58 protein-coding genes and 1 pseudogene are annotated in these 57,251 nt (G+C 47.3%); 36 read left to right on the top strand and 23 right to left on the bottom strand.

Annotated features, from left to right (window positions below; all coding sequences use genetic code 11):
- Positions 1–19 precede the first annotated feature (19 nt).
- Entirely contained in the window at positions 20–1,486 is a 1,467-nt protein-coding gene (locus tag E2B99_RS02795; RefSeq protein WP_134243462.1) for an amino acid permease, read from the bottom strand.
- A 70-nt stretch (positions 1,487–1,556) separates the two neighbouring features.
- Positions 1,557–2,588, bottom strand: coding sequence for a methyltransferase (locus tag E2B99_RS02790; RefSeq protein ID WP_134243461.1), 1,032 nt, complete (start codon positions 2,586–2,588; stop codon positions 1,557–1,559).
- A gap of 308 nt (positions 2,589–2,896) precedes the next feature.
- On the opposite strand from E2B99_RS02790, the gene typA reads away from it, so the two are divergent.
- The 3 genes from typA to E2B99_RS02775 all read left to right on the top strand — a co-directional run bounded on the left by typA (position 2,897) and on the right by E2B99_RS02775 (position 6,381).
- Entirely contained in the window at positions 2,897–4,750 is a 1,854-nt protein-coding gene (gene typA, locus E2B99_RS02785; protein WP_134243460.1) for a translational GTPase TypA, read from the top strand.
- Between the two features lie 219 nt (positions 4,751–4,969).
- Positions 4,970–5,407, top strand: coding sequence for a large conductance mechanosensitive channel protein MscL (gene mscL / locus E2B99_RS02780; protein WP_134243459.1), 438 nt, complete (start codon positions 4,970–4,972; stop codon positions 5,405–5,407).
- 104 nt (positions 5,408–5,511) lie between these two features.
- Positions 5,512–6,381 carry an EamA family transporter gene (locus E2B99_RS02775; RefSeq protein WP_134243458.1) on the top strand — a complete coding sequence of 290 codons (870 nt, stop codon included), beginning with the start codon at positions 5,512–5,514 and terminating at the stop codon, positions 6,379–6,381.
- Between the two features lie 67 nt (positions 6,382–6,448).
- Here the strand turns inward: E2B99_RS02775 and mutM are convergent, their stop codons facing one another.
- Positions 6,449–7,285, bottom strand: a complete 837-nt coding sequence (gene mutM / locus E2B99_RS02770; protein WP_134243457.1) for a bifunctional DNA-formamidopyrimidine glycosylase/DNA-(apurinic or apyrimidinic site) lyase — start codon at positions 7,283–7,285, stop codon at positions 6,449–6,451.
- Positions 7,286–7,417: 132 nt separating this feature from the next.
- Between mutM and E2B99_RS02765 the strand changes: the two genes are divergently transcribed.
- Positions 7,418–8,038, top strand: coding sequence for a DNA-3-methyladenine glycosylase (locus E2B99_RS02765; protein WP_134243456.1), 621 nt, complete (start codon positions 7,418–7,420; stop codon positions 8,036–8,038).
- A gap of 24 nt (positions 8,039–8,062) precedes the next feature.
- Here E2B99_RS02765 and E2B99_RS02760 read toward each other — a convergent pair.
- Both E2B99_RS02760 and E2B99_RS02755 read right to left on the bottom strand, forming a co-directional pair.
- Positions 8,063–8,385 (bottom strand): annotated as a pseudogene (locus tag E2B99_RS02760) (low molecular weight protein tyrosine phosphatase family protein).
- Between the two features lie 84 nt (positions 8,386–8,469).
- Positions 8,470–9,207 carry a YgfZ/GcvT domain-containing protein gene (locus E2B99_RS02755; protein WP_134243455.1) on the bottom strand — a complete coding sequence of 246 codons (738 nt, stop codon included), beginning with the start codon at positions 9,205–9,207 and terminating at the stop codon, positions 8,470–8,472.
- Positions 9,208–9,506: 299 nt separating this feature from the next.
- Between E2B99_RS02755 and acnD the strand changes: the two genes are divergently transcribed.
- The 15 genes from acnD (at position 9,507) to E2B99_RS14970 (ending at position 22,934) form a co-directional block, all read left to right on the top strand.
- On the top strand, positions 9,507–12,131 hold the full coding sequence (gene acnD / locus E2B99_RS02750) for a Fe/S-dependent 2-methylisocitrate dehydratase AcnD (RefSeq protein WP_134243454.1): 2,625 nt from the start codon (positions 9,507–9,509) through the stop codon (positions 12,129–12,131).
- Positions 12,132–12,261: 130 nt separating this feature from the next.
- Positions 12,262–13,173 (top strand): hypothetical protein, encoded by a 912-nt coding sequence (locus E2B99_RS02745; protein WP_134243453.1) that lies wholly within the window; start codon positions 12,262–12,264, stop codon positions 13,171–13,173.
- Between the two features lie 10 nt (positions 13,174–13,183).
- Positions 13,184–13,801 (top strand): hypothetical protein, encoded by a 618-nt coding sequence (locus E2B99_RS02740; RefSeq protein ID WP_134243452.1) that lies wholly within the window; start codon positions 13,184–13,186, stop codon positions 13,799–13,801.
- A 453-nt stretch (positions 13,802–14,254) separates the two neighbouring features.
- A complete protein-coding gene (locus tag E2B99_RS02735) occupies positions 14,255–14,644 on the top strand; it encodes a VOC family protein (protein WP_134243451.1) in 390 nt (129 codons plus the stop codon).
- Positions 14,645–14,971: 327 nt separating this feature from the next.
- Entirely contained in the window at positions 14,972–15,637 is a 666-nt protein-coding gene (locus E2B99_RS02730) for a pseudouridine synthase (RefSeq protein WP_134243450.1), read from the top strand.
- 98 nt (positions 15,638–15,735) lie between these two features.
- Positions 15,736–16,551 (top strand): RNA pseudouridine synthase, encoded by an 816-nt coding sequence (locus E2B99_RS02725; RefSeq protein WP_240687701.1) that lies wholly within the window; start codon positions 15,736–15,738, stop codon positions 16,549–16,551.
- A gap of 130 nt (positions 16,552–16,681) precedes the next feature.
- Positions 16,682–17,623, top strand: a complete 942-nt coding sequence (locus E2B99_RS02720; RefSeq protein WP_134243449.1) for a bifunctional transcriptional activator/DNA repair enzyme AdaA — start codon at positions 16,682–16,684, stop codon at positions 17,621–17,623.
- A 234-nt stretch (positions 17,624–17,857) separates the two neighbouring features.
- The gene (locus tag E2B99_RS02715; protein ID WP_134243483.1) at positions 17,858–18,898 is read left to right on the top strand and encodes a DUF1176 domain-containing protein; all 1,041 of its coding nucleotides are present in this window, start codon (positions 17,858–17,860) and stop codon (positions 18,896–18,898) included.
- Positions 18,899–19,021: 123 nt separating this feature from the next.
- The gene (gene prpF / locus E2B99_RS02710) at positions 19,022–20,239 is read left to right on the top strand and encodes a 2-methylaconitate cis-trans isomerase PrpF (protein WP_134243448.1); all 1,218 of its coding nucleotides are present in this window, start codon (positions 19,022–19,024) and stop codon (positions 20,237–20,239) included.
- A 109-nt stretch (positions 20,240–20,348) separates the two neighbouring features.
- On the top strand, positions 20,349–20,666 hold the full coding sequence (locus tag E2B99_RS02705) for a hypothetical protein (protein WP_134243447.1): 318 nt from the start codon (positions 20,349–20,351) through the stop codon (positions 20,664–20,666).
- 40 nt (positions 20,667–20,706) lie between these two features.
- Entirely contained in the window at positions 20,707–21,204 is a 498-nt protein-coding gene (locus E2B99_RS02700; protein ID WP_134243446.1) for a metal-dependent hydrolase, read from the top strand.
- Positions 21,201–21,557 carry an MGMT family protein gene (locus E2B99_RS02695; RefSeq protein ID WP_134243445.1) on the top strand — a complete coding sequence of 119 codons (357 nt, stop codon included), beginning with the start codon at positions 21,201–21,203 and terminating at the stop codon, positions 21,555–21,557. The genes E2B99_RS02700 and E2B99_RS02695 overlap by 4 nt, the downstream gene beginning before the upstream one ends.
- 21 nt (positions 21,558–21,578) lie before the next feature.
- A complete protein-coding gene (locus E2B99_RS02690) occupies positions 21,579–22,118 on the top strand; it encodes a GNAT family N-acetyltransferase (RefSeq protein ID WP_134243444.1) in 540 nt (179 codons plus the stop codon).
- 221 nt (positions 22,119–22,339) lie between these two features.
- Positions 22,340–22,789: a MarC family protein gene (locus E2B99_RS15060; RefSeq protein ID WP_430981439.1), complete on the top strand. Its 450-nt coding sequence runs from the start codon at positions 22,340–22,342 to the stop codon at positions 22,787–22,789.
- The gene (locus E2B99_RS14970) at positions 22,758–22,934 is read left to right on the top strand and encodes a MarC family protein (RefSeq protein WP_430981438.1); all 177 of its coding nucleotides are present in this window, start codon (positions 22,758–22,760) and stop codon (positions 22,932–22,934) included. Before E2B99_RS15060 ends, E2B99_RS14970 begins: the two co-directional genes overlap by 32 nt.
- Positions 22,935–22,975: 41 nt before the next feature.
- Here E2B99_RS14970 and E2B99_RS14545 read toward each other — a convergent pair whose 3' ends face one another.
- Together E2B99_RS14545 and E2B99_RS02680 are read right to left on the bottom strand one after the other, a co-directional pair.
- The gene (locus tag E2B99_RS14545) at positions 22,976–23,131 is read right to left on the bottom strand and encodes a hypothetical protein (RefSeq protein WP_166738971.1); all 156 of its coding nucleotides are present in this window, start codon (positions 23,129–23,131) and stop codon (positions 22,976–22,978) included.
- Positions 23,132–23,292: 161 nt separating this feature from the next.
- Complete coding sequence (locus E2B99_RS02680; protein ID WP_134243443.1) at positions 23,293–24,990, bottom strand: acyl-CoA synthetase; 1,698 nt, start codon at positions 24,988–24,990, stop codon at positions 23,293–23,295.
- Between the two features lie 428 nt (positions 24,991–25,418).
- On the opposite strand from E2B99_RS02680, the gene thrS reads away from it, so the two are divergent.
- The 3 genes from thrS (at position 25,419) to E2B99_RS02665 (ending at position 28,756) form a co-directional block, all read left to right on the top strand.
- The gene (gene thrS, locus E2B99_RS02675) at positions 25,419–27,341 is read left to right on the top strand and encodes a threonine--tRNA ligase (protein ID WP_134243442.1); all 1,923 of its coding nucleotides are present in this window, start codon (positions 25,419–25,421) and stop codon (positions 27,339–27,341) included.
- 5 nt (positions 27,342–27,346) lie between these two features.
- Positions 27,347–27,898, top strand: a complete 552-nt coding sequence (gene infC / locus E2B99_RS02670; protein WP_084494831.1) for a translation initiation factor IF-3 — start codon at positions 27,347–27,349, stop codon at positions 27,896–27,898.
- Between the two features lie 201 nt (positions 27,899–28,099).
- Entirely contained in the window at positions 28,100–28,756 is a 657-nt protein-coding gene (locus E2B99_RS02665) for a hypothetical protein (RefSeq protein WP_134243441.1), read from the top strand.
- 115 nt (positions 28,757–28,871) lie between these two features.
- Here the strand turns inward: E2B99_RS02665 and E2B99_RS02660 are convergent, their stop codons facing one another.
- The 6 genes from E2B99_RS02660 to E2B99_RS02635 all read right to left on the bottom strand — a co-directional run bounded on the left by E2B99_RS02660 (position 28,872) and on the right by E2B99_RS02635 (position 33,624).
- Positions 28,872–29,159 carry a PA4642 family protein gene (locus E2B99_RS02660; protein WP_134243440.1) on the bottom strand — a complete coding sequence of 96 codons (288 nt, stop codon included), beginning with the start codon at positions 29,157–29,159 and terminating at the stop codon, positions 28,872–28,874.
- A gap of 369 nt (positions 29,160–29,528) precedes the next feature.
- On the bottom strand, positions 29,529–29,801 hold the full coding sequence (gene minE, locus E2B99_RS02655; RefSeq protein WP_026471910.1) for a cell division topological specificity factor MinE: 273 nt from the start codon (positions 29,799–29,801) through the stop codon (positions 29,529–29,531).
- 1 nt (position 29,802) lies between these two features.
- Positions 29,803–30,615 (bottom strand): septum site-determining protein MinD, encoded by an 813-nt coding sequence (gene minD, locus E2B99_RS02650; RefSeq protein ID WP_134243439.1) that lies wholly within the window; start codon positions 30,613–30,615, stop codon positions 29,803–29,805.
- A gap of 78 nt (positions 30,616–30,693) precedes the next feature.
- A complete protein-coding gene (minC, locus tag E2B99_RS02645) occupies positions 30,694–31,410 on the bottom strand; it encodes a septum site-determining protein MinC (RefSeq protein WP_134243438.1) in 717 nt (238 codons plus the stop codon).
- A 148-nt stretch (positions 31,411–31,558) separates the two neighbouring features.
- Entirely contained in the window at positions 31,559–32,665 is a 1,107-nt protein-coding gene (locus E2B99_RS02640) for an ion transporter (RefSeq protein WP_240687700.1), read from the bottom strand.
- An 8-nt stretch (positions 32,666–32,673) separates the two neighbouring features.
- Positions 32,674–33,624, bottom strand: coding sequence for an acyltransferase (locus tag E2B99_RS02635; RefSeq protein WP_134243437.1), 951 nt, complete (start codon positions 33,622–33,624; stop codon positions 32,674–32,676).
- Positions 33,625–33,949: 325 nt separating this feature from the next.
- On the opposite strand from E2B99_RS02635, the gene E2B99_RS02630 reads away from it, so the two are divergent.
- The 3 genes from E2B99_RS02630 to E2B99_RS02620 all read left to right on the top strand — a co-directional run bounded on the left by E2B99_RS02630 (position 33,950) and on the right by E2B99_RS02620 (position 36,257).
- A complete protein-coding gene (locus tag E2B99_RS02630; protein WP_134243436.1) occupies positions 33,950–34,594 on the top strand; it encodes an OmpA family protein in 645 nt (214 codons plus the stop codon).
- Between the two features lie 232 nt (positions 34,595–34,826).
- Entirely contained in the window at positions 34,827–35,654 is an 828-nt protein-coding gene (locus E2B99_RS02625) for a DUF2846 domain-containing protein (protein ID WP_134243435.1), read from the top strand.
- A gap of 93 nt (positions 35,655–35,747) precedes the next feature.
- A complete protein-coding gene (locus E2B99_RS02620; protein ID WP_134243434.1) occupies positions 35,748–36,257 on the top strand; it encodes a hypothetical protein in 510 nt (169 codons plus the stop codon).
- A gap of 55 nt (positions 36,258–36,312) precedes the next feature.
- Here the strand turns inward: E2B99_RS02620 and E2B99_RS02615 are convergent, their stop codons facing one another.
- A complete protein-coding gene (locus E2B99_RS02615; RefSeq protein ID WP_134243433.1) occupies positions 36,313–37,851 on the bottom strand; it encodes a fumarate hydratase in 1,539 nt (512 codons plus the stop codon).
- Between the two features lie 162 nt (positions 37,852–38,013).
- Here E2B99_RS02615 and E2B99_RS02610 point away from each other — a divergent pair, with 162 nt between their 5' ends.
- Positions 38,014–38,496, top strand: a complete 483-nt coding sequence (locus tag E2B99_RS02610) for an NUDIX domain-containing protein (protein WP_240687699.1) — start codon at positions 38,014–38,016, stop codon at positions 38,494–38,496.
- 8 nt (positions 38,497–38,504) lie between these two features.
- Here E2B99_RS02610 and E2B99_RS02605 read toward each other — a convergent pair whose 3' ends face one another.
- Entirely contained in the window at positions 38,505–39,749 is a 1,245-nt protein-coding gene (locus E2B99_RS02605; protein ID WP_134243431.1) for a YihY family inner membrane protein, read from the bottom strand.
- Between the two features lie 130 nt (positions 39,750–39,879).
- Here E2B99_RS02605 and wrbA point away from each other — a divergent pair, with 130 nt between their 5' ends.
- Positions 39,880–40,500, top strand: a complete 621-nt coding sequence (wrbA, locus tag E2B99_RS02600) for an NAD(P)H:quinone oxidoreductase (protein ID WP_134243430.1) — start codon at positions 39,880–39,882, stop codon at positions 40,498–40,500.
- Between the two features lie 110 nt (positions 40,501–40,610).
- On the opposite strand, the gene E2B99_RS02595 is transcribed toward wrbA, so the two are convergent.
- Positions 40,611–41,321: a DUF3108 domain-containing protein gene (locus E2B99_RS02595; RefSeq protein WP_240687698.1), complete on the bottom strand. Its 711-nt coding sequence runs from the start codon at positions 41,319–41,321 to the stop codon at positions 40,611–40,613.
- A gap of 284 nt (positions 41,322–41,605) precedes the next feature.
- Complete coding sequence (locus E2B99_RS02590) at positions 41,606–42,313, bottom strand: hypothetical protein (RefSeq protein WP_134243429.1); 708 nt, start codon at positions 42,311–42,313, stop codon at positions 41,606–41,608.
- 267 nt (positions 42,314–42,580) lie between these two features.
- Between E2B99_RS02590 and E2B99_RS02585 the strand changes: the two genes are divergently transcribed.
- A complete protein-coding gene (locus E2B99_RS02585) occupies positions 42,581–43,471 on the top strand; it encodes an energy transducer TonB (protein ID WP_134243428.1) in 891 nt (296 codons plus the stop codon).
- Between the two features lie 61 nt (positions 43,472–43,532).
- Here the strand turns inward: E2B99_RS02585 and ybeY are convergent, their stop codons facing one another.
- The 3 genes from ybeY to miaB all read right to left on the bottom strand — a co-directional run bounded on the left by ybeY (position 43,533) and on the right by miaB (position 46,870).
- Positions 43,533–44,021 carry an rRNA maturation RNase YbeY gene (gene ybeY / locus E2B99_RS02580; RefSeq protein WP_240687697.1) on the bottom strand — a complete coding sequence of 163 codons (489 nt, stop codon included), beginning with the start codon at positions 44,019–44,021 and terminating at the stop codon, positions 43,533–43,535.
- Positions 44,022–44,254: 233 nt separating this feature from the next.
- Positions 44,255–45,337 carry a PhoH family protein gene (locus E2B99_RS02575; protein WP_134243479.1) on the bottom strand — a complete coding sequence of 361 codons (1,083 nt, stop codon included), beginning with the start codon at positions 45,335–45,337 and terminating at the stop codon, positions 44,255–44,257.
- A gap of 81 nt (positions 45,338–45,418) precedes the next feature.
- Positions 45,419–46,870, bottom strand: coding sequence for a tRNA (N6-isopentenyl adenosine(37)-C2)-methylthiotransferase MiaB (gene miaB / locus E2B99_RS02570; protein WP_134243427.1), 1,452 nt, complete (start codon positions 46,868–46,870; stop codon positions 45,419–45,421).
- Positions 46,871–47,187: 317 nt separating this feature from the next.
- Between miaB and E2B99_RS02565 the strand changes: the two genes are divergently transcribed.
- The 4 genes from E2B99_RS02565 (at position 47,188) to E2B99_RS02550 (ending at position 51,691) form a co-directional block, all read left to right on the top strand.
- Positions 47,188–49,200 carry a lytic transglycosylase domain-containing protein gene (locus E2B99_RS02565; RefSeq protein ID WP_134243426.1) on the top strand — a complete coding sequence of 671 codons (2,013 nt, stop codon included), beginning with the start codon at positions 47,188–47,190 and terminating at the stop codon, positions 49,198–49,200.
- Between the two features lie 220 nt (positions 49,201–49,420).
- On the top strand, positions 49,421–50,080 hold the full coding sequence (locus E2B99_RS02560; RefSeq protein WP_134243425.1) for a ribonuclease I: 660 nt from the start codon (positions 49,421–49,423) through the stop codon (positions 50,078–50,080).
- Between the two features lie 199 nt (positions 50,081–50,279).
- Positions 50,280–51,266, top strand: coding sequence for a malate dehydrogenase (locus tag E2B99_RS02555; protein ID WP_134243424.1), 987 nt, complete (start codon positions 50,280–50,282; stop codon positions 51,264–51,266).
- Positions 51,267–51,442: 176 nt separating this feature from the next.
- Positions 51,443–51,691: a DUF2789 domain-containing protein gene (locus tag E2B99_RS02550; RefSeq protein WP_134243423.1), complete on the top strand. Its 249-nt coding sequence runs from the start codon at positions 51,443–51,445 to the stop codon at positions 51,689–51,691.
- Between the two features lie 21 nt (positions 51,692–51,712).
- Here E2B99_RS02550 and E2B99_RS02545 read toward each other — a convergent pair whose 3' ends face one another.
- On the bottom strand, positions 51,713–52,246 hold the full coding sequence (locus E2B99_RS02545; RefSeq protein WP_134243422.1) for a hypothetical protein: 534 nt from the start codon (positions 52,244–52,246) through the stop codon (positions 51,713–51,715).
- A gap of 125 nt (positions 52,247–52,371) precedes the next feature.
- Positions 52,372–53,034, bottom strand: a complete 663-nt coding sequence (locus E2B99_RS02540; protein WP_134243421.1) for a 2OG-Fe(II) oxygenase — start codon at positions 53,032–53,034, stop codon at positions 52,372–52,374.
- A 181-nt stretch (positions 53,035–53,215) separates the two neighbouring features.
- On the opposite strand from E2B99_RS02540, the gene E2B99_RS02535 reads away from it, so the two are divergent.
- The 4 genes from E2B99_RS02535 (at position 53,216) to E2B99_RS02520 (ending at position 56,803) form a co-directional block, all read left to right on the top strand.
- Complete coding sequence (locus tag E2B99_RS02535) at positions 53,216–54,073, top strand: 23S rRNA (adenine(2030)-N(6))-methyltransferase RlmJ (protein WP_134243420.1); 858 nt, start codon at positions 53,216–53,218, stop codon at positions 54,071–54,073.
- 134 nt (positions 54,074–54,207) lie between these two features.
- Positions 54,208–55,029, top strand: a complete 822-nt coding sequence (gene pssA / locus E2B99_RS02530) for a CDP-diacylglycerol--serine O-phosphatidyltransferase (RefSeq protein WP_134243419.1) — start codon at positions 54,208–54,210, stop codon at positions 55,027–55,029.
- Positions 55,030–55,137: 108 nt separating this feature from the next.
- Positions 55,138–56,145, top strand: a complete 1,008-nt coding sequence (gene msrP / locus E2B99_RS02525; RefSeq protein WP_134243418.1) for a protein-methionine-sulfoxide reductase catalytic subunit MsrP — start codon at positions 55,138–55,140, stop codon at positions 56,143–56,145.
- Positions 56,146–56,176: 31 nt separating this feature from the next.
- Positions 56,177–56,803 carry a sulfite oxidase heme-binding subunit YedZ gene (locus E2B99_RS02520; protein WP_134243417.1) on the top strand — a complete coding sequence of 209 codons (627 nt, stop codon included), beginning with the start codon at positions 56,177–56,179 and terminating at the stop codon, positions 56,801–56,803.
- A gap of 176 nt (positions 56,804–56,979) precedes the next feature.
- Here the strand turns inward: E2B99_RS02520 and E2B99_RS14700 are convergent.
- The coding region (locus E2B99_RS14700) for a hypothetical protein (RefSeq protein ID WP_205669625.1) at positions 56,980–57,251 on the bottom strand (272 nt) is incomplete at its 5' end.

Genomic DNA, 57,251 nt, shown 5'->3' with positions numbered 1-57,251 from the left:
ATGTGCCGGGCAGTGCGGTTTAATCGCCCCGGTAAGGCCGCACATCCATTTCGGTATAGGCAACAAATCGCGTCTTGTACTTCCAGCGATAGCCCAGCCAGATGGCCAGAAAAATGGGAATGCTGATGTAAGCCGAAATAATACCTTGCCAGTCGATGTGTTTACCAATAAAAGCCTGATAGTTTTGTCCCAGGGTAATAAACAGGCATAGGGCAAAGGCAAACAGTGGGCCAAACGGGAAAAACTTGGCTTGATAGAGCAATTCGCTAAGCTGATAGCCTTGTGCAATATAGCCCTTGCGAAAGCGGTAATGGGCTACCGCAATACCAAGCCACACAATAAAGCCGCACATACCTGAGGTATTCAGCAACCAGACATACACCTGTTTGTCCCCAATAAAGGTGCTTAAAAAACACAAGGCACCAATTAGCGTAGTTGCCAGCAAGGCGTTTCGAGGCACACCGTTTTTACTGAGTCTGGCAAAAGTTCGCGGCGCATTGCCTTCTTTGGCCAGGTTATACAGCATGCGGGTTGACGCATACATGCCGGAATTTCCAGCCGACAAAATGGCAGTCAGGATGACGGCATTCATGACACTGGCGGCAAAGGCAAAACCGGCACGTTCAAACAGCAGGGTAAATGGTGATACCGTGATGTCATTATTGCTGGCGGCTTGCAGCAAACGCGGGTCATCGTAGGGAATTAGCGTACCAATCACAAAAATGGCCAGGATGTAAAACATCAGAATGCGCCAGAATAGCTGCTTGATGGCGAGTGGAATGGTCTTTTTGGGGTTTTCTGATTCACCAGCGGCCACCCCAATCAGCTCAGTGCCCTGAAAGGAAAACCCGGCAATCATGGCAACGCCAACCATGGCTTGCAGGCCACCTACAAATGGGGCATCACCATGCGTCCAGTTGCTAAAGCCGGGCGATTGTACGCCATGCATCAGGCCAAAAATACTGGCCAGCCCAAGCCCAATGAAAATAATTACGGCAATGACTTTAACCAGTGAAAACCAGAATTCACTTTCACCAAAGCCTTTGACTGAAATCACATTGAGCAAAAACATCAGCGCCAGAAAGCCGCCACTCCACACGATGCCATTCACCTCAGGGAACCAGAAACCCATGATGATCTGTGCAGCAACCAGCTCGGCAGCAATGGTCACTGCCCAGTTGTACCAGAAGTTCCAGCCCAGCGCGAAACCAAAGCCTTTTTCCACATAGCGTTCGCCATAAGTGGAAAATGATCCGGCGACCGGCTGGTAAGCTGCCATTTCGCCCAGACTGGTCATTAGGAAAAACACCATTACGCCAATCAGCGCATAGGCCAGCAATGCACCTGCCGGGCCAGCCGCAGCAATGGTACTGCCGGATGCCAGAAACAGGCCAGTGCCAATGGAGCCACCAATGGCAATCATATTTAAATGGCGGGCTTTGAGTTTGCGCTGTAAGTGCGGTGCTTCAGGGTGTGAGCTGGCCATGATAAAGAAAATATCCGGTTAAATAAGGCAGTATGAAACAACAGGTTTATGGGAGACAACCAGCGCAAAACTAGCTGCGTTTGGCTTGGTACACATGAAAGCCCTGTCCATGTGCAAGGACATGACAATGGCCAAAATGGGTTTTGAGCAGCGGAGGATATTTTAAAAAGCTGTTGGCAACAATTCTTAATTCACTTCCTGAATAAGGTGCAGGGTTAAGGTGCAGCACAGCCTGCGTGAGCAAATCTTCACTGGCTTTATAGCTGGTGTGAATGCCCTGATGAAACGGCGGATTGCTAATAATGGCGCCCAGATTTTGCGGGGCATCAGCAATACCACGTCCGGCAATCAGGTGAATGCCATCATCCTCAGCAATCTGGTTGGCAGCCAGACTTAAGCGGGTCGCAGCCAGTGCAAACGCATCCACATCCAGAAAATGCACTGTTTGCTGTGAATATTTTTGCTTTAGGAAACAGCCAATCACGCCAGCGCCACAGCCGAAATCCAGTAAGTCACCTTTGGGTAGTTTATCCAGATGCTGTAACAGCAGGGCAGTGCCGATATCCAGATGACCATGACTAAACACACCGGGTAGGCTTACGACTTTAAGTTGGTTAAACTGCTCCAGCACAAAGGTTTTGGCCCAGGCAGCCAGTGGTTTGTCAGCGACTGGGGCAGACAAAATACATTGCCACAGTTGGCAATGCCGCGCGCTGTCCAGCTTTAATGTTTTGCCATACGGCTGTAACTGCTTGGCGGCACGTTCAATGCCAGCCCGTTTTTCACCCACCAGAAACAACTGGCCTTGTGGTTTTAAGCGGCTGGCAATGCGCTGTAATAAATAATCGGTGAGTTCTTTTGATTTGGGCAAAAAGATAATGGCCTGATCAAACTGCTGATCCGGTGGCTCGGCTGAAAACTGGCAGTTACTGTCAAGCTGCTTCAAGACACTGTATTCACCAAAGTGCCAAGACCATGCACATACGCTGGTAAGTTGTGGCTTTAGTGCGTGAATGAGTTGATCGGCTGGCAGGCCTGCCAGTAATACGGTGCCTTTAAAAAAATCGAGCTGCCGTAAAATTACTTCGCTGCGCGGATCCATGCCATGCCCCTGTAATGTATCTGGTGTAAAAACTGAAATTTTAGCAGAACTTGGCTTGTGAATTCTGCGTGCGTCACAATGAAAATCTAAACCTTTAGAATCAAGGCAAGATGAAAAAGTTTGAACTGATTTTTCTGGCCCGATGGAGTGGTTACAAAGTAACCAGTATGAGGGGTTTAAAAAAACCAATGCTGTAACCGGTTCTCTGATATAATTTCGCGTCCAAATTTTTAGTTGCTTGCATTCAGATGGGTGCTAGTAAAATAAACTGTGTACATACCTGTGTACAAACTACCGGATTTAATTGAATGTCATCTAATGCAAGTGATTCAAGTGTAAAAGATTTACGCAATATTGCCATTATTGCGCACGTTGACCATGGCAAAACCACACTGGTCGACAAATTGTTGCAACAGTCTGGCGCGCTGGGCGACCGTGCTGGTGAAATTGAGCGTGTGATGGATTCCAACGCGCTGGAAAGTGAGCGTGGTATTACCATTCTGGCCAAGAATACGGCCATTAAGTGGTTAGATAAGCGTACCAATCAGGAATACCGTATCAATATTGTGGATACACCGGGACACGCCGACTTCGGTGGTGAAGTAGAGCGCGTGATGTCCATGGTGGACTGCGTACTGCTTCTGGTGGATGCACAGGACGGCCCAATGCCGCAAACCCGCTTTGTAACGCAAAAAGCCTTTGCCCGTGGCCTAAAGCCTATTGTTGTACTGAACAAGATTGACCGTCCGGGCGCGCGTCCTGACTGGGTGATGGATCAGGTATTTGACCTGTTTGACAATCTGGGTGCCAGCGATGAACAGCTGGATTTCCCGGTGGTATATGCCTCTGCATTAAACGGGATTGCCGGTAATGATCCAGCCGATATGGCTGAGGACATGACCCCGTTGTTCCAGACGATTGTTGATATTGTTGAGCCGCCAAAGGTTGACGTTGATGGCCCATTCCAGATGCAAATTTCCAGCCTGGATTACAACAGCTTTGTGGGCGTGATCGGGATTGGCCGTATCCAGCGCGGTGCGGTAAAGACCAATACCCCGGTGGTTGTGGTAGACAAAGAAGGCAACAAGCGTAATGGCCGTATCCTGCAAATCATGGGCTATCATGGCCTTGAGCGCCTGGAAGTGCCAGAAGCCTCTGCTGGTGACATTATCTGTATTACTGGTATTGATGCGCTCAACATTTCTGACACCATTTGTGATCCGAAAGCCGTTGAAGCATTGCCGCCGCTGTCTGTGGATGAGCCCACTGTTTCCATGACCTTTCAGGTCAACAACTCGCCATTTGCTGGTAAAGAAGGCAAGTTTGTGACCTCGCGCAACATCCGTGAGCGTCTGGAACGTGAGCTGATTCACAACGTGGCGCTGCGTGTCGAAGACACTGATTCTCCAGACCGCTTCAAGGTCTCGGGTCGTGGCGAGCTGCACTTGTCAGTACTGATTGAAAACATGCGTCGCGAAGGCTTTGAGCTGGGTGTATCGCGTCCTGAAGTGATCATGAAAGAAATTGACGGTGTGCTCAATGAGCCGTTTGAAAACGTGACCTTTGATGTGGAAGAGCAGCATCAGGGCGGCGTGATGGAGCAAATGGGTAACCGCCGTGGCGAGCTGACCAATATGGAAGTAGACGGCAAAGGCCGTATCCGTATTGAAGCCACTGTGCCTTCGCGTGGCCTGATTGGTTTCCGTTCCGAGTTCCTGACCATGACGTCCGGTTCCGGTATCATGACCTCCAGTTTCTCGCATTATGGCCCAGCCAAAACCGGTACAGTGGCCAAGCGCCAGAATGGTGTGCTGATTTCCATGGTTCAGGGCACCTGTCTGGCCTATGCATTGTATACCTTGCAGGACCGTGGCCGTTTGTTTGCCGAGCCACAGCTTGAAGTATATGAAGGCATGATCGTGGGCATTAACTCCCGTGGCGATGACATGGTGGTTAACCCAACCAAAGCCAAGCAGCTCACCAACGTACGTGCCAGTGGTACAGATGAAGCATTAACCCTGACCCCGGCAATCAAGTATACGCTGGAACAGGCACTGGAATTTATAGAAGACGACGAACTGGTTGAAGTTACCCCGAAATCCATTCGTCTGCGCAAGAAATTCCTGACAGAAAATGATCGTAAACGTGCTGGTCGTAAATAAGTCGTCCTGCCGCTGAGCAGGAGATAACTGTAAAAACCGCCTGATGCGTGTCGTTAGGCGGTTTTTTTATGGATAAAGGAAATCTACTGTCATTGTTTTTGATCATAACAATGTTAAATTAAATGCCACTTTTAACTTGGCAATTTAAGAGCCCGGGTGGTTCATGCTCAATTTAAAGTCATGATTGTATATTTTATAAGCATTATTTTGGAGTAAAACATGAGTATTGTTCAGGAATTCAAGGAATTTGCCCTCAAGGGCAATATGTTTGACTTGGCCATTGGCGTCATTATTGGTGGCGCTTTTAACAAGATTATTGATTCACTGGTGAAAGATATCCTGATGCCAGTGATTTCCCGGATTATTGGTGGTGACGTCGATTTTTCCCAGTGGTACATCGTGCTGGGTGATAATCCCAACCATTTAAACTCACTGGATGCACTACAAAAAGCTGGAATCAACGTATTAAGTTATGGAAATTTCCTCACTATACTGATTAATTTCCTGTTGCTGGCCTGGGTGGTGTTTTTGATGGTGAAGGTTGTCAACCGTGTGCGTCGACAGGATGAGCCTGCTCCAGTCCAGCCACCTGCTGATCCGGAAGATATTAAATTGCTACGTGAAATCCGTGACCAGCTCAAAGCCAACCAGAGCTAAGTCTTTTAAAAACGGCTGAATCACCAGCCGTTTTTTTATGGGTTATTTATGATGATATTGAGCAAATTAACCCTGTCAGCCTTAGGGTATTTTAATTCATTCCCATGATGTACTTATTGATTGCTGCGCTGTGCAGCGTGCTGGTGTCATTGCTTTTAAAATGGTCTAAGCCCCGTGGCTTTAGCGCAATTGCACTGATTAGCTGGAATTATGTGGCAGCCATTGGCTTAACTGCGGTATTGCTTAAACCGGACCTGACGAGTCTTCAGCATATCAGTAATGCATCAAAGCTGGCCTTTTTGGCATTGGGGATTTTACTGCCCAGTATTTTTGTGATGCTGTCGCGCGCTTTACAGTACGCGGGCCTGATTAAAACTGAAGTGGCCCAGCGTATGTCGTTAGTGTTGTCGCTGCTGGCTGCGTTTTTGCTGTTTGCCGAAACTATGAGCTGGCTCAAACTGCTGGGCATTGCACTGGGCTTGTGTGGTGTGCTGGGTCTGATTATTAGCTGTAAAACTGGTAACACGTCGGTGAGTCCGCTCAAGCATTCAGGCTGGTTATTGCTGACAGTATGGGCAGGCTACGCCGCTGTCGATGTGCTGCTGAAATATATTTCTAGCTTAAGCTATTCTACCAGTACCGCCCTGTTTGCCAGTTTTAGTATTGCCTTGCTGCTATTGCTGGCATGGCAAGCGGTGCAACGCCAGTTCAAACCACTCTTACAGCCTCGCCATGCTGCGCTGGGTTTGCTACTCGGCACGTTGAATTTTTGCAATATCTGGTTTTATATCAAGGCACATCAGCAATTGGCCAGCAATCCGGCCATCATTTTTGCCAGCATGAACATTCTGGTGGTCATACTAGGCGTTATTGCTGGAGTGGTGCTATTCCAAGAAAAATTGAAAAAATCCGGCTGGGGATTTGTTGGCCTGTCGCTCCTGGCGATTGTGGTGCTGTATTACGCTAAACGTTAATGTACCCTAAGTTTATAGACGGATTTTAATTTACAAATGAATTTTAGGACTATTTTAACGGCTGATGCTATTTCAATGGCTGACAGCAGGGACAAAACACACTGGCGCGCTGGCCTAGTTTCAGGTTTTCAAGTTCTGTATCGCAATTAACGCATAGTTCGCCTGCACGACCATACGCCAGCAGGGTTTGCTGAAAATAACCATTTTCGCCCATTGCATTGGTATAGTCACGCAAGGTGGAACCGCCCAGATCAATGGCCTGTTTTAAAATCCGCTTGATTTCCAGCACCAGTTTTTCAATTTCAGGCATGGTAAGTGAGTGAGCTGGCCGCGCCGGATGAATACCAGTATTAAACAGGCTTTCGGTAGCATAAATATTTCCTACACCCACTACTACAGCATTGTCCATGATGGCAACCTTGATTGCCGTACTTTTACCTTTTAATTTGCTGGCGAGATAGTTGGCATCAAATTCATTATCCAGCGGCTCTGGCCCCAGCTTTGATAGCAGGGTATGCGTGCCATTTTCCAGCCACAGCATACAGCCAAACCGGCGCGGGTCGTGATAGCGCAACTCAGTGATCTGGCCTTCATTGTCCCCAAATTGCCCATCACTAAATTGTAAAACCACATGGTCATGCTTGCGCAATTCATCCTGTGCATTGCAAATACTAAAACTGCCAGACATGCCCAGATGCAATAACAGCGCATCCTTGTCAAAATGCGCCAGAATATACTTGGCACGACGTTCCAGCCTAAGCAGTTTTTGTCCAGTCAACTTGGATAAATCATCCGGCACAGGCCAGCGCAAGCTATGCTGACGTACCTGAACATGGGTCACAGTCTGACCCAGTAAAGGTTGTAAACTGGTTTTGGTGGTTTCAACTTCGGGCAATTCAGGCATAAAACGCTCACAGATCAACAACGGCTATCACGCGTCGTAACAGGTTTAGCAAAAACCGGCTTAGCAATAAAAGGCTTAACCCAGTTAATATTGGTCTTAACGTGAAAGAAAACAAGGACACTGCGCTTAAAGATGCAAAAATCACCGACACCTTCGAATACTGCGATAAGTCAACCAGAACAAGTGGGTTCCAATTCAGCACAGGTTCTGGCGCATGACTGGTTTAGGCGTCCGACTGCGGTGGTGGCGTCTGATTTGATTGGCTGCTATTTGTGCCGCCGTATGGATGACGGGCAGGTGGTTCGTGCCATGATTACAGAAACCGAGGCTTATTTAGGCGTTGGTGATGCAGCTTGCCATGCTTTTGAGGGACGCCACACACCGCGCACTAGCGTGATGTACAAGGAAGCAGGCACCATTTATGTGTACCTGATTTATGGCCTGCATTATTTGCTAAACATTGTCACCACTGAAATTGGCCAGCCGGAAGCGGTTCTGATTCGTGCGGTGCATGTGGACGGTGAGCCAGTCAAGACTGGTGCAGGGCCTGCCAAGCTGACCAAGCGACTAAATATTGACAAGCGCCTGAACAATCACCTGCTGGGCGAGCAGGTTGGCCTGTGGGTCGAAAACAAAGCGCAGGCCAATATTCCGGTGAGTGTAGCTAAGCGGGTAGGGATTGATTATGCCGGAGAAGCCGCGCACTGGCTGATGCGCTTTTACTGGACGGGGCATGGGTCGGTGTCGAAGTAATTGACCCATTTACATGAGCCAAGCCTACTGATTCAAATAGGGCTGCATGGATTGCTGTAATAACTCAACCAGCGCGGCATCTATGTAGTGATAATCATCTGGTATATCCAGCACCATAATCGTTTTGAACTGGCAGGGCTTGCAAAATCAGCCTTGATCCGTTGCTTATGCTTGTGTTCCATCACGAAAATGACATCTGCCCACGCAATATCACTGGCTGTGATTTTACGCTTGGCCTGCGCGGAAGTTCCTGCTGAGCGGGTGTGACAGCCATAGCCTTTGGCAAAAATACGTTCTGCGGTAGGACTGCGCCACTGATTACGGCTACAGATAAAGAGGTAATTCATGTTTACTAAGTCTGCACTTTATTTGCGTATTAATGCTTTAAAAGAATCCTTTCTTTCCTATTCCTTAAAAGTTCAGTTTATCTATTACTTCTCACGCCCCACATCACCATTCAAGCCTTCTGGCAAGTCCAGCACCTGATAAATTGAATCTTCTAAGGCACTGGGCTTTGCCACCACCAATGCTTGCCAGCCATCTGCACTGGCAATGGCATTGACGACTTGAATGTCATCAGCCAGTTGCTGTCCGGCAGCAGGCACATCACTAATTCCGGCACGAATCAGATGCAGCCAGTGCTTAGGCTTGGCACGAAACCACAGGCGCGCAATGATTTCCTGGCCCAGATAGCAGCCCTTGTCATAGTCCACACCACCACGCTGGTGCAAGCGCAATTCCTGTGGCTGAAACAGCCCCGCCGTTTGTGCCGTAATCCATGCCTGTCCCTGACTAATGGCAGTGTGTTGCCATTGTTCAATGCTCACGCCTACATCATTATGGCTAAAGCTGGCTTTGCCACTAACAATCGCCGGATACACAGGCTGTGCAGTATCCAGCTGAAACTTTGAAAAAGCACCGTACTTTTTAATATGCGCCTGTAAGGCATCACGCTGGTCGTCAGCAACCACCACTTCAATGGATTCTGTGCTGTACTTTTTAAGCCATAAGCCAAAATTAACCCGGCCTTTTAAGTCACAAATGGCTGTGGGGCGATATTCATCGGCAGTTAAACTGCTGACATTGACTGTCACCTGTCCCTGCAAGAATTTTTCGGCATCCGGGCCATTAAGCACAAAAGCGGTAAAGGACAGCCTGGCAAGTGACATATGAATACTCCTACAGCAGCAGTGGCTAACACCAGAATGACTGCATTATACCGTGTTAATGATTAATCCAGAATGCAGCTTTGGTGTTTAAGTTGAAACACCCTTAAAGCAGATTTGATGGAAAAAGTGCGCTGCTTTTGCAGACTAAAGTAAAAACCTAAGAATATGTAACTAAATATTTCAAAAACTATAATTTTTAGGGTTAACTATATGATAAATAATAAATTTGGGAAACGCCATTCGCGCAGAGTACAATGTGCCCCATTGATAAACCGAGCCACTGGACTAACCCCCTAGCCATGAATACACAATACCGTAAGCCCTTACCCGGTACCCAGCTTGACTACTTTGACGTTCGCGCTGCCGTTGAAGCCATTCAGCCCGGTAGCTACGACACCCTGCCGTATACCTCGCGCGTGCTGGCAGAACAACTGGTGCGCCGTGCCGAACCCGAGCACCTTACTGCTTATTTAACCCAATTGATTGAGCGCCGTCAGGATCTGGATTTTCCATGGTATCCGGCGCGTGTGGTGTGCCATGACATTCTAGGCCAGACGGCACTGGTTGACTTGGCTGGCCTGCGTGATGCGATTGCTGAGCAGGGTGGTGATCCTTCAAAAGTCAATCCGGTGGTGCCAACCCAGCTAATTGTGGATCACTCACTGGCTGTAGAGTGCGGTGGTTTTGATCCTGATGCGTTTGAAAAAAACCGCGCCATTGAAGACCGTCGCAATGAAGACCGTTTTCATTTTATTGAATGGACTAAAACTGCATTTAAAAATGTGGATGTGATTCCAGCCGGTAACGGTATCATGCACCAGATCAATCTGGAAAAAATGTCGCCGGTTATTCAGGCCCGTCCAGATAATGAAGGCAAGCTGGTTGCATTCCCAGATACTTGTGTGGGCACTGATTCACACACCCCGCATGTGGATGCGCTGGGCGTAATTGCCATTGGCGTCGGTGGTCTGGAAGCAGAAACCGTGATGCTGGGCCGTGCGTCCATGATGCGCCTGCCGGATATTGTTGGCGTGGAATTGGTTGGCCAGCGTCAACCCGGCATTACTGCCACTGATATTGTGCTGGCACTGACGGAATTCCTGCGTAAAGAGCGTGTGGTCGGCGCTTACCTTGAGTTCTTTGGCGAAGGTGCGGACAGCATGACCATTGGTGACCGCGCCACCATTTCCAACATGACGCCAGAATACGGTGCAACAGCCGCCATGTTCTCCATTGACCAGCAAACACTGGATTATTTAAAACTCACTGGCCGTGAAGACGAGCAGGTGGCACTGGTGGAAACCTATGCCAAAGTCACTGGCCTGTGGGCAGATAGCCTGAAAACTGCCGTGTATCCGCGCGTGCTGAAATTTGATTTGTCCACGGTTACCCGCAACATGGCTGGCCCATCCAACCCGCATGCGCGCGTATCGACTAGCGACTTGGCTGCCAAGGGCATTGCTGGCGTAGTAGAAAATCGCACTGATGGCCTGATGCCAGATGGCGCAGTGATTATTGCCGCCATTACCTCGTGTACCAATACCTCTAATCCACGCAACACCGTGGCGGCTGGTTTGCTGGCCAAAAAAGCCAACGAACTGGGTTTAACACGCAAGCCATGGGTAAAAAGCTCATTTGCACCAGGTTCTAAAGCGGCTGCGCTTTACTTGGAAGAGGCAGGCGTATTGAATGAGCTGGAACAACTGGGCTTTGGTATTGTGGCATTTGCCTGCACCACCTGTAACGGCATGTCTGGTGCGCTAGACCCACAAATCCAGCAGGAAATTATTGACCGCGACCTGTACGCCACTGCCGTACTGTCCGGTAACCGTAACTTTGATGGTCGCATTCACCCCTATGCCAAGCAGGCCTTTTTGGCATCTCCGCCATTGGTCGTGGCCTATGCGATTGCTGGCACCATTCGTTTTGATATTGAAAAAGACGTATTGGGCAACGATAAAAACGGCAATCCGGTATACCTCAAAGACATCTGGCCAAGTGATGAAGAAATTGATGCACTGGTTGCCAAGAGCGTGAAGCCGGAACAATTCCGCAAGGTTTATATTCCCATGTTTGACCTGGGTGAAATTGAACAGGCAGAAAGCCCACTGTACGACTGGCGTCCAACGTCTACCTATATTCGTCGTCCGCCGTACTGGGATACGACAGGTATGGGCGCACTGGCTGCCAACCCGCGCACCCTCAAAGGTATGCGTCCACTAGCGGTGCTGCCGGATAACATCACGACTGACCATCTGTCACCTTCCAACGCGATTCTGGCCAGCAGTGCTGCCGGTGAATACCTGGCCAAAATGGGCCTGCCAGAAGAAGACTTTAACTCGTATGCCACCCATCGCGGCGACCATTTGACCGCCATGCGTGCCACTTTTGCCAACCCGAAATTGCTCAATGAAATGGTACGCAATGAAGAGGGCAAGGTGATTCAGGGGTCACTCGCGCGTGTTGAGCCGGAAGGCCAGGTGACCCGCATGTGGGAAGCCATTGAAACCTACATGACCCGCAAGCAGCCACTGATTATTATTGCCGGCGCGGATTATGGTCAGGGTTCCAGCCGTGACTGGGCGGCCAAGGGCGTTCGTCTGGCGGGTGTTGAAGCGATTGTGGCGGAAGGCTTTGAGCGCATTCACCGCACCAACCTGATTGGCATGGGCGTGTTGCCGCTGGAGTTTAAGGCAGGCACCAACCGCAATACCTTGAACATTGATGGCACTGAAACCTTTGATGTGATTGGCCACCATACGCCACGCGCTGAACTAACACTGGTGATTCATAGGGCAAATGGTGAAAGCATTGAAGTGCCAGTGATCTCGCGTCTGGATACTGCCGAAGAAGTGCTGATTTATGAAGCCGGTGGTGTATTGCAGCGCTTTGCCAAGGACTTCTTGGAAGGTGCGGTGGCTTAATTTCTAGTTAGAAATTAGCTTAAAGAAGCCCTGTCGAAAGATGGGGTTTTTTATTAATTTAACATTTGGTATTTTAAGTAAAATTTACTGAAAGTACCCCGTTAGGGGATCACTGAAGGGATAAGAAATTATGAATGAAATTTTATCTAAGGAACATTATCGTAGGACTTTTTTTATTATTGTCGGTTTACTTCTGATTTTAGTCATATTAGTAAGATGCTTTGTTACTCCTTATTTTGGCGCGGACGCATTAAATTTTATCCAATTTACTGTTAAGTTTCTTGATTCTTTTGTAGTTTCATTAATTATTACCGTTTTTATTGGGGGATTCGTATTTTGGCTCACGCCAAGTATTGTGAAACGTTCAGCGATCGAAGTGATTGAGCCGAAAAGAATTAACCCAACTTTAAAATCATCAGTATCCAATACTAGGTTCTGGATTTATAAAGGAACCTGTGGCCGTTATACGAGAGCTACGACAATACCAAAATTAGCAGAAGCTGCAAGGATAGCAGGCCTTGGGCGTGATATCACAATTTGTTTATTAAATCCCAAAAATGAGAAGCTATGCGCAGAATATGCAACATACCGGAGAAGCCTGAAATCTGCTCATGCAAATGATCCATGGACAGAAAAATCAGTCCAAGAAGAAATTCTGGCAACAGCAGTTACAGCATTAAAATATCAGTACTCCGAACCTTTGCTCCGAATTCGTGTTTTTTTTGTTGATCATTTCTCTGCATTTCGTTTGGATATCACAGAGGATTTTGTAGTTATCACGAAAGAGGATAAAGAGGCTTCTGCGTTACGAGCGGACTCAGGAACCTATTTTTATGATTCTTATAAGGATGACGTAAGATTAACTGAACGGCAATCGAAAGAAATGAAACATTGTGAGTCATTAATATTCCATGGTGCTTTGGATCGTGAAAAACTTTCAGAGGCAATTCAAAGTGCTAATCTATTTGATTTAGATAAGCTTAAAATACTTAACACTGATCGAATTCTCAAGTGTATAAACTCTCCAAAAGATCCTTATTAGAAAAATTAAGATGACTATATCCTTTTCAACTCTTGTTAATGCATTAGAAAATCAGGTTGTTTCTATTTCTGATCTTCTAATATTGCGTCGAGAAATTGGTGTTCCCTTCAAATTACATCCATTAGGTTTTTTAGCATGTACATTAATGAGCGAAGGCTCTAAAAAGATACGTCTACATTGTTGGGTTGAAGCTAATGATGAGATTGAACAATCTTCTGATTGTTTAATACATGATCATTTGTTTGATTTTAAAAGTTGGGTTTTCCATGGAGCAATTGAGAATATTGAATATATTTTTCATGAAAGTGGGCAGGAATATGCTAAATATTCAACTCAATACAGAGCTGATAGCTCTATCTTAATAAAGTCGAATGAAGTATTACGAGTTTCAGAAAGTAATCGTACGGTATATAAGTCTGGTCAAGCTTATACGATGAAAGCAGGTGTATTACATAGGACCTTAAAAGTGGGAGATAAACCAGCTTTCACTGTACTATTAACAAATGATGTTTCAGAGGTTGCTCCAGTTGTTTTAGGAGCTATGAATGGAAGCGTGAGTTACTCCTATTATCGAAAGTCGCTATCAGAGGATATCTTGGCACAGAAATTAGCCGTTTTAGATCTATAATGGAATTAGGGCTTACTAAACATCGCTTTTTATCATTTCAATTTAGTTGAAAATAACTTCTCGTACTGTGTACATCTTTCAGCAAGTTTTTTAGATGAGGAAACTACCATCGTTAAGCTGGAAGATGTTAAGGGCTTTTATATTGTTGATCGACAGCCATGGAGTTTCTTTTTACTGGGTACAGTACTTGTGATTACGCACGTTGAAGCAGAAAGTCATCCTTGTATAAAGTGCATTAAGCAGCCTTATCAGCTTGCCAAAATAATTAAAAGGTATGCCTTGAAGAATGGTGCAAATATTGATGAGAGTTTTGCTTGAACAGTGATCTGATCATAAAAAATTATATCGGTATAAACGTGGCGGTCATCAAAAGCCATATATCTATTGCTGAAATCCTAATAGTGTTAGCCTACAGTCCAACTCAAATATCCCAAAATTAAGGAAAGGAAAAATATGTTTAATCACATCATGGTCGGGTCTAATGACATTGAACGCTCAAAAGCTTTCTATAATAAAGTGCTGGCTGTTTTAGGGGCAGGTGAGCCATTTTTAAATGTTTCAAATTCTGGGCATACTCGACTTTTTTATCGCCATGATGGTAATACATTTGGCATTAGCGAACCCATCAATGACGAACCTGCAACTTGTGCAAATGGGGCAACCATTGGCTTCAAATGTAACTCGCCTGAACAAGTAAAGGAATTCCATGATGTGGCGGTTGCCAATGGCGGTACATCCATTGAAGACGTGCCGGGCCTACGCCAAACCAGTCTGGGAGCATTGCATCTTGCGTATGTGCGTGATCCAGACGGCAATAAATTGTGCGCCATTTATCGCCCTTAATCTGTTGTTCTGGTATTGCATCGACCAATTACGAGTAGATCTTTGGCGTGTATCGCGCTGGATTAGATTTCTTTTATAAGTCATGCGCTAGCCTTCGACAAGCTTAGGCTGCGATAGTTGATCTTGTCGAAACCGTATTTTTGCAAATGATTTATTAATGCCGCGCGATATCGTTCTAGCAATATTTTAATAACAGGCGGCCAATGCGTGGTTGAATGAATGTATGGTTGAGTGATGGTTGCAAAATGATGAAAGCAATTTATGCTTATTCATGCAAAGTAGCCCTGTATACTACGGACTCTTAAAATCTTATTGTTAGCCACTGTTGTGCCCCTAAACGACCAATTTATCTACACGCCGCCACAAGGCCCTTTAACTTTCCTTTATGAAGATGATGACCTGATTGTCATTGATAAACCAGCGGGGTTACTGTCCGTGCCCGGTCGCTTGCCAGAACATCAGGACAGCGCGTATTTACGGGTTTTGGAAAAATATCCGTATGCCAAGGTCACGCATCGGCTGGATATGGCAACCTCAGGCATTTTACTGTTTGCCAAGCATCGGGATGCAGAAGTGGCTATCAGCAAACTGTTTCAGGGTCGAGCCATCAAAAAGCATTATGTGGCACTGGTGCAGGGGCAGTTGGCTGGCGACGGCAGTATTGAGGTGCCGCTAATCACGGACTGGCCCAACCGTCCCAAGCAAAAAGTGGATTTTGAAATCGGCAAGCCTGCCAAAACCTTATACCAGCAGCTTGAATACGATGCCGAACAAGACATTAGCCGGATTTTGCTGGAACCCATTACCGGGCGTTCACATCAGCTTCGTGTCCATCTGGCGCATATTGGCCATCCGATTACTGGCGACAAGCTGTACCATTTTAATCCCGCAGCCAGCCTGTTAAACCGCTTGGCCCTGCATGCCAGCTATCTGGCATTAACCCACCCTTTGCAAGGTCATCATCTGGTGCTTGAATCAGCAGTGCCGTTTTAGCATTACTCTTTTAGCAGTGCCATTCTAATCAGCCTACCAGTGACCACATGAAATGATGGTTTTGCGCGTATAATGCAGCACATGATGTAATTGAAGTAATGATGATGACTGCACCAAAGACTGAAGCTGTTCGCCTCGCCAAAGTAGTGAGTGAATTACGTGCCTGTTCGCGCCGCGATGCCGAGCATTATATTGCTGGTGGCTGGGTTATGGTGAATGGGGTAGTGGTGGAACAGCCCAATTACCTGATTACCGATCAGCGCGTAGAGGTGGATGCAGCCGCTAATTTAAAGCCGCTGGCACCAGTCACCATTTTGTTTAACAAGCCTGCTGGCTATGATTTTGGCCTAACGCAAAGCTTGATTGCACGTGGCTTGAATCACCCCAAAATGCATAGCCAGCTAAGCCCTGAGCAACTGGATTTGCTAAAATTTGATGCCTTGCAACTCATTACATTAGAGACTCAGGCCAAGGATGACCGTTCCAATATTCGTCCCTTGCGCTCACATTTTCAAAAACTTATTCCCACGCTGCCGCTGGAAAGTGCGGCCAGTGGCCTGGTAGTGTACACACAAGATAAGTCCATCGCGCGCAAGCTGATTGACGATGCCAGCCGGGTGGAGCAGGAGTTTATTGTCAAGGTACAGGGCAAGTTGTCTGATGATGATTTAAGACGCCTAAATCAGGGTTTTTATGCGCAAGGCAAATTGCTGCCAGCCGCAAAAGTGAGCTGGCAAAATGAAGATCATTTGCGTATTGCCTTAAAAAATGTGCAGCTTGACCAGATTGAAACCATGTGTCAGGCGGTGGGCTTGCAGGTGCTGGAGCTACGGCGTTTACGGATTGGCCGTTTGTCGAAAGCCAAACTGGCGGTAGGTGAGTGGCGTTATTTACTGCCCTATGAGAAGTTTTAGGCGGATGTGATGACTGGCTTAAGCATTGCGCAAGATTCGGGTCGCTTAGGCTGGTCAGTATGGTTATGATGCAGTCAATGCTATACCAAGCAAAGCATTAACCATTGTAAAACCAGCCTGAGGTTGCATCATGCTGCTTAATCCTGATGATCTACACGCTAAGAACTTTGCTGCGAGCCCTATCAACCCGCATGGTGAAAACTATAAGCGCATTGAAAAAGCCATTGCCTATCTGGTGGATCATGCGGGCGAGCAACCCAGTCTTGAGGAAGTGGCCGCGCAGGTGCATCTAAGCCCGTTTCACTTTCAGCGCCTGTTTTGCCAGTGGGCCGGCACCACGCCCAAACGATTTTTGCAGGTGTTAACCCTTGAACGTGGCAAGCAGTTATTGCAGCAGTCACGCTCAGTGCTGGAGGTATCACATGATATTGGCCTAAGCGGCAGTTCGCGCCTGCATGATCATTTTGTGCAGCTTGAAGCCGTTACACCGGGCGAGTTTAAGCAAAAGGGCCGGGATTTGCAGCTTGATTATGGCGTGCATGCCACCCCGTTTGGGCCATTATTTATTGCCATGACTTCGCGGGGGATTTGCAAGGCCAGCTTTATTGATTTTAGTTCACTAGAACAGGAACTGGCCGCCTTGCAACAGGCATGGCCCTTGAGCACCTTACAGCACAACCACGCCTTAACAGCGCCTTTGGTTCACGGTATGTTTCCGTTGCAATACGAGCACCACCAACAGTATAAGCACGACAGCCTGCAAAAGCCGTTTTCGCTGCATGTGTCGGGCACCAATTTTCAGGTGGCCGTATGGCGGGCTTTGTTGAAAATTCCATCGGGTAGTCTGGTCAGTTATTCCGGGCTGGCCAATACGCTGGGTTATCCCAAGGCATCACGGGCAGTGGCCAATGCCATTGGTGCCAATCCGGTCGCATGGCTGATTCCCTGCCATCGGGTCATTCGGGAAAGTGGGGCGCTCGGTGGCTATCGCTGGGGCATAGCAAAAAAACAACTGATTCAAACCTGGGAAAGCCTGCAAATTGCGCCTGCTGATGAAGTGGTTGGTTCATAAATTAACCCGGACAAGACTAAGGGCTAACAGCAAAGGAAACACAAAAATACCAACCGCAAAGTCGACAGCTTGTATGCTTAAGGCATAGAAAACCAGCAAAAAACCAGTGAGTACTTTATGCAATTTTGCCAAAAACCAAGTCAGGCGATGTATAAAAAAATCATAATTCAAAAAGCACTGATTAAAAAAGCGGTAATTCAAAAAGCAGTTTGCGCTTTGGTTCTGATGCCCGGCATGACGTATGCAGCAACAGGTACAAATACAGATTCTGGAAAAGGCATTCATTTTTCGCATCAGGACTGGGAAGTGGCCTGCGACAATACACGCACTTGCCGCGCAGCAGGTTATCAAACGGATGATGGTGACAGTTTTCCGGTATCGGTCTTACTCACCCGTAAAGCCGGGGCAGGCCAAAATGTTAATGGTCAGGTAAAGCTGGGCAACACGGGTTATGTAGAAAATCAGCCGTCACCTCAAGCGGTTCAGTTGTTTATCAATAACACCAGCTATGGCAAGGTTTTATTAAATGGCGAGGGGCTGGATGGTCATTTGTCGAGTGCACAAATTCAGGCATTAATTGCCGCACTGGCAGGTCACACCGTAATTCAGTTTAGGTCGGGACAGGATACGTGGAACCTATCCGGGCAGGGTGCCGCTGCGGTATTGCTTAAAATGGATGACGTGCAGGGACGAGTTGGCACCACTAGCGCTTTAGTGCACAAAGGTAAAAAAACTGAGGCCAGCGTTTTGCCTGCATTGCCAATGCCGGTGGTGAACTGGATAAAACCCGTGGAAAGCCCTGCTTTAAAGCGTCTGGCAAAATCCGTGGATTTGGTTCAGCTTAAAAAGGAAATACTGGCCCAAACTCCAAAAACAGATGACGATTATTGCCCGGTCATGAATGGCGAAGATGACTCTGCAAAATTTGAGATGGATATTCAGCCTTTAAATAGCCATCAACTGCTAGCCAGCGGATTGTGCTGGCGAGGGGCATACAATGAAGGCTATGGCTACTGGGTAATCAATGCACAAAAGCCCTATCAGCCCAAACTGGTCACAACGGGTGCTTCCGATTATGCCGATGGGGTAATCAGTGCGGCGCAAAAAGGTCGTGGCTTGGGAGATTGCTGGTCACATGAAGAATGGACATGGAACGGCCAGCAGTTTATTCAAACCGATGATTCCACCACAGGTATGTGCCGCATGGTCGAGATGGGTGGCGCATGGGATTTACCAACCCGGGTGGCAATTGTAAGAAAACACGTTAAAAAATAATGAAGCTGAAGGCCTTGTTCAAATACTGGCACCTCACGCTCAACACAGGGAAGAAAGTGCCTATAACCCCCGATTTAATGCCGTTATAATAGCGCCAAATTTTAACAACGTACTGGAACCACAATGACTGCCACCCAAACCTACGCGCCACAAGTTAAAATCCCGGCCACCTATATGCGTGGTGGCACCAGCAAAGGGGTGTTTTTTCGCTTAACTGATCTGCCCGAAGCAGCGCAAGTGCCCGGTGCTGCGCGTGACAAGCTGTTTATGCGCGTGATTGGCAGCCCTGATGCGTACGGCGCGCATATTGATGGCATGGGTGGTGCAACGTCGAGCACCAGCAAGTGCGTAATCTTGTCCAAAAGCAGCCAGCCAGATCACGATGTTGATTATCTGTATGGTCAGGTATCCATTGACAAGGCCTTTGTAGACTGGAGCGGCAACTGCGGCAATTTGTCCACTGGGGCAGGTGCCTTTGCGCTGCATGCCGGGCTGGTAGACCCAAGCCGCATTCCACAAAATGGCATGTGCGAAGTGCGTATCTGGCAGGCCAACATTGGCAAAACCATTATTGCGCATGTGCCTGTAACCAATGGGGAAGTGCAGGAAACCGGTGATTTTGAGCTGGATGGCGTGACGTTTCCAGCCGCAGAAATTGTACTGGAATTCATGAATCCATCCGAAGACGGCGAAGGTTCCATGTTTCCTACCGGCAATCTGGTGGATGAACTGGAGGTTGAAGGTGTAGAGGGAATAACCACTCTAAAAGCCACCATGATTAGTGCGGGCATTCCTACTGTATTTGTGAATGCAGAAGACATTGGCTATACAGGCACCGAACTGCGTGAAACCATCAATACCGACCCTGCGGCGCTGGCCAAGTTTGAAGCCATTCGTATTGCTGGGGCGTTGCGCATGGGCTTGATTAAAGACCCAAGCGAGGCTGCCACGCGACAGCACACCCCAAAAATTGCCTTTGTGGCCAAGCCAAAGGATTATGTGGCGTCTAGCGGCAAAGAGATTAAAGCTAATGACGTTGACCTGCTGGTACGTGCGTTGTCCATGGGCAAGCTGCACCATGCCATGATGGGCACGGCAGCAGTGGCGATTGGGACAGCCGCAGCTATTCCGGGCACGCTGGTGAATCTGGCAGCAGGTGGTGCCAGTGCTTCTGGTGAAGGTCGACAGGCAGTGCGGTTTGGCCATCCTTCCGGTACATTGCGCGTGGGTGCCGAAGCCAGGCAAGTGAATGGTGAGTGGACTGTGACCAAGGCTATCATGAGCCGTAGCGCCCGTATTTTAATGGAAGGCTGGGTGCGTGTGCCGGGTGATTCCTTTTAACGCATTGCACTAATAACGCATTGCATTAAGAAAACTTTATGAACACCAGCGTATTGCTAGCAGTGCGCTGGTAAATAAACCAGTGATTACAACAAAGTGAATTAAAATAATGCCTGCAAAAATTTTATTGTCCGTCAGCTTGCTGTTAAGCACGATAAGTATTCCAGCCTTTGCCAGTCCGGTTAATGCAGCCAGCAAGAATGCGCTACCCAAAGAGGCTCAGCAATTTCTGAATCGCTATGAACTGTGTGGGCATTTTGCCGGTGAGTTTAATGGGGATCGTTCTGAACGTGATGCCGAGCTGAACCGTGAAATGGAAAAATTACGTTGCGGCAGTATGGATCAGGAAGAAAAGGCCTTTCGTAAAAAGTATGCCCATAACAAAAAAGTCATGGCAGCCCTGATTCAGCTTGATGCACCTTATTAATAACAGCAACGTAATGCTGAACATGGGGTAATTATTTCGCATGCCATTTACTCCCATTCATCTAGGTGCAGGACTGGCGGCCAAAGCCATTGGCCAAAGACAATTTAGCCTGATGATTTTTGCAGGTTCGCAGGTGCTTATGGATATTGAGCCATTGCTGGGCATCATTTATGGCTGGCCGGTATTGCATGGCATCAGTCATAGCTTGGGTGGCGCACTGCTGATTGGTACGTTTGCAGCATTGATTGGCAAGCCTATTAGCCAGTGGGTGCTACGTTGTTTTATGTATGATCAATGGCTAATCACGTGGCCGGTTGGCTTTATCAGTGCCTATGTTGGCACATTTTCCCATATTGCCCTTGATGCCATCATGCACAGTGATATAAATCCCTTTTGGCCCTTGCTGCGTGGTAATCCATGGCTAGGCATCATCACCATAAACCAGTTGCATTTGCTTTGTCTGGTCTTGGGGATAATTGGCGGGGTAATAATCGCTGTGCAAAAATATCGGCACAAGCCAGCAGCCAAATCAGCATGAATATAGCCAAAGAAACAAAGGTTAAGCAATTGAAGATCAGGCAACCAACGATTTATCAAGATATTTTTCAGGTGGTGGCCCTGATTCCCTATGGCAAGGTTGCCACGTATGGACAGGTTGCTGCCCTGGCTGGTTATCCGCGCCATGCACGTCTGGTAGGTTATGCCTTGAATCGTATATTGGCGCCTGACAGTGAGTTGCCCTGGCACCGGGTAATTAATGCGCAAGGCCGTTTAAGCCTGCATAAACTTGATATTCATGCTGAAGATCTGCAACGGTTTAAACTCGAACAGGAAGGCGTAGTATTTGTAGAGGGGCGGGTTAATCTTAAAACGTTTCAATGGCAACCTTAGCCAATTGGATTTAAGTCTGGTATGTCTATTTCTCTCGATTCCGCTTTCACATTAGTTCGTTGCCAGTTTGAGCCACATGGCCAAGCCATTCTGGCCATTTTCAACCACGCCATTTTGCACACGCTATCGCTGTATGAGTACCAACCACGCAGCCTGCATGACATCAGGTTATGGTTTGACTTTAAAGCCAAGGCAGGTTTTCCGGTGCTGGGACTGGTGAATGATCAAGGGCAGTTGCTGGGCTTTGCTTCCTATGGCCCGTTTCGGCCACAGGCGGCTTTTGTCCATACCATTGAACATTCGATTTATATGCGCCCAGATCAGCAGGGCAAAGGGCTAGGCAACATTCTATTGCAAGCCATTATTGATGAAGCCAGTCGGCAGCAGTTTCATAGCATGGTGGCCGCCATCGACAGCACTAATACTGCCAGCATTGCATTACACCAGAAATTCGGCTTTCAGCACACGGGCACCATCCATCAGGCCGCCTACAAATTTGAGCACTGGCTGGATCTGGTGTTTTACCAGCTTCTGCTACCCAGTGCAGAGTTAGCGACATAGCTCTTCTGCACAATATGTTTATTAGTGGCTAGCAAAATATAGCCTGAAAAACTTGCAAGTTTGCTACACATTACAACTAGTGGTTCATGCGGGTGCAACCTATGGTCAGTAGGCTGGCTGTGTTGTCGTTTGTGAAATTAAGACAATTTTAGCGAAGTGAAAATATCGAACTTTCCTGCAAATCCAGCAGTGATTCACCTCAAAATAAATGGAATAAACCCATGACAATGATCTCCGCTGCTGTCTTGTTATTTCTGGTCATGGACCCGCTGGGTAATGTGCCCATGTTTATTTCAGCCCTAAAAAATGTGGCTGCAGAACGTCAGAATACCGTGATTGTGCGTGAGCTGCTGATTGCACTGCTATTGCTGGTGATTTTTTTGTTTGCAGGCCAGCACTTGCTGAGCTGGTTTCATATTACCGACCCGGCGTTAACCGTATCCGGTGGCGTCATTCTATTTTTAATTGCCATTCGCATGGTATTTCCATCACATGAAAAACCCTTGCAGGAAGGCATTGATGGCGAGCCGTTAGCCGTTTATCGTGCCGCTGGCCGTGCCTTATGTGGTAGGGCCGTCCGCCATTGCTACGGTAATGCTGATGATGACCCGCAACCCGGAACGCTGGCCCGAATGATTAATGGCGGTGTTTCTGGCATGGCTGGCCTCTAGCCTGATCCTGTTTTTTGCCACCAAGCTCAAGCGTTTTTTAAGCCAGCGTGTGCTGATTGCCATTGAACGCCTGATGGGTATGCTGCTGATTACCTTAGCTGTGCAAATGCTGATGACCGGAATTCACCAGTTTATGCACACCTAAACTTAGGCCAGTTCAGCGCTTTATCAAAAGTCCGGCTGGCCTTAGTGCCATTGCTGGTCAAGCGCATGTAATGCCTGCACAATGGTTTGAATTTCGCTGGCCTTTTGCTGATCTTCCAGTGACAAAATCAACCGGGCAGGTAACTGCATTTGCTGTAAATACTGGGCAATTTCGGTTTTTAAGCGCAGGTCCTTCATGGCATTTCTCAGGCTGGTATTGATGTGACCTTCAGCATAGGTAAAATTATAATATTGGTAAAACAGTCTATTTTTATAAATTCAATCGTTTTTATGAATTAAAAACTTAAACCTAAAATAAGGCCACCTTTAGGAAGTGGCCCTGTATATAAATGCCTTGCTTAAGCCGAAGTTTTGCCTTGTTTTAGCCAGTCACGCAGTACAAATTTTTGCAGCTTGCCGGTAGAGGTTTTTGGAATTTCGGACACAATGATGTCCTTGGGCACCTTGAACTTGGCCAGATGCTGCCTGCAATGCGCCAGCAATTCATCGATGCTGGTGTGTTCATGGCCTTTTTTGAGTTCAACAAAGGCACAAGGGACTTCCTGCCATTTATCATCAGGCTTGGCCACGACCGCCGCGGTTAAAATGGCTGGATGACGATACAGCGCTTCTTCCACTTCCAGCGAGGAAATATTTTCACCACCGGAAATAATCACATCCTTGGAGCGGTCGGTAATCTTGGCATAGCCATCGCTGTGCGCTACTGCAAGATCACCGCTATGGAACCAGCCACCGGCAAATACCTCCTGCGTGGCTTGCGGATTTTTCAGATAACCTTTCATCACAATATTGCCGCGAAACATGATTTCGCCCAAGGTCTGTCCGTCATTTGGCACAGGTTGCATGGTTTGCGGGTCAAGCACGCGCATGGCATCCTGCAAATGATAGGGCACGCCCTGGCGGCTGTTACGCTCGGCCTGACTTGCAATATCCAGTGCTGCCCAGTCATCCTGCTTGGCACAGAGCGCTGCCGGGCCATAGGTTTCAGTTAGGCCATAAGTGTGGGTAATGTTAAAGCCCAGGCGTGCCATCCCTTCAATAATAGCTGCTGGCGGCGCAGCTCCGGCGACCATGGCTTGTACCTGATGATTCACTGGCACACGTTCATGTTCCGGCGTGTTAATCAGCATGTTATGCACAATTGGCGCACCGCAGAAATAGCCAACCTTGTACCGGGCAATCAGCTCAAAAATCTTCACCGGCTCAACCTTGCGCAGGCACACACTGGTTCCGGCATTGGCTGCCATGCTCCACGGAAAGCACCAGCCGTTGCAGTGAAACAGCGGTAGTGTCCACAAATAAGTGGAATGTGGTGGCATCCCCCACGCCAGCAGGTTACTGGCTGCATTTAAGTAAGCACCGCGATGATGATAAACCACACCTTTGGGATTGCCCGTAGTGCCCGAGGTATAATTCAGGCTAATGGCATTCCATTCATCACTGGGCAATTGCCAGTCAAATTCAGGATTGCCTTGCGCAATCCAGCTTTCATATTCCAGCTCGCCAATGCGGTCATCCGCACCCTGCCACTCGCTGTCTGCCACATCGATCACCACGATGCTTTGTTTAGAACTGCTTTGTTCAGAATTGTTCTGTTCAGCACTGTCTTTTTCAAGAGCGGCCTGGCTAAGCTGTGCCAGTGCTTCACGGGCAACGGGTACAAATTCTGGGTCAACCAGCAACACCTTGCTTTCAGCATGTTGCAGGATAAAGGCAATGGTATTGGCATCTAAGCGCGTATTGATGGTATTGAGCACCGCGCCAGTCATGGGCACGGCGAAGTGGGCTTCAAGCATGGCCGGGATATTGGGCAGCAGGGTAGAGACCGTATCATTTTTACCAATGCCCAGTTTTGTCAGCTGGTCGGCAAACTGACGGCAGCGTGCATAGGTTTGCTGCCAGCTTAAATGGCGCTCGCCATGAATAATTGCAGTACGTGTTGGATAAATCATTGCAGTACGTGCCAGATAACTTAAGGGTGACAGCGGCACAAAATTGGCAGGCGTGCGGGGCAGTTCATCATAGGCGTGTGGCATTTTTATTCTCGTCAGTTCAGTTTAATTTAAGGCTTGGCTAATTGATGATTGGCAAATTAATGGTTTCAAATTCCGGTTTGTATTGCTGCTTGGGTTATCTGGCTTTCGGCAACTGATTTTTAGAAACTGATTTCATACTTCCATATAGCCAGTTTTGCCTACTTTGTCAGGCGGCATTCAGGCATATCATTTTGCTTAAAAACCGAAAAAATGTCTGTAAGGCCTAGGTTGGCTAGCCATTGCCGTCAATAGTTGCTAAAGTGTGCGTTTTTTATGGCAAAGCCAGCGATTGATGCCAGTTTAAGCTTGTCTGATAGTAGTCTATCCGGCAATTTAGCGTCAATTTGCATATTTTGGTTTGCCATCACATTTATCATCTCGCGGTGATATGCCCTTTGGTATAGGGCATCACTCCTTAAGGATACATTATGCCTGTTATTACCCTGCCCAATGGCGACCAGAAACAATTTGACCATCCTGTATCAGTGATGGACGTTGCATTAAGCATTGGTCCCGGTCTTGCCAAAAATACCATTGCCGGAAAAGTCAATGGCCAGCTGCGCGATGCCTCTGACCTGATCAATGATGATGCCACGGTGCAGATTATTACGCCCAAAGACGATGAAGGCGTCGAAATTATTCGCCATTCCTGTGCGCACCTGATTGGCCATGCGGTCAAGCAATTGTTCCCGGACGTCCAGATGGTGATTGGGCCGGTCATTGAAGAAGGCTTTTATTACGATATTTTTAGTCCGCGTCCTTTCACGCCGGATGACATGGCGGCCATTGAAAACCGCATGAAAGACCTCATTAATGAGGAATATGACGTTATTAAAAAAATGACACCGCGCGATGAAGTCATCAAAACCTTTACCGAACGCGGTGAAAGCTACAAGTTGCGTCTGGTAGATGACATGCCGGACGAGCAGGCCATGGGGCTATATTACCATCAGGAATATGTCGACATGTGCCGTGGTCCGCATGTACCGAACACCCGATTCTTAAAAGCCTTTAAACTGACCAAGCTGTCTGGTGCCTACTGGCGCGGCGATGCCAAGAATGAGCAGCTACAGCGGATTTATGGCACTGCCTGGGCTGACAAAAAACAGCTGGCTGCCTATATCCAGCGCATTGAAGAAGCCGAAAAACGCGATCACCGTAAAATTGGTAAGGCACTGGATTTGTTCCACTTGCAGGAAGAAGCACCCGGCATGGTGTTCTGGCATCCGAATGGCTGGACCATTTATCAGGTGCTTGAACAGTACATGCGCAAGGTGCAGCGCGACAATGGCTATCAGGAAATCCGCACGCCACAAGTGGTGGATCTGGTGCTGTGGGAAAAGTCCGGACATGCGGCCAACTATGCTGAAAACATGTTCATCACCAATTCTGAAAGCCGCACTTATGCAGTAAAGCCGATGAACTGCCCCTGCCATGTGCAGGTGTTTAATCAGGGCTTAAAATCCTACCGTGATCTGCCGTTACGTCTGGCCGAGTTTGGTTCCTGTCACCGTAACGAGCCATCCGGTTCCCTGCATGGCATTATGCGGGTGCGTGGCTTTACACAGGACGATGCGCATATTTTCTGTACCAAAGAGCAAATTGCAGACGAAGTCGCCGCATTTATCAAGCTGACACTGGATGTCTACAAAGACTTTGGTTTTGAAGACGTGCAAATGAAGCTGTCTACCCGTCCTGAAAAGCGGGTGGGTAGTGAAGAAATGTGGGATACCGCTGAAAAAGCGCTGGCTGATGCACTGGATGCGGCAGGCCTGCCGTGGGAGTTGCAACCGGGCGAAGGTGCGTTTTATGGCCCGAAAATTGAATTTAGCCTAAAAGACTGTCTGGGCCGGGTGTGGCAGTGCGGGACGATCCAGTGCGATCCGAACATGCCGGAGCGTCTGGACGCCAATTTCGTCACTGAAGACAATAACCGTGACCATCCTGTCATGTTGCACCGTGCAATACTTGGCAGTTTCGAGCGTTTTATTGGTATACTAATTGAACACTACGCCGGTTATATGCCGCCGTGGCTTGCGCCTGTTCAGGCGTGCGTGATGAATATTACCGATGCACAAAGTGATGCGTGCAAAAATGTTACTCAACTGTTAAATCAGCGTGGTTTACGCGTAATCAGTGACTTGAGAAACGAGAAAATCGGATTTAAGATTCGCGAACGTACCCTTGAGCGTATTCCGTACCTGCTGGTCATGGGTGACCGTGAGGTGGAAGAAGGCACAGTTAACGTGCGTACGCGTACCGGGAAGAATTTGGGAACCATGTCCATTGAAGCCTTCATTGAACTGGTTCAATCCGCCGTTGCCGAACGTGGCCGGTATATTTTGGAGTAATAGCGATTAAACAGCCTGACCGTAACCCGCAACAAGTTGCCAAGAGCAACCGCCCTGCCATCAACGATGAAATCCGTGCCAAAGAAGTACGACTGGTTGATGAAGCAGGGGAACAAAAAGGGATTGTGCCATTAACTGAAGCACTGCGTGCCGCTGAAGCCGTTGAACTTGACCTGGTCGAGATCGTGGCCAATGCTGAGCCGCCAGTGTGCAAGATCATGGACTACAACAAGCATTTGTTTGACCTGAAACAAAAGCAGAAAGATGCCAAGAAGAAGCAGCATCAGGTTCAGGTGAAGGAAATCAAGCTACGTCCGGGTACGGATGTAGGCGATTATCAGGTCAAACTGCGTTCCATCCTGCGTTTTCTGGAAGATGGCGATAAGGTAAAAATTACCTTGCGTTTCCGTGGTCGTGAAATGGCGCACCAGGAGCTGGGCCTCAAGCAGTTGCAAAAGATCGAAGGTGACGTGGCTGAATTTGGTGTTGTTGAACAGCAGCCCAAAATGGAAGGCCGTCAAATGGGTATGCTCATTGGACCCAAAAAGAAAAAATAACGGTTTCTGATTATTTTTTCTAAAAAAAAGCGATGCTATGTAAGTGGCATCGCTTTTTTATTGGTATTTTTTAGGAATGACTTTTTGATGCTGCCAATGGGGTTAGGATTTTTTATTGAAAAGATGCTTTTTTTATACCTGTAAACAATGCTACAGTCGCTGCACAAACAAGAATATGGATATAGGATGGAGATGGTTAGGATGCGTGCATTCACAACAATTAAACTGCTATCTGTGGCGTTCGCTACCCTGGTGAGTACCCAAAGTTTTGCACTTGGCCTGGGTGGCCAGTTATTGTATTCCAATCCTGAAGTAAAAGATTACGATGGGCTAAATTTTGATCTTGCTGGTGTTTCCGGCACCTTGCAGTTGGGTGAATTTGACAGCTTGCTGGCACCCGCAGTGCATGCCCAGTTTGCAACGGGCAGTGGCGATACTCCCAATGGCAAAACTGACGTCAATTATTTTGAGGTCACCGGCACAGGCGGTGTACTGATTTATGACCAGAATAATATTGTCGTGCGAGGGGTTGCTGGCATTGGCATTGGTATTGCCGATATTGATGTGCGGGCAACCAACATTAATAATGATACCGATGCTTCTTTTGTGGTTTTTCCGTTTTCTGTGGAAGCCAGCTATCTGGTTCCCAACACCAATTTAAGTTTTTTTGCCAATGCAGGCTATAAGCTTTATCTGGATGTCGCCGATGAGCGGATTCGCTGTGCTGATGGTACTGTCTCTTCAGATACCGGCTATAATGTCTGTAATGGCAAAGGCGGCTTTGCATCGGATAGCGAATTTCCGGTTGGAAAAATGGATGGTGTGCAGCTTGGCGTTGGCATCAAACTGTTCTACTAGCCTCGATCTTTAGTTGGGTTAAAATCCAGCCATAAAAAAAGCGGGGCATCATAGCACCGCTTTTTTACGTTCAATAAGACCCAATTATCTCTGGGAAATATCCTTGATCAGCGAATCAGCCAAACTTGGCCAACACATCTAAAAAAGGCTGAGCCTGACTGGCATATTGTGCAATCACCTGATGAATGGTCTGGCCCTGTGGATTGGTTGCATGAATATTACGACCATCTGCCACAAACTTGGTCAGCAGCCGTTCAAAATCATAAGGGCGCATGTGTTTAAACGCTGTATAAAGCACTGAATAATCAGCATCAGTCCCGTGTGGTGGCAAATGATTTAAATAAGCAAAGACGCGGGAATCAGGCCATTCTTCATTAAATGTTGCAGGTTGTGAAACGGCCATGCGGCTCTCCTGTGAGGTCAATCAAAAGCAATTCACGCGTATAGGCAAAGTTGCTTTAAAAATAAAAGGTAAAAAATGAGGCAGATATAAATGGCTTAGCGAAAGCGCTGCACAAAGTTAATAAAGCTTACCCACTTAAAGCAGAGTTTTTGTCTAGCAGCAGTAAATGGGAGATATACCTCGCAAGGCGCAGCAGCTTTTTTTAAACCAGTCCACTCGAAGCATAGCTTCTCGTCTTGCGGCGGTAAAAAGCAATGCTTTTTTTAACCCGCCTCATAGTTTGCCTGAGTTTGCCAGACAGGTAAAATGAGAAAAACTGAAAACCCTCATCATTTTTCCCGTACTGGCTTTACTGATTTAAAGAATAGCCTAGCGTTCTTCAGGCAGGTTAATGTTCATTTCCAGCATTTCAATGTCTGCTTCAGAGCGCACGCTCATTTGCACGTCCTGCTCATCCACACCACGAACATAACGATTAACCACTTCCATAATTTCAATTTTCATGCGGTCAATCTTGTCCTGACTCAAGCGACGGCCCAGACGGTTTTCGCTGGCCACAATAACTTTCAAGCGATCCTTCGCAGCCTTGGCACTGGTCGGCTTTTCATCATTCTTAAATAAATTACTCCAGAAACCAGCCATGTTATCCTCCAAATAGTCGAGCTAACCAACCCTGTTTTTGTGGTTGAATGTGACGGTAGGGACGCTCTTCACCCAGAAAACGTGCCACCAGATCATCATAGGCTTCACTGGCCTTGGAGTCGTTTTCACGAATAACGGGAACGCCCTGGTTAGACGCATTCAGTACTGATGGGCATTCTGGAATGACACCCAGGGTTGGAATCTTTAAAATATCATCAGCAATATCTTCAATGCTCAGCATTTCCTCACGCTGGGCACGGTTGGGATCAAAACGGGTAATCACCAGATGCTTGCGGATGCGTCCTTCATTGCGCTCAACTTTTTTGGTTTTACTGTCCAGCATGCCAATGATGCGGTCAGAGTCACGCACAGAGGAAATTTCAGGGTTGGTAACAATTAAAGCTTCATCAGCGTGATACATGGCCAGAATGGCACCACGCTCAATACCAGCAGGTGAGTCACAGATAATGTAATCAAATTCCTGTGCCAGCTCGTCAATGACACGGCCAACGCCTTCGTCACTCAAGGCATCCTTATCACGGGTTTGTGAGGCAGGCAGGATATACAGGTTATCAATGTCACGGTCCTTGATCAGGGCCTGTTGCAGACGTGCTTCATTGTTGATGACATTCACCAGATCATAAACCACACGGCGTTCACAACCCATGATCAAATCAAGGTTACGCAAGCCCACATCAAAATCAATGACGACAGTCTTGTGGCCACGCTGAGCCAGTCCTGTTGCAAAAGATGCACTTGTCGTGGTCTTACCAACGCCACCTTTGCCTGATGTTACGACAACAATTTTGGCCACCGAATAAACTCCTGTGTGAAATTACAGCGGGCTAGATATCTGTTATATCTATTGATCTGTATATAATTTATGCATACCTTAATGGGGTAGCAGATGGAATTCAAGTTCCTGATCGGAATTCAGGCAAATATGCACTGATTTGCCAATCCTGTCAGCGGGTATATCATCCGCTACACAATAGGTTCCTGCAATGGATACCAGTTCTGCTTCCAGACGCTGGCAAAAAATCCGGGATTGCTGCTGGCCGCTGGCACCGGCAATAACACGGCCGCGTGCTGTCCCATAAACATGAATGCTGCCTGAGGCAATCACTTCAGAACCGCTGTTCATGTCTGCAATTAAAATAATGTCGCCATCATCTTCATTCAGGCTTTGGCCGGTACGCAATACTTCCTTATGGATAATATTGCGTGCTGCCGGGCGTGGACTGGCTACTGCTGCAACCGGGGCTACTACCGGCTCAATGCTGGGTACGCTAACCGCTGTGTCTTCGGTTGGCTTGATGCGCTGCATGGGCTGGTCACGGTTGAGCACTGGAAACTGGATAATGCGTGCCTGATCACCAAGCTGACCATCAATAACTGCCATGGGTTGCAGGCCAAAATCCACCAGTAGCTGGATTAGGGCAATCAGGTTGTTCTCAACGGTACTGTCCAGAATGACTAGGGTTCCGTTATGTTCTCCCCGGGTACCCAGATGTTTTTCCAGTTCCTTTCTTATTTTGTCATGATCATTGGTTTGAAAAACTAAACGCGAAAAATTGACCATCCGGCCATTAATGCGAATATCGCTCATATTTTGTCCTTAAGGGCTGTATTGCCTGAGCACAGGTATTTAGCCCATCAACTACCATCAAATTGATTTGAATCGTAGTCCAAATTAACTGTTTAAACCAGCCATGTTAAGCCAGTTTTCACCATCATTTATTGTAAAACACAAAAAATTAAGCGTCCGGCACAGATATAGGCTTTCGGGTTGCCCGCTCTAGGTCTTCCTGTACTGCCTGATCCAGCTTCCAGTGCTGAATTTTAACCTGCTGACGAATCACATCAAGGCTTTCAAACACCAGCGATTCCACCAGTTTTTCAAGGGCAGGCGTATCAATCCGGAGCTGGCCCAGATAACTGGCACTGGTATTAATTGCTGCATTAACTGGCTGTTTGGTGGTTGCAGGCTGGGCGAAAGGTTCAATCAGCCCGGCGGTAATATTTTCACCCAGACGCTGACCAATACTTTGCAGTTGCTGTTCCATCAATGAACCAACAACAGGAATCAGGCGCAGCAGGCGGTGCAGTTCCGGTGTATCACTGATGGCCTTGCTTACAATCTGGCCAACCCCTTGTGCAATCTGCTGCTGCTGGGCTTGTAAGGCTGTGGCAAGGTTGTTTTGCAGCACTTCACCCATGGCCTGCTCGATTTGTACCCGGTGACTATTGACCAGTTGATGCAGCAGGTGATGATGGGTTGCACCGGTTTTTAATTCACGTTCAACGCCGTCTAGAATGGTCAGCACAATACGGTCTGACAATTCTTCCATGACCACCTGATAATAAAAACGTCCCGCCTTTAACCAGCTATCTGGCAAGACCTTGTAGCCAAGCTGATATAGGCGATAGCCAATCACAATCGCCCGTAACAGCCGCAAGGCACGGAAGGTCGGAATACAGGCCAGAAATTCATACCAGTGAATAAATGGAAAGAAAAACCAGCGGTGATGATGCCTGAAAACAATGGCTACCAGCCAGCGTACCAGTAGTTCAATCACCAGATAAATGGTAACCCATTCATCCACGGTTTGAACCACAGGATGTAACTGCTCCCGGTATTCATAAACCCAGCCTGTCTGACCAATAAACTGGGCGGCCGAAAGTCCGATATTGGTAAACATCAGATGATCAATGGCAATGGTCAGCAGATTTACGACAATCAGTACCATCATCAGAATGTCGTAAATTAAAAAGGCACGCCAGGCACGGGTAGGTGGCTTGTGGCCCGGCAGCTCGTCGGGTGAATTCAGAGTAGGGTCATTAGGCTGGGCAGTTGGATTCATTTAACCCATCACGTTGAGGATTGATGGGAAAGACCCGGTAAATCAGGACTCAGGCTTTGTTCGGTTCCTGCAAAGCGTTGAAGCATTTGTTCAATGCGCTGATCCTTGTCCTGCCACAGCTGGGTGACCCAGTCCTGAAAGCGCGCACGGTAAGCCATGTCTTCTTCATAGTCACCAGCCAGTACCCAGTCCGGCAATTCAACCTGACGAATATCCACACCAATCCGTCGCACACGTCCTGTCCAGAAATCGCCGTAGGTTGGGATGCCGTCCGGATACACAATGGTCATGTCCATGAGCGCATCAATTTCCTTGCCCAGAATTTGTAGCGCCAGTGCAATGCCACCAGTCTTGGGTTTGAGCAAATGCTGGTAAGGCGAATTTTGTTCCTGATGTTTGCTTGCAGTAAAACGGGTGCCTTCCAGATAATTGAGCAACGTATAAGGCTGGCGCTGCAAATTAGAGCAAGCGCGTTTGGCTTCTTCCAGATCCTGCAACTTCAAGGCTGGATTCTTGGCAATCGCCTGCTTGCTATGGCGTTTCATCATGGGAAAGCCCAGAATTTTGAAGGCCAATCCTAAAAATGGAATAAAGATCAGTTCCCACTTGGTAAAAAAGCGGGTTAGCGGCATGCGTGTCAGGCCAACATACTGCATGATGGTGGTATCTACCCAGCTTTGATGGTTGCACATCAGCAGATAACGCCCATCCAGACTTAATTCGGTAGGCAGGGTAATTTGCCAGTCAATATCCGGCAACACATGATCAATCAGCCAGTTATTCACACCCAGCCAGCTATTGGTTAAACCAATTGCCATTTCATCAATTTTGCGCGAGGGAATGATGGTTTTGAGCAAGCCCAGTGTCAGGACTGGCGGCCCATGCAAAAAAGTGCTTGATGTAATGGCAGTTGCAATGGTCAGGCCACGCAGCTTTTCAGCCACTTTCTTGTTTTTCATAAATTTGTCTAATACAGCCATAAAGCGACTTTCTCACTTGCAACGTAATTTACCGTCCTGATGGTAAAAAAGAATAGGGGAGAGTGCAAATTGCATTTTGTTCCAAAAAGCAGCCACGGCCTGAATTAATCCGTCTCAAGCCAACCTGCCTTAAAGAAATAGGAGAAAACCAGACAAAAATGGCCTAATTGATTAGAAATAAAGCAAATGCTCAACCCAAATGTAACAAAAAAATTATTTGTTAACAAAAAGAGTATAGTGCTGGAAAACATTCCTGCTCAGAATGTTTTCCAGCAAGTTCAATAAATTACTAAGGAGAAAATCCATGCGTGCACTTGTGATTACAGCGTTGGTGGGTAGCTTGTCATTGGCGGGTTGTACTACTGATCCAACAACTGGTCAGCGTGATTATAATAAAACTGCAATTGGTGCCGGTTTGGGTGCCCTGCTGGGTGCTGGTGTTGCTAAATCTAATGGCGATTCTGACAAGGCTGGTCGTGCCGCTGCAATTGGTGGAGTTGTAGGTGCAGCTGGTGGTTATTTCCTCGATCAAAAAGAGAAAAAATTGCGTCAGCAAATGGCAGGTACCGGGGTTGATGTATCCCGTAATCCTGATGGTTCCATTGCACTGGTGATGCCAGGCAACATTACTTTTGCCACCAATTCTGCCAGCATTAGCCCAAGTTTCTACTCTACACTGGATAAAGTTGCTGCTACGCTGACTGAAGACACCAAAACCGCAATTGTGGTTAGCGGTCATACTGACAGCACAGGTAGTGATGCCATTAACCTGCCATTGTCACAAAACCGTGCTAATGCGGTGGCCAGCTACCTGATCAACAAAGGTGTTACCAGCAACCGTATCAATGCACAGGGTTATGGTTCTGCCCAGCCAGTTGCTTCCAATGCCACTGCTGAAGGCAAGCAACAAAACCGTCGTGTTGAGCTGAGCATTTATGCACGTCAATAAGCGTTAATTTTCAGACGAAAAAACCGGCAATTTATGCCGGTTTTTTTATAGGTTTTCAAAACTGAAATAAAAGCCAAAAGTTTTATTCGTCGCATAAACCACTGCAAGGATTCATTTTAGAGAATGTTTTATGTTATTTTGCCAAGGCTAGTGTTAGGATGCTAGTGTTAAGAGCGATCTAGCTGCATTGAAGCAGTGAGTAAACAACAAGATAAAACGCCTGAGGGAAGCCATGCGTTATTTACCAATGCATTATTTACCAGTCATTACACTGTTGGCAGCTGCATTCACAGGATGTGCCACAACACCTAAACCTGAGGCAACCCAGGCACATAAGTTTGATTTGTTTGGGTTAATTAAGTACAAGCAGCAGCCAAACGAAGAGGCAATTGCCAATCCTTCGACCTTAAAAACCATTGATTATGCCCATACTGATCCGCACAAGAACCGGTTTCGGCTTGATCCGTTTTCAGTGGGTGGCTGGGTAAACCAGAATGAAGGCGAGCCATTCAAGCAGGTGATGCCCACTACCACCAATTCTGCCATTGTGTATTTATACCGCACCCACAGTACCTGGAATCATCAGGAAATTGTTGCGCCCAACTTCTTTTTAAATGACAAGCGCATTCCAAGCCTGCTGGATAACCACTACTACTGGATTGAGTTGCCTGCAGGAACCTATCGCCTGAATATCAGCCGCCCGGTAGGGGTGATTCATTTCCAGAAAGGGACGGCAGTTGATTTTTCTGTAGAAGCAGGCAAAAGCTACTTTTTACGCTATGAAGAGCAAAAATTCCGTGGTACACCCAATAAAGCGGATGGGCTGCTAAAAGCCGGGCCACTGATGCAGATGCCAACTGAGCAGGCCTTGCGTGAAATCAGTGGCACCACCTTAAGAACACCGGGCTATAGCTTTGTGAAACGTGACAATATTGATCAGCCGGAACTGGCAGCCTTTAATGGTAAAGCGCCAGACAAGGTCAATAAAAAGCAACTTGAAGAGAAAAAGCAGCTTCATCTGGACAAGCCATTCAAACTGTGGAATCCGCTAACCTGGTAAGTGAAAAGGTATTCAAAAAGCCGTATGGGTAATGTCATACGGCTTTTTTATTGCTTAACCGTTCACTGAAAGCTGACCTAATTGTGGAGTTTGATGCAAGCAATGCAAAAAAATACATTAGCCGTAGAAATATTAAAAAATTTGATAGTTGCTATTATCACTAGTGGGGTGATAGCAGCTCCAAGGATGGCTACCTTTTTTATTTTTGTGATGATGGTTATTATTATTGGTTTACCTTATTGGTTATATACAGCGTATAAAATTCCAGAAAAACGACTACCATTCTTAATCAATAGTATGGTTTGGGCGATTACATTGAGTATAGCTTTAGGTGTACATACCTGGCGTGCTTATGTTGTAAGTCAGGAAGCGGATATAATTATTTTTAAAATTCAAAAGTACGAGCAAAAAAATGGACTTTATCCTAAATCAATTGAAGATATTGGTTTATCACGAGAGTATCTTAGAAAAAAGTTGGGAATGTCTGGATATTCTTTGTATGAGCCAAATGAGCCTCATTTTATTTATGCGGATACTCGAATGCCTTTTGCTACCTATAGCTACGATTTCGCAGCAAAGAAATGGCTACATCAGACAGATTAAGCCCACTGATAAGTGCAGCGCCATCAATTAAATGGCGTTGCACTTATCTCATCAATTAACCCGCGGCATCCGTGACAGGAATTTTACCAATCTTGGCTTGCCAGATTTTTGGCGCAGTGGCATGTACTGAGGTGCCATTGACATCTACAGCCACAGACACCGGCATATCTTCCACCACGAACTTGTAAATGGCTTCCATGCCTAAGTCTGCAAAGGCAACCACTTCGGCTTCACGCACGGCTTTGGAGACCAGATAAGCAGCACCGCCCACAGCCATCAAATAGGATGCACCATGCTTTTTGATGGCTTCGACGGCAGCAGGGCCACGCTCGGCCTTACCAATCATGCCAAACAGGCCAGTATGTTCCAGTACCTTGTCGGTAAATTTGTCCATGCGGGTAGCTGTGGTGGGGCCAGCCGGGCCAACCACTTCATCACGCACCGGATCAACCGGGCCAACGTAATAAATAAACTTGCCTTGCAGGTCAACCGGCAACTCTTCACCATTGTTAATCATGTCTACCATGCGCTTGTGTGCCGCATCACGGCCTGTGTACATGGTGCCAGACAGCAGCAGGGTGTCCCCCGGTTGCCAGGCATTCATTTCTTCCCGGGTCAGGGTATCCAGATTCACGCGTTTGGATTTGGAGGTCGACCAGGTCACTTGCGGCCAGTCTTCCAGTTTCGGGGTAGGCATGTGTGCAACGCCTGAGCCATCCAGATGGAAATGCGCATGGCGGGTCGCAGCACAGTTTGGAATCATGGCAACGGGTTTACCGGCAGCATGGCATGGATAATCCTTGATCTTGATATCCAGTACGGTGGACAGGCCACCCAGACCTTGCGCGCCAATACCTAACGCATTCACTTTTTCATACAGCTCAATACGCAGTTCTTCCAGCTTGTTTTGCGGGCCACGAATCAACAGATCATGCATGTCGATGTCTTCCATGAGGGCTTCCTTGGCCAGCAGCACTGCTTTTTCAGCCGTACCGCCAATCCCAATACCCAACATGCCCGGTGGACACCAGCCTGCACCCATGGTAGGTACGGTTTTTAGTACCCAGTCCACAATCGAATCAGACGGATTGAGCATCACCAGTTTGGATTTGTTCTCAGAACCGCCACCTTTGGCTGCAACAGTCACATGTACCTGATTGCCCGGAACCAGTTTGTAATGGATCACGGCAGGGGTATTGTCCTTGGTGTTCTGACGGCCAAATGCAGGGTCACGCAAAATGGAAGCACGCAGCACGTTGGTATTTTCCAGATAGCCCTGACGCACGCCTTCATTGATCGCATCATCCAGGCTCATGCTGAGGTCAAACCGCACATCCAGACCCACTTCCATAAACACGTTAACAATGCCGGTATCCTGACAAATCGGACGATGGCCTTCGGCACACATGCGGGAGTTAATCAAAATCTGGGCAATGGCATCCTTGGCCGCAGGGTTGGCCTCAGCTTCATAAGCACGATTCATGGCCTGAATGAAATCCAGCGGATGGTAATAGGAAATAAACTGAAGCGCGTCTTTAATTGAGGTAATCAGGTCATCCTGTTTGATGACAGTCTGTGTTGCAAAAGAGGTCATATTAGGGTCTCGCAGAGGGTTTTACTGGCCAATCGCAACATTGGGCTGGCGTTTGCGTGCAGTGCGGCGATTATACAAAAAACATACCGCAATGTGAGATACTTTAGTCCTGTCCTGAAAAATAAGCTGCCTTATAGTGATCAATAAAGCCTGTCCGGTGGTTTGCGCCAGCATCTTAATGCCAAAATAAAGTACCTTGAAATACTGGCTTTTGGGCATCCTCTTGCCGGACTGCAACTGGTAAAAGGAACCATAGAGCTAGGAAAGTTGCCAACGCAGGCCGCCTTACGTGAATTACGGGAAGAAGCAGGAATTCAGGCAAGTGTAATCTGCCACTTATGTAATCAAAAAAATGCAGCAACTGGCCAGCTTTGGCATTTTTATGGGTGTCATGCAAGTAAGGTTTTGCCAGATCAGTGGCAGTTTTTTACGCAGGATGATGGCGGATACTGGTTTGAGTTTTTCTGGCATCCGCTGGTTATCAATAGAAGTCAACAAACAGACTGGCTTGCAAATGAGTCTAAAACAGTTTTAAAAGATTGGCATTCAATGTTTCAACAGGCACTGCAATTTTTACAGCAGCGCCTGACAGCAATTTCCAGTGATGAACTGGACAGAATTTTAAGTTCAATCAGGCATTGCTAAAACAATGATTATTCAGCATCAAAAATCCGTGCCATGGGAATCGACAGTTTGGCTGCCAGATAGTCATCAGATTGCACAAATAGCGGGCCAATCACCTTGAGCCAGCGATCATCACGATGCACACGGCCCAGATCCTCACGCTTGGGTAAGGGATAGTTCAGTGTGCGATAAAATGACCAGAAATCAATAGAATTCAGGTCGCGGCACAGCATGTAATGACCTTCTTCAGTACGTTTGATCAGGTTATTGTCCTCCAGCATTTCCAGATACGATGTTTCATTTTCAAATTCGCCCCGACCCAAGATCGACAAGGCATCCTGATCGCTCACCGCCAGCCCCAGTTTTTGATGATGATAAAACAGCTCCATAATATCCAGTAAAATCAATACAGGATGGCGATTAATGTCGGTGCGGGTAGTAAATGCGGTAATGGCATAGCTCACTTCCACGCCCAGCAAAATCACATTCCATGACAGGAAAATCCATAACAGGAAAATTGGGAAGGCAGCAAAGGCGCCATATACCAGTTCATAGCTGGTAAAATTGCTCATCAGCAGGCCAAAGGACTGGCGCAATCCTTCAAACAGCAAGGCGCTAAACAGGCCAGCAATAAAAGCCGAGGTAATAGGGACACGCCGGTTGGGAATGGTCCAGTACAGTAAGCTAAAGCCAAGCCAGGTTAAAGCAAATGAAATTAACCATAGCCAAAATTCCCCATTTAGCTCATAACCAGCAATATTGTTGCTCAGGAACTTCATGGAAGCCAAAGTTGAGGATACCGCGAAGGCACTGCCCAGCAGGATGGGGCCGAGGGAAATAATCGTCCAGTAGCGCATAAAGCCAATCATGCCGCCACGTGATTTGCTCACGCGCCAGATGTGGTTAAAGGCGTCCTCAATGGAGCTCAGCATGAGGATGGCCGTCACAAACAAAATTAAAATCCCCAGCACGGTCAGGTTGCTGGATGTTTCAGTAAATTTGTTGAGGTACTGCTCGACGGCAACGCCAGTACGTGGCAGCAGGTTACTGTAAATAAAATGCTGTAACTGTTCACGCGCTGGTGCCAGTGCCTTGATTGATGAAATGATTACCAGAAACACTGTGAGCATGGGCACCACGGCAAACAGGGTAGTGTAGGTGAGCGAACCTGCCTGCTGGCGGCATTTATCGGCCTCAAAACGCTCCACCACAAACAGTAAAAATTGAAACCATTCCTTATGATAGAACGGTAATTTTTCCAGCAGTTTTAGCATGGATTTCCCCAATTGCACCTGCATTACAGGTTATGATTTAACAGAACTGGAAAAATCTTAACATTGTTAACTGCTGATTCTGTGTATCTTTTTTGGCATTAATGTCAGCTATTGGCTTATAGGTATTAAAATGTCGCGTTATGTTCTGGTGTTGTATTACAGCAAATATGGCACCACCCGCCAGATGGCACATCTGATTGCAGAAGGAATTGAGCAGGAAGGCCTGCCGTATGGACTGGAAGCCAGAATTCGTACCGTGCCTGAAATTGCCCCGGTTACTACCGTGCAGGCGCCTTCTGTGCCTTTAGAAGGAGAGCTGTACTGCGAGCTTGAAGACTTGCGCCAGTGTGCAGGTTTGGCACTGGGCAGTCCGACCCGCTTTGGCAACATGGCATCGCCACTAAAATATTTTCTGGATCAAACCAGTAGCCTGTGGCTGGCTGGAGATTTGCAAGGCAAGCCAGCTTGTATGTTTACTGCCACGGGTACTATGCATGGTGGGCAGGAAAGCACCCTGCTCAGTATGATGAATCCTTTACTGCATCATGGCATGTTCCTGATGGGCTTGCCGTATGCACATCCAGCGCTGTCGTCTACCCAGCGTGGGGGAACCCCATATGGCGCTAGTTATGTGACCGGCCCCAGTCATGACCAGCCTTTAACTACGGAAGAAAAAAACCTCTGTCTTGCGCAAGGCAGGCGCTTGGCCAAACTGGCACACATCCTGACTGGGCATGAGCGTATTCAATAAGCGTGGTGCAGGTATAACCTGAGCTTAAAATATCAGCAATGATGAAAAGAAAAATCCCCGGAAATATTAATTCCCGGGGATTTACTTGTTAGCCTGTACTAAAACATTGGTTAGGATGGCTTGTAGTTAGTCAGGTTTAAGGTATACACGCTGCCATCATCATTATGGGTAACTTTCACAGGTAAGTAGTCCAGACTTGGCGCCAGCCAGAATACGGTACTTTTATCCTTTTTCTGATGGTTAATGCGAACCTTGACCGCATCGTAACTACCATTGGGCGTATTCACTTTCACCGAGCCTTCATTAACAAACTGGCGTGGCGTAATGTCTTTTTGATCTGCAATCAGGTAAGTGGATTTCAGGCCGCCTTTTTTTAGGTCTTCACGCAGCTGGATTTCCACATTCAGGTCATCCAGCACGCCTGCCTGCCACGGCAACTGACTACTTTTCTGGTCACGCTTAACCTGAATGCTTTTGCTGGCATTGTTGAAGTCGAGGCTGGTTTGCTGGTTATGAACCAGAATTTTGTACTGGCGCTGGTAATGCTGGGACACTACCTGATGATTACTCAGGCTAAATACACTTTTTTCGCTGGCAGTCGCAATGACAGGCACACGGGCATCGAAGTTATATACCCACTGGTTGCCTTGCCGGGACAGTTTGCGCACCGCAGTACCAGATGCCTTGTTATCCAGATTAAAACTATAGGTTGCAGTAAATGGAACTACTGCATAGGCACTGCTCAGCGTGATAGATGCCAGCGCTGTTGCCAAAATGGTTTTGCAGGAAATTTTAGTCAGCATCTGTTTAAAACCAGTCATTGTTATCATCACCTCTGCGATCTCATGCGCTATAACCCTTAAGGCTACAGCTAGGTTTGCTTATGTTCAGTCTACACATAGATGAGGGTAAATTGCTAAACCACAAGGGAGAACAACAGGGGAGCAAGTCTAACGCTTAAAATTTTAACCAATTCACGAAAATAAGATGAATATATGTAGGATTCACAATTCAAGTGTAGATAAATTAAACAAAGCTATTGTTAGTTTTAGTAGAACAAAACGATACAGTAAGCGCTTAAATTCCCCGCCATGAACATAAAACCCTATTTAAAGTCGCTGGGTTTTGGGTCAATGGCAGAGTCAATTTCCTGCAAGCCGTCGTCATCGCCATCCCCATCAAGATCCAGAATCAGGGTATTACGCTGTGGATCACGCCGGAAAATACCCGGCAAATTCAGGTTGGCTTTCAATACAAATTGCCCTTCGCGCAAAATGGCATGATTGACATGAATCTTGTTTAAGGTACGGATCACCTTGTCCGATTTTTCCAGATATTTGTTCAAGCCTAGATATAGCAAATCATGCTTGATTTCAATCACATCCAGCTTTTCCAGAATGAGGCCTAACGGGTCTTTATGCAAAATGCGCTGGAATACATAGACTGCAATGTTAAAGGCAATTCTTTTGAATGCACTGCTAAAACTGGCGCTAATCACCTGCGTTTCACTGATTTGCTCAAACACCAACTGCTGAATGTCTTTGTCCAGCTGCATTTGTACCAGACGCAAATCAACTGAAAGGGTGGTGTAAATGCCCTTATAATCCAATGTGGCGTACAGGCGACACCAGTCATCATAAATATCGGCATGCAGGTCTTTGAGCGCTTCTACATTGTCGGTTACATACTTTTGAATGGTGGCATTGAGCAGGTTTTGCGATAGGGGTAATTCACGTTCTTCCTCAATTAAATCTTCTGCCTTGTGATAAAAGCCTCTAATGTTTTGTGCAATTTTCTTGAAAACGCGTTGCATATCCTAGTTTCTCATTGGCTTGATCACATTGATTGCACAGCATGGTTTGTCTACAATGCTGGCTCACTGCGTGCAGATATAAATCCTTGAATGTATCCAAATTATCACAGTTACTGCTTTATTTTACATGTGATGGTTATAAAAATGAAACCGGAACAGGCACTCTGGGCTTTATTTGAACAATCAGGGCATATAGACGACATTGATACGCCGTGTATAACGCAGGCAATCATGCCTTAACAGGGAAGTAACAGGACTTTTAGCAGCATGACAAAACAGGGTATAGCGCGCCATATTGGCCCGGCAAGTTTTGCCCAGGATCGCCTGTTGCAGGGTGCAGTGGTGGTAGCCTGCCTGTTGCATGTGGCACTGCTGGCCACTACCTTTGTTGCCCCCAATCCACCCAAGGCTGCCATGCAGGACATTGCCATTGCGGTGCATTTAAGTCCACAAAAAGTCACTGATGCTGATTTTATTGCACAGGCTGACCAGCAGGGTGCAGGCGTGTTGCGCAATATCCATCGGATGACCAGTCCGGATCAGCAGGCTGCACCTGTTGATCAGCAGGAAGTGGCTGAACAACTGGCATTGCAAACCGAGAAACAAAGTCAGGCACGTGCAGCATCAGAACAAGTGCTGGTCACGACCTTAAGCTGGCAAAAGCAGACCCGTAATCTTGAGCGCGAGCAGGAAGCGCAAACCCGCGTGTCCAGTAGCCCGGATATAGCGCAACTGGCCATGATTGCCTCGCTGGAAGCACAATATGCCAAGCGCAAGCAGGAATATACCCACAAAACCAATGTGCATACGGTTGATAGTGTGTCGGCGCGCGCGGACGATACGGCACTGTATATGACCAGGTTCACCCAGAAAGTAGAGCAACTGGGCAATAAGCATTATCCACTGGAAGCACGCGCCCAGCATTTGCATGGTGAAGTGCAATTGATGGTGATTTTAATGCCGAATGGTCATATTCGTGCCATCCGCCTGTTGCAGGGTTCTGGCTATCATATTCTCGATGAGGCTGCCAAGGATTCGGTGCGTCAGGCTGCACCGTTTGGCCCGTTTGAGAAAAAAATGAAGGATTATACTGAGCTACGAATTATCAGAACCTGGCGCTTTTCTGAAAATATGGATGAGCTGCAAATTGACCAGTAATTGACGGGCAGAACAACTAAAGCTTTAAAAATAAAATCAATTGAAAGTGAGTTTAGGCCTGTTATTCCATTTCATAGGGATTGCCAAAACCCAGTTGTTGTAATACCTGAATTTCCAGCCCTTCCATTTCAGCAGCTTCTTCTGCACCCAGTTCATGGTCATAGCCCATCAGGTGCAAGGTGCCATGCACCACCATATGGGCAAAATGCGCTTCAGGCGTTTTGTGCTGTTCAGCCGCTTCTTGCAAAACCACTGGAATACAAATGACCAGATCACCCAGCGGCACCTGATCCAGCATTGGCAGGATCTCTTCTGGCAATTCACTAGGAAAGGACAATACATTGGTGGGTTTGTCTTTGTGGCGATAATGCAGGTTTAGTGACTGGCTCTCAGAATTGTCCACCAGACGGATGCCAATGTCACAAGGCTGCTCAAAATCAATAGCCGTCAGGGTTTGTGCCACATATTTAATCACTACCGCCCGCTTGACCAGCAATTCAGGCGAACGGTAGGCATTTTGCAGGCCAAGTTTTATTAAGCGCTGGTTCACCGGTATCTCTTAAATATGGTTTGAAAAAGAATAGTTATTAAACATGATTTTCAATTGGGCAGGGCAGTGAAGTAAAAGACACTGCCCTGCAAGAATCATCACTTAATCGGGCATTTCAAGCAGAGCTTTTTATCTTGCGTTCCGACGGTGATTATTAATCAGCGTTTATTCCTCACTACCTCAAGCATATGAGACCTATAGGTCGCAAGGGTCTTGCAGCGCAGTGAGGATTCTTAATCCTCACTCAATTGCGCTTCATGCTGGGAATCAGCCGCCAGATCATTGGATAAAATGGCTTCCTGCTGACGAGCCTGTCTGGCACGTTTTGCTTCCATCGAAAGCTTCTGCTGCTGATCGTCAAAACCTTCATAGGCTTCAACAATTTTTTGCACCAGCTGATGACGTACCACATCACGGGAATGAAAGCGGGTAATGTGAATTTCATCAATGCCTTCCAGCACTTTCAGGGCATGTGCCAAACCAGATTGCTGGCCACGCGGCAAATCCACCTGCGTGATGTCGCCAGTGATGACTGCACGCGAACCAAAGCCCAGACGGGTCAGGAACATTTTCATTTGTTCAGGGGTGGTGTTTTGCGCTTCATCCAGAATCACAAACGAGTGATTTAAGGTACGGCCACGCATATAGGCCAGCGGTGCAACTTCAATCACCTGACGCTCAATCAGCTTGGCGACTTTCTCAAAACCCAGCATTTCATACAAGGCGTCATACAGCGGACGCAAGTACGGATCAATTTTCTGGGTCAGGTCACCGGGCAGGAAACCCAGCTTTTCACCAGCTTCCACCGCAGGACGCACCAGTAGAATACGCTGGATTTCGTTACGTTCCAGCATGTCCACGGCAGCAGCAACGGCCAGATAGGTTTTACCCGTACCTGCCGGGCCAATCCCAAAGGAAATGTCACTTTGCAGAATGCGTTGTACATAGCGGCGCTGGTTGGCCCCACGCGGCATGATCTTGCCTTTGCGGGTTTGCAGATAAACCTGAAATGAGGCTTCTTCATTCGGCTCAATGTCACGCTCAGTCTGGCTGCCCTGAATTAACAGGTGCAACTGGTCGGGACTAATGGCGCGGTTTTCTGCCGATTCTTCATAAAGGCGTTGCAGCAGTACTTCAGCACGTTCTACGGCTTCAAGTTCACCATCAACAATAAACAAATCACCACGCTGGGCAATTTTCACATCAAGACGTTGTTCAATCAGCTTCAGGTGAGCATTATAGGCACCCAGCATGGATTTTAAGCGTTCCAGCGTCACGCCGGAAAATTCAATAGTACGACGAATAGATGCTGTCAACATAATTCCTTTTTAGAGAAGTAAGCCACTTGAGCTTACGATAGCCTGCTTTCAAAGGTCAAGCAGTTCACGAGTCACGCATTAGCTGCTCAGTGCCTCAAGATTCAACAGCTCACCTTCCACCAGATTCATGCTTCTGATTTGGGTGATTTTGATTTCGGCAAAGCGGCCAATCCAGCTACTGTCACCCACAAACTGAACCAGTCGGGTATTGTCAGCGCTGCCAATCAGCATATCATGGTGGCGATCCGAGGGTTTTTCAATCAGCACACGCACGGTTTGCCCCAGCATGGCATTGGTTTTGTCGATGCTGGAACGCTTGATCACATCCTTAACCTGTGACAAGCGTACTTTTTTGACATCTTCAGGTGTGTCATCTGGCAATTCAGACGCCGGTGTTCCTGGTCGCTTGGAGTAAATAAAGCTATAGGAATGGTCGAAATCCAGATCTTTGATAAATTGCAGCGTCTCGGCAAACTCTGTATCGCCTTCACCCGGAAAGCCAATAATAAAGTCACTGGACAAGTGCATGTCCGGGCGAACCTGACGCAGGCGTGCAATCTTGTCGATATATACATCAATGGTATGGTTGCGCTTCATGGCAGCCAGCACCGCATTGGAGCCACTTTGAACCGGCAAATGCAAGTGTGATACCAGTTGTGGCAGGTCGGCATAGGCAGCAATCAGGTCATCAGAAAATTCCAGCGGATGACTGGTGGTATAGCGAATCCGGCCAATGCCCGGAATCTCACTGACCAGACGCAGCAACTGGGCAAAGTTGCAAATATCGCCATCAAAGGTTTCCCCGCGATAGCCATTCACGTTCTGGCCCAGCAAAGTGACTTCACGCACGCCCTGTTCTGTCAGACTCACAATTTCGGCCAGCACATCATCCAGCGGGCGGGAAACTTCCTCACCACGGGTATACGGCACCACGCAAAACGAACAGTACTTGGAGCAGCCTTCCATAATGGATACAAAAGCCTTGTAGCCATCTACCTTTGGTTCGGGCAGGAAATCAAACTTTTCAATATCTGGAAAGGAAATATCAATCAGGCTAATTTTCTGGCTTTTGGGCGCAGCCTTGTTTTCCTGATGCTGGTCGAGTAGTTGCGGCAAGCGATGCAGGGTTTGCGGGCCAAATACCATATCCACATAGCTGGCCCGTTTCTGGATCACTTCACCTTCCTGCGAGGCCACGCAGCCGCCAACACCAATAATGACATTGGGGTTGGCTTCCTTGAACTTGCGCCAGCGGCCCAGTTCACTAAATACTTTTTCCTGTGCTTTTTCCCGAATGGAGCAGGTATTCATCAGCAGCACATCGGCTTCACCGGGATCACTGGTGAGTACATACCCGTGTGAATCACCCAGCAGGTCAGCCATGCGGCTACTGTCATACTCATTCATCTGACAGCCTTGTGTTTCAATATAAAGACGTTTAACAGGCACATCAGTCCGGGCCAGATCAGGCTGGCTGCTGGCAATTTCTGTTGCACGGGATATTGAGGGGACGAAGGTTTGAACCGTCATGAATGCTCCTTGGGTTCACAATGGCAGGGCCAGCACAGGCCGTGTACGGTGAACAGGCGTATCAAGCTATAAAACGCGCAATTCTAGCATTTTGCCACTCAAATAACATGGGTTTGTCGGATAGAAATTCAGTGTTTACAAAAAGGACAGCCCGTTGCTGCAATGCTGTGAAGGGATGAAATGTTAAGAACGCCTGATTTATTAGCCAGCACGTTACACAAGCTCACTGTTGTCAGAGGTTCACGCCTTTTAGAATTAAGCTGGCACAATTGTTGGGCAGCAGCACATAACTTATCGCATAAATTAAGGTTGAAACTATGGCAGAATTGATAAGTCCTGATTTTCCAGAGGTTTATGTGTCTACAGTGAAAGAAAAATTAAAAAGCAAAGCAGCATGGGTGGTGAAAGTCGGACTTTGTGCAATCAGTCTGGGCATTGTGCAGGCACAGGCAGCTGACAGTGATTTTAATCAGGCGTTAATGGCTGCCAATAATGACAATATCAGCATGCTGGACAATTATCAGGCTTCCATGCAGGACAGTGTACTGGGCTATTATCCAGAATACTGGAAGCTGAACAGTGAACTGTCTACTCAAAGCCCGCAAGCGATTTTATCCTTTGTAACGCGCTATCCGAATTCTGCCATGTCAGAAAAACTGGCCGCCGACTATATTGAAGCCAAGGTGCAGGCAGGGGACTTTGCCAGTGCGCGGCCTTTATTGTCTTATGTTACTAATGCCGATGAAGCAGAAAGCTGCGCCATTGGTCAGGTACAGGCTATGGCAGGTGACCCGCTGGTATTTTCAGAATTTAACCGGGTATGGCTTAGAACCAACAAGCAGCCAGAAGCCTGTGCCGGACTGGCACGCCTGATGGTGAGCAGCCCTTTAAAGAGTGCGCAGGACCGTCAGCAGCGTCTATGGACCATGCTGCGGGCAGGCGAGCTGGGCAGTGCCGTACAGGTGGCGCAGGGTCTAGGCATTGCATTGGATTTTGCAGAACTGAATTATATTGCAAGCAATGCGTTTAATTATTTGCAAAATGCGCCGCTAGCCAGTAGCGCTGATCAGGCCAAATTCTTGTTTGCCATAGCGCGGCTGGCTGACAGCTCGGTCGATATGGCGGCAGGCCAGATTAATCAAAATCGTTCGCGCCTGCCACAGGATGTTATGCGATATGCTTACCGGATTGTGGCTTATAAAGCTGCTAATTCAGTCATGCAAAATGGCTTTAATGCCCAGTCGGTTGGCTGGTTTGACCAAAGCTATGGTTATCCGTTTAGTGATGAGGAAGCTGAAAGCTATGGCAGGCAAGCCATCCGCTTTGGCCAGTGGAATGCTGTACTGCGTGCTGTGGATAGTATGAGTCTGCCCTTGCAGCAGGAGCGCATGTGGCAATACTGGTTTGCGCGTGCCAGCGAACAGCGCGGCGGCGATCCAGGCACTCAGGGACAGGGCAAAGCTGCAGCCCGCGCGTTTTATACCAATCTGGCGCTGGAAGATGATTACTATGGCTTGCTGGCCCGGGATCGTCTGGGTCAATCATTGACAAAATTGGGCACCTCCTACAATCCCACCACACAGGACTTCCAGCGTCTTGGTGGCGATGTGCATTTCCAGCGCGCCTTTGCGCTCTATAATATCAACGCCTCAGCCAGCTATAGCAACCGTGAATGGAACTGGGCCGTAAGACAGGCCTATCTAAAACACGATGATGGCATGATTCTGGCAGCAGCTAGTCGTGCCAATAGCATGGGCTGGTATGACCGGGCCATTTATGCGGCGGAGCGAACCACCAAGCTGCACAATTATGACCTGCAGTTTCTGACGCCTTTTCGTGATCAGGTGATTCAGCACAGCAGTAATGTCGGTATTGATCCGGCCTGGGTCTATGGCTTGATCCGGCAGGAAAGCCGTTTTGTGCTGGCGGCACGTTCGCATGTGGGTGCGGGTGGTTTAATGCAGATTATGCCGGATACGGCAAAATGGGTAGCCCGGCAACTGGGTGAAAGTTATAGCAGCGCCGCGTTATCCAATATGCAAACCAACATCCGTTATGGCACGTTTTACCTGAGCCATATTCATGGGGAGTTAAGCAATCAGCCTGTACTGGCGACAGCAGGCTACAATGCCGGGCCAAACCGGGCCAGACGCTGGCAACCTACTGATATGCCGCTAGAGGCCGACCAGTACACGGAAAGCATTCCGCTGCTGGAAACCCGGGATTACGTCAAGAATGTCATGACCAATGCCACCTACTACGGGTTGATCTTTGGCAGAAACAACCAAACCATTGCACAGCGTATGGGAAAAATACCTGTTCAATACTGAGTTCGTAATTAGATTAAGGAAGTTGGCATGACAGGGAACGCCGTATCCGGGCAGAAAATCACAGCAGACAGGCCAGCGTTAGTGAGGCAGTGTGAAACAGCGATGTTCACGTTTGTTCAACACGATGGTGCTGTCAAAAGGCGAAAGCTGGTTTAACATAGCGATCCAAAATTTATGCGTTCAGCCTTTTTAACCTTTTTCTGGCGGGTGATTTAACCAAATGAAGTTACGGCATACACTGCTGGGTACAGTATCTGCTTTTTGTGTCTTGTCACTTACACAACAGGTGATGGGTGCAGAAAACGTACGTCCGCAGCGTTTTACGCTGGTAATTCATATGTCACCAGCAATGTGTGCACTGGATCCCAGCAAGCGCCAATTGCGCCAGTGTCAGGAAGGGTTTTCATTGACCATTGCTTCACTTAAGCCTGAAGTACCTGCCAGTGACGCAGATAAGTGTGCCAGCCGTACCCCGGCAGCGCTTAATCCCTTGCAGGCGCGTGTGGTTGAACGGGTCATGCCGGATGAACGCCTGCGGCAGGAAGACTGGCAGCGTAATGGGGGCTGTACCGGCATGAGCCCCAGCACCTATTTTAGAACCATTGCCAACTATGCCGGACGCCTGCGAGTTCCTCCTGAATTCAATGCGTCCAAAGAAATCACCATGCAGCGCAGTAGCCTGATCCGTCAGCTACAAATGCTCAACTCCACCTTGCCAGCCGATGGTATTCAGTTGCGTTGTGTCCAGACGGCACGTTTTAACGCCCCCGTCCTGACCGAAATGCGGGTTTGCTACAATAGTCAGGGCCAGTATGTCTCATGCCCGGCTACGATTCGCTCCAACTGTCCAGCCACCTTTATCGTGCAGGGTGCGCCTTAAGTCCTGACTTTATCTCAGGTCTGTTTTTGCGGTTTTTCATCAAAAATCCTGCGACTTTTGTAGATTTGCCTGCCCCTATACTCGCACCCGTCGCGTTAATCAAGTACAATCTTGGCGCCGAGATGAAGAGCCGCTGATATCTACTAGCGCTGCGTCTTGATCTACCAGACATTCCTTGTCCCATAATTGGAGAAACTACATGAAGCAACCTGTTCGTGTTGCCGTCACTGGCGCTGCTGGTCAAATTGGTTATAGTTTGTTGTTCCGTATTGCCAGCGGGGAAATGCTGGGCAAGGATCAACCTGTTATTCTGCAAATGCTGGAAGTTCCCTTTGAAAAAGCCCAGCAAGCGCTAAAAGGCGTGATGATGGAGCTGGAAGATTGTGCATTCCCATTGCTGGCGGGCATGATTGGTACTGATGATCCAAAAGTTGCATTTAAAGATGCTGACTATGCACTGCTGGTTGGTTCACGTCCACGTGGTCCTGGCATGGAGCGTGCTGAGTTGCTGGCTGTAAACGGTGAAATCTTCATCGCGCAAGGTAAAGCCCTGAATGAAGTGGCTAGCCGCAATGTTAAAGTGCTAGTTGTTGGTAACCCTGCCAATACCAATGCTTACATTGCCATGAAGTCAGCGCCTGACCTGCCAGCCAAGAACTTCACTGCCATGCTGCGTCTGGATCACAACCGCGCGTTAAGCCAGATTGCTGCCAAGACTGGCAAAGCTGTGGCTGATATTGAGAAAATGGCAGTATGGGGCAACCACTCTCCAACCATGTATGCGGATTACCGTTTTGCCACCATCAATGGTGAAAGCGTCAAAGACATGATCAACGATCAGGAATGGAATGCCAAAGTATTCCTGCCGACTGTTGGCAAACGTGGTGCTGCCATTATTGAAGCGCGTGGTCTGTCTTCTGCTGCTTCTGCTGCCAATGCCGCCATTGATCACATGCGTGACTGGGCACTGGGCACCAATGGCAAATGGGTAACCATGGGTATTCCATCTGATGGTTCTTATGGTATTCCTGAAGAGGTAATGTACGGCGTGCCAGTAACCTGTGAAAACGGTGAATATACTCGTGTAGAAGGTCTGCCGATTGACGAATTCAGCCGTGAAAAAATGGATGCCACACTGGCTGAGCTGGAAGGCGAGCGTGCTGCAGTTGCTGACCTGTTAAAATAATAGTCTGGCAATAGAAATACCAAAGCCCTGATTACTGTCACGTGATCAGGGCTTTTTTTTGTGTAATCCATCATTAAAAAATAAAAAACGCACAATAAGCTACGTTTTGTTGCTTGTCATTTTAGCTGTCTGGTCTATAAATTTTATGATCAGATTTAATAAATTAGGAGTTAATCATGATTGTTGGGTCACCAAGTCTGGAAACTTTATTTGAGCAATTGGGGCTGGATTCTTCCGAAGAAGCTATTGAAACGTTTATCCATACCCATCAGTTGCCGGAAAATGTCAAACTGGGCGATGCACCGTTCTGGACATCAGGCCAGTCACAACTCCTGAAAGAAAAATGGCATGGCGATGATGAGTGGGCACCAATCATTGACCAGCTAAATACCGAGCTACATCGTGACTCCATGCCAAAGGCATAACCTTGGGCATCGCATTCATTTTTAATGAAGATGCGCTTTAAACAAATCCTGATACCATGATTCATGCCGATATGAATCCAGTTCTGGGGCTTGTCTGATGCACGCAATATCTGTATTGGGAAGCTGCATCAGACGGGTCAACCAGTGTTTCACCAGTGACGGGTGCTTTTCAGTGGCACTCAAGCGCGCCAAAGCCAGCAAGATTTCCGCACTTGGATGATGTGATAGTGGCTTGATCACCTGCCGGCTGATTATCAGATAGCGTTTTTCCTGAGTCACATGATAAAACTGCAAATAGGTTTCACCCAATGCTGCACTCAGTTCCACATGTTGCTCAAGGCTATTCACGTCCATCAGGGCAATTTCCAGCAATGCTGCGGCTTCAGTTAAAAAATAAAGCTGTTCCTGTTTCTGATGGCTATACTGCACCAGCGCGATGCGCAAATTGGCACGGAGTTTAGCCAGTTCCGGGCTTGGATGGGTTAGAAACTGCTGATCGGTTTCACCAATTTTTCTAACAAGATCAGCACTACTTTGATGAGAAATAGGAGTCATGGTTTACCTGTTTTAGTGAATAAAAACAACGTACATCAACTATGCATAATTTGGGAAATAGCTAGAGCCAGAAATAATTAAAGCCAGCGCTCTTGAAAAACCGAGAGATGCAATTTCAGAAAGATTTAAAACAATAGTTCATCGCGGCGTAACCAACCTGCAATAGAGCGACGTTCATGAGTCGCTGGGCAAACTTCGTGCAGCAAGTTACTTTGAAAAATAACCAGCCGATTAGGCATTGGCAAAATGTTGTGCCATTGCTGCTGATTATCCTGTAAATGCAATTCGCCGTGCCATCCAGGCTGCCAGACTGGATTAAGATAAAATACTGTGGAAATTACCCGCGACTGTTGCTGCGTCAGTGTTGTAGCATGCAGCCTATTAGTAATGTGAAAATCATTACTCACGGGATTATCACGGTGCAGCTTGTAAAAATCCCCAACTGCATAGGCCGCATAATGTGCTTCGACACGACGAATGCCTGAATATAACTGTTGATTGAGGTTGCTACCCAGTTTTTCAAGTAAAGCCAGATAGCGTTTGCCTGCGCTGTCTTCAGGTTGTAGCCAGCGGGTGGTATCACCGCGAATGGCCTGATTTAAGCCACCTTGCGCAATCTTGGCCTGCTGGAACTCGGCCTGAAGCTGCATTGATTCCTGCATGAGGGCTTCAAACAGGGCAGCAGGGCAGGCGTTTTCAATAATACAAAAACCTTGCTCCACCAAAGCGTGAAGATTAGGGTCACTGAGCCAGTAATCGGCCTGCTCAAGATGATTTATAGTGTGCATGAAAAATAAAATTAAACTCAAAAGCGGAGTTGATTGTAGCCTTAAATTAAACCATGCGGGCAGAAGTAGCTATTTTGCAATGCGACACAGTATGCAGCCGAATGCGATTGGATCCATTTTAGTAGCTACTTCATGCTACCATTATGCCAAATCTGATAAGCAAGGCGTTTAAATTACAATCATGAATTATCGACATCATTTTCATGCTGGCAACTTTGCCGACGTCATGAAGCATGTTTTGCTGATTGAGCTGTTAAACCGCTTGAATGGCAAGGACAAGCCTTATCGTTATATTGACACCCATGGCGGCGCAGGCCTGTATGACCTGTCGCGTGCACCTGCACAGAAGTCGGGTGAATATCTGGAAGGAATTCATCGACTGGTGCAACTGGATCGTTCAGTGATTCAGCAGGCACCACAGGCAGTTCAAACTTATCTAAAAGACGTTGAAAAATTACGTAGTCAGCAAAGCAAGGGCTGGTATCCGGGTTCACCGTGGTTAGGCACGCAGCATATCCGTCCACAGGATGCAGGCACAGTGTTTGAAATGCAGCCCGATGTGTTTTATGACCTGAAAGACAATATCCGTGATTCCCGCTTTGGTATTCATCAGCGCGATGCCTATGAAGGCTTGCTGGCTGTGATTCCGCCCAAGGAAAAGCGCGGGCTGGTGATGATTGATCCCCCGTACGAACTGGAACGTAAGGACTTTCCACAACTAGTAGAATTGCTGACCAATGCCTATAAAAAATGGTCTACCGGTGTATTCGTGCTGTGGTATCCCATCAAGGATCGCAGCATGATTGAACGGTTTGAGAAAAAAATGCTCAAAACCGGGATCAAAAAACAGCTGATTTGTGAATTATGCGTTTGGCCGGATGATACCCCGGTGGGCCTCAATGGCTGCGGGCTGTTAATTATCAATCCACCCTGGCAATTTGCCGATCAGGCCGAAGTCATTTTGCAATGGCTGTTCCCGCATTTGCGTATGACAGAAAATGGCGGGCATGCGGCGGTACGCTGGCTGGCTGCTGAATAAAACTGGCTGCCTTGCAGTCATGTAGGGCAGCTTTGTACATTTGTTGTCGTTAAAGGCTAATGAAAGCAACAGCATACTGCGATAAAATCACATTTTTTAATAATGCATCCATAAAAAGATCCGGGAGCTAATCCATGTCACAGCCTTCAAATCTGGACCCTCATTCACAAAAGCCGCTGGATGAAGACCATGATGGATTAACTTTTGAAATTGTTGAAGAAGAACAAACCCAGGAAGGCCACAAGATCAAAAGTCGTGGTATTTACCTATGGCCTAACCTCATTACCACAGCAGCGTTGTTGTCCGGATTTTATTCCATTATCGCCAGCAGCAACAATGAATTTACCCATGCGATTCTGGCCATTTTTCTGGCTGCATTGCTGGATGGACTGGACGGGCGGGTTGCGCGCTGGACGGGTGCTCAAAGTGCATTTGGCGAGCAGTATGATTCGCTCTCGGACATGCTGTCATTTGGCGTGGCACCTGCCATGCTCATGTATAGCTGGGCATTGGAACCCTTGGGTCGTATTGGGCTGGCCTGTGCCTTTATCTATACTGCCTGTGCAGCTTTTCGTTTGGCACGCTTTAACGTACAGATTGGTACGGTAGACAAGCGCTATTTTATTGGTCTTGCCAGTCCGCTGGCTGCCATTCTGGTCATTACTGCTGTATGGGTAGGTATCGACAATGCCAGCCTGTTCAATATTTCAGATTTATTCTGGCAGGTGGTGTATGCCGCTGTGGTGGTAATTGCCGGTTTGCTCATGGTAAGTAATGTCAAATATTTTAGCTTTAAGCAGCTAGATCGCAAGCGTGTGCCTTTTGCCGTTATGTTGCCAGTGGTGCTGGTATTGGTTGCGGTTACCTACAATATCCCGATTGGTATTTTAATCGTGGCGCTGATTTATGCTGTATCTGGCATTGTGACCACCATTACCCAGCGCACTGCCAAATAGCCCTTAACCCAACACGGTGCAATAACTTTTTTCTAACAAACTTCTGCTTCTGTTGTAGCCTGACTCATACTAGGGTAGGAAAACTGGCCACAACAGATGAGAAGTTTTATGCTAATTCAACAAAAACAAAAATCTGAGCCAGCATCCAGCGAAATTACCTCTGAAACGGCTTATTTAAATCGTCGTCAATTAATGACACTTGCTGCGGCAGGTTCGGTGGCCAGCCTTTATCCATTAGGCGCTGCCCATGCAGCAGGAACTTATCAACCGGTTAAAGAACGCAATGATGCGCCACTGTATTTGCGTAAAAAAATCACTGCGCGAAAAATTGCTGCCACCAATCCCACGCAAAATATCATTACGCCCTACGATGCAGTCACCACCTATAATAATTTTTATGAATTTGGCACTGGCAAATCTGATCCGTCAGCCAATGCTGGCACGATCAAGGTTGATCCCTGGCGCGTTAAAGTGGACGGCTTATGCAACAAGCCGGGTACATTTAACCTTGAAGACATTCTGTTACCCTATACACTAGAAGACCGCATTTATCGGTTTCGCTGTGTAGAAGCGTGGTCGATGGTCGTGCCTTGGCTGGGTTTTCCACTGGCACAGCTCATCAAGCGTTTTGAACCCAAAAGTAATGCACGCTTTGTTCAGTTCACTACATTACTAGACCCAAAACAGTTGCCCAACCAGACCAGTAATGATTTGGATTGGCCTTATATTGAAGCCTTGAGACTGGATGAAGCCCTGCACCCTTTGGCTTTTATGGCCGTTGGTTTATATGGTCGTAGCTTGCCAGACCAGAATGGCGCACCATTTCGCCTGATTGTGCCATGGAAGTATGGCTTTAAGTCCGTCAAATCCATTGTCCGGATCACGTTTACTGATAAAGCACCTGTCACCACATGGCTTGGACTTGCCCCACAGGAATACGGTTTTTACGCCAACGTCAATCCCAATGTCGATCATCCACGCTGGAGTCAAGCACGGGAGCGGCAACTGCCTAATAGCCTATTCAATCCTAACTGGAAAAAAACCCTGCCTTTCAACGGCTATGCAGTAGAAGTGGCTTCACTCTATAAGGGCATGGATTTAAAGCGCTTTTATTAATAATCAAATGATGCGGTAAAACGTAAATAAAATGATGGACAAAAAAACAGTAAATACGCTTATTCACAAATTAAAGCCGCTCATGTTTGGCGTATTGCTACTGCCATTCTTATGGATGGTTTATCAGGCTGTATTTGCGCCACAGTTTTTAGGTGCAGATCCATCAAAATCACTGGTTGACCAAACCGGAGAGTGGGCAATCCGTAGCATCCTGTTTGCGCTGGCAATTACGCCACTGCGTATTTTAACCGGCTTAACTGGCTGGATTCACTGGCGCCGAATGGCGGGACTGTTTGCCTTTTTTTATGCTTTGACGCATTTTCTGGTATATATCGGCTTTTTCCTGCAACTGGATTTATCACGCATTTATCAGGAAATTATTCATCGTCCCTATATTATCGTTGGTGCAATTGCATTGGTGCTATATCTGCCATTAGTCATTACTTCTACCCAGCAATGGCAACGCCGCCTAAAAAGAAACTGGACCAAATTACACAAGCTGGTTTATCTGATTGGCATTCTTGCAGTCATTCATATGACATGGCTTAAAAAGGTTGGATTAATGGATACCTGGCCGTATGCATTAATTTTAGTGACACTCTTACTCATAAGGCTAATTCCCAAGCTAAAGCAGCAAAAAAATAATAAATCACGCTAAAAGCATTAAATTTCCATAAATCAACAGCTAAGCTTAGAGTAAAAAACCTAGGCCGTTCATAAAGTGTCCGCTTGTTGAGGTAGCGATAAAATAAGTATTGACGTTGAGATGGGATGGTCTATAATGCACCCCACAGCGACGCTGAACTTGATAAAAACCTGTTGAAAAACAAGTAGTTAAGTGAAGTGGTTGGTTTTAGGTTGTGTTGATTGCGGTTGTTTTTTGAATGATTTTAGCGGGTTGCATTGACCGGTTAAAACAGGATAAAAAAAGCGGTTGACAAGCGGTTTGAAATGAGTAGAATGGCCGACCTGAACGATGCAACACTGACGAGGTGTTGTGAATTTACCAAGAGATTGGTGGATTGATTCATTAAAAGATTGTAAAGAACAACTTGTGTGGATTTTTACGGGTTCTTGGCGATGATAAATTATCATTGATTTGAACT

Origin of the sequence: Alkanindiges illinoisensis (assembly GCF_004377485.1) — a bacterium.
GTDB classification, from domain to species: domain Bacteria; phylum Pseudomonadota; class Gammaproteobacteria; order Pseudomonadales; family Moraxellaceae; genus Alkanindiges; species Alkanindiges illinoisensis_A.
The sequence above is the reverse complement of the archived record's forward strand: the minus strand, read 5'-3'. Positions and strand labels throughout refer to the sequence as shown.

Coding starts and splice junctions, on each gene's coding strand:
- E2B99_RS02795 (WP_134243462.1), bottom strand. CDS start 1,486: ATGGCCAGCTCACACCCTGAAGCACCGCACTTACAGCGCAAACTCAAA.
- E2B99_RS02790 (WP_134243461.1), bottom strand. CDS start 2,588: ATGGATCCGCGCAGCGAAGTAATTTTACGGCAGCTCGATTTTTTTAAA.
- typA (WP_134243460.1), top strand. CDS start 2,897: ATGTCATCTAATGCAAGTGATTCAAGTGTAAAAGATTTACGCAATATT.
- mscL (WP_134243459.1), top strand. CDS start 4,970: ATGAGTATTGTTCAGGAATTCAAGGAATTTGCCCTCAAGGGCAATATG.
- E2B99_RS02775 (WP_134243458.1), top strand. CDS start 5,512: ATGATGTACTTATTGATTGCTGCGCTGTGCAGCGTGCTGGTGTCATTG.
- mutM (WP_134243457.1), bottom strand. CDS start 7,285: ATGCCTGAATTGCCCGAAGTTGAAACCACCAAAACCAGTTTACAACCT.
- E2B99_RS02765 (WP_134243456.1), top strand. CDS start 7,418: ATGCAAAAATCACCGACACCTTCGAATACTGCGATAAGTCAACCAGAA.
- E2B99_RS02755 (WP_134243455.1), bottom strand. CDS start 9,207: ATGTCACTTGCCAGGCTGTCCTTTACCGCTTTTGTGCTTAATGGCCCG.
- acnD (WP_134243454.1), top strand. CDS start 9,507: ATGAATACACAATACCGTAAGCCCTTACCCGGTACCCAGCTTGACTAC.
- E2B99_RS02745 (WP_134243453.1), top strand. CDS start 12,262: ATGAATGAAATTTTATCTAAGGAACATTATCGTAGGACTTTTTTTATT.
- E2B99_RS02740 (WP_134243452.1), top strand. CDS start 13,184: ATGACTATATCCTTTTCAACTCTTGTTAATGCATTAGAAAATCAGGTT.
- E2B99_RS02735 (WP_134243451.1), top strand. CDS start 14,255: ATGTTTAATCACATCATGGTCGGGTCTAATGACATTGAACGCTCAAAA.
- E2B99_RS02725 (WP_240687701.1), top strand. CDS start 15,736: ATGATGATGACTGCACCAAAGACTGAAGCTGTTCGCCTCGCCAAAGTA.
- E2B99_RS02720 (WP_134243449.1), top strand. CDS start 16,682: ATGCTGCTTAATCCTGATGATCTACACGCTAAGAACTTTGCTGCGAGC.
- E2B99_RS02715 (WP_134243483.1), top strand. CDS start 17,858: ATGACGTATGCAGCAACAGGTACAAATACAGATTCTGGAAAAGGCATT.
- prpF (WP_134243448.1), top strand. CDS start 19,022: ATGACTGCCACCCAAACCTACGCGCCACAAGTTAAAATCCCGGCCACC.
- E2B99_RS02705 (WP_134243447.1), top strand. CDS start 20,349: ATGCCTGCAAAAATTTTATTGTCCGTCAGCTTGCTGTTAAGCACGATA.
- E2B99_RS02700 (WP_134243446.1), top strand. CDS start 20,707: ATGCCATTTACTCCCATTCATCTAGGTGCAGGACTGGCGGCCAAAGCC.
- E2B99_RS02695 (WP_134243445.1), top strand. CDS start 21,201: ATGAATATAGCCAAAGAAACAAAGGTTAAGCAATTGAAGATCAGGCAA.
- E2B99_RS02690 (WP_134243444.1), top strand. CDS start 21,579: ATGTCTATTTCTCTCGATTCCGCTTTCACATTAGTTCGTTGCCAGTTT.
- E2B99_RS15060 (WP_430981439.1), top strand. CDS start 22,340: ATGACAATGATCTCCGCTGCTGTCTTGTTATTTCTGGTCATGGACCCG.
- E2B99_RS14970 (WP_430981438.1), top strand. CDS start 22,758: ATGGCGGTGTTTCTGGCATGGCTGGCCTCTAGCCTGATCCTGTTTTTT.
- E2B99_RS14545 (WP_166738971.1), bottom strand. CDS start 23,131: ATGAAGGACCTGCGCTTAAAAACCGAAATTGCCCAGTATTTACAGCAA.
- E2B99_RS02680 (WP_134243443.1), bottom strand. CDS start 24,990: ATGCCACACGCCTATGATGAACTGCCCCGCACGCCTGCCAATTTTGTG.
- thrS (WP_134243442.1), top strand. CDS start 25,419: ATGCCTGTTATTACCCTGCCCAATGGCGACCAGAAACAATTTGACCAT.
- E2B99_RS02665 (WP_134243441.1), top strand. CDS start 28,100: ATGCGTGCATTCACAACAATTAAACTGCTATCTGTGGCGTTCGCTACC.
- E2B99_RS02660 (WP_134243440.1), bottom strand. CDS start 29,159: ATGGCCGTTTCACAACCTGCAACATTTAATGAAGAATGGCCTGATTCC.
- minE (WP_026471910.1), bottom strand. CDS start 29,801: ATGGCTGGTTTCTGGAGTAATTTATTTAAGAATGATGAAAAGCCGACC.
- minC (WP_134243438.1), bottom strand. CDS start 31,410: ATGAGCGATATTCGCATTAATGGCCGGATGGTCAATTTTTCGCGTTTA.
- E2B99_RS02640 (WP_240687700.1), bottom strand. CDS start 32,665: ATGAATCCAACTGCCCAGCCTAATGACCCTACTCTGAATTCACCCGAC.
- E2B99_RS02635 (WP_134243437.1), bottom strand. CDS start 33,624: ATGAAAAACAAGAAAGTGGCTGAAAAGCTGCGTGGCCTGACCATTGCA.
- E2B99_RS02630 (WP_134243436.1), top strand. CDS start 33,950: ATGCGTGCACTTGTGATTACAGCGTTGGTGGGTAGCTTGTCATTGGCG.
- E2B99_RS02625 (WP_134243435.1), top strand. CDS start 34,827: ATGCGTTATTTACCAATGCATTATTTACCAGTCATTACACTGTTGGCA.
- E2B99_RS02620 (WP_134243434.1), top strand. CDS start 35,748: ATGCAAGCAATGCAAAAAAATACATTAGCCGTAGAAATATTAAAAAAT.
- E2B99_RS02615 (WP_134243433.1), bottom strand. CDS start 37,851: ATGACCTCTTTTGCAACACAGACTGTCATCAAACAGGATGACCTGATT.
- E2B99_RS02605 (WP_134243431.1), bottom strand. CDS start 39,749: ATGCTAAAACTGCTGGAAAAATTACCGTTCTATCATAAGGAATGGTTT.
- wrbA (WP_134243430.1), top strand. CDS start 39,880: ATGTCGCGTTATGTTCTGGTGTTGTATTACAGCAAATATGGCACCACC.
- E2B99_RS02595 (WP_240687698.1), bottom strand. CDS start 41,321: ATGACTGGTTTTAAACAGATGCTGACTAAAATTTCCTGCAAAACCATT.
- E2B99_RS02590 (WP_134243429.1), bottom strand. CDS start 42,313: ATGCAACGCGTTTTCAAGAAAATTGCACAAAACATTAGAGGCTTTTAT.
- E2B99_RS02585 (WP_134243428.1), top strand. CDS start 42,581: ATGACAAAACAGGGTATAGCGCGCCATATTGGCCCGGCAAGTTTTGCC.
- miaB (WP_134243427.1), bottom strand. CDS start 46,870: ATGACGGTTCAAACCTTCGTCCCCTCAATATCCCGTGCAACAGAAATT.
- E2B99_RS02565 (WP_134243426.1), top strand. CDS start 47,188: ATGGCAGAATTGATAAGTCCTGATTTTCCAGAGGTTTATGTGTCTACA.
- E2B99_RS02560 (WP_134243425.1), top strand. CDS start 49,421: ATGAAGTTACGGCATACACTGCTGGGTACAGTATCTGCTTTTTGTGTC.
- E2B99_RS02555 (WP_134243424.1), top strand. CDS start 50,280: ATGAAGCAACCTGTTCGTGTTGCCGTCACTGGCGCTGCTGGTCAAATT.
- E2B99_RS02550 (WP_134243423.1), top strand. CDS start 51,443: ATGATTGTTGGGTCACCAAGTCTGGAAACTTTATTTGAGCAATTGGGG.
- E2B99_RS02545 (WP_134243422.1), bottom strand. CDS start 52,246: ATGACTCCTATTTCTCATCAAAGTAGTGCTGATCTTGTTAGAAAAATT.
- E2B99_RS02540 (WP_134243421.1), bottom strand. CDS start 53,034: ATGCACACTATAAATCATCTTGAGCAGGCCGATTACTGGCTCAGTGAC.
- E2B99_RS02535 (WP_134243420.1), top strand. CDS start 53,216: ATGAATTATCGACATCATTTTCATGCTGGCAACTTTGCCGACGTCATG.
- pssA (WP_134243419.1), top strand. CDS start 54,208: ATGTCACAGCCTTCAAATCTGGACCCTCATTCACAAAAGCCGCTGGAT.
- msrP (WP_134243418.1), top strand. CDS start 55,138: ATGCTAATTCAACAAAAACAAAAATCTGAGCCAGCATCCAGCGAAATT.
- E2B99_RS02520 (WP_134243417.1), top strand. CDS start 56,177: ATGATGGACAAAAAAACAGTAAATACGCTTATTCACAAATTAAAGCCG.